We start from the raw sequence: 52,428 nt of genomic DNA, 5'->3' as shown, positions 1-52,428 counted from the left end.
CTCGCTACGTTCGGCTTCGGTCGGGATGACGGGACTTTGCGACCGCTTTCAGGATGTGTTCCGGCTTCATCGGCGTGGCGTTGATCTCGACCTTGAACGGCGCGAGCGCGTCGCAGATTGCGTTGGCCACCGCCGCAGGCGGCGCAATGGCGCCGCCCTCGCCTACGCCCTTCACGCCCAATGGATTCAAGGGTGACGGCGACTCCTGGTGCAGCAGTTCCACGCTCGGCATGTCGCCGGCCCGCGGCATTGCATAATCCATCAGCGAACCCGTCAACAGCTGGCCCTGCCGGTCGTATATGAATTCCTCGAACAGGGCGCCGCCCAGCCCCTGCACCGTGCCGCCGACGACCTGGCCATCGACCAGCATGGGATTGATGACGACGCCGCAATCGTGCGCCACGACGTAGCGGTCGATCGCGATGCTGCCCGATGCCATGTCCACCTCGACCAAGGCGAGATGGGTGGCGTTGGCCCAGGTGACCGTCGGCGGTTCCCAATAAAAGATTTCCTCGAGGCCGGCATCGACGCCCGCCGGACGGCGATGATCCCAGCCGGGGCGGGCCGCCTGCGCCACGGCGGCGAGCGTCACTTCCATGCCGGGAACGCCGACGACGCCCACCTTGCCACGACGCAGCTCGAGGTCGGCCGGCGCGCACTCCATCATGTTGCCGGCGATGGCGAACACTTTTGCACGCAGTCGCTCGCTCGCGTAGTGGATCGCAGCGGACAGATTCACGGTGCTGCGGCTGGCGATCGTGCCGAAGCCGATGGCGATCTGCGATGTGTCGCCCAATGCGATGACGATGTCCTGCGGATCGACCGACCAGAGGTCGGCCACGACCTGGGCGAAGATCGTCTCCATGCCCTGCCCCTGGGAACAGGCGCCCGAGCTGACGGTGATCGAGCCGTTCGATTCGATGCGCACCAGCGCGCTCTCGAACGGCCCGACGCCGGTGCCCTCGACGTAGCTCGCAACGCCGAGGCCGAGACAGCGGCCGTGACGCCGCGCCTCCTGCTGGCGCTGGCGGAACGCGGCCAGGCCGCCGATCGCCTGCAGGGCCTTGTCCATGCCGCCGGGAAAGTCGCCGCTGTCGTAGACGATCGGCTCGCCGTCGCGATAGGGCAGGCCCATGGCGCAGGGCATCTCCTGCGGATGGATCATGTTGCGGCGCCGGACCTCGGTGGGTTCGAGGCCCAGCGTCTGCGCGATCAGGTCCATGGTCCGCTCCATGGCGAAGGCCGCCTCCGGCCGGCCGGCGCCGCGATAGGGCGCATTGGGCACCTTGTTGGTCGCCACGATGCGCGCCGTCGCGGCGAAATTCGCGATCCGGTAGGGGCCGAGCAGATGGACGGCGGTGTTGTAGGCGATGGCGACGCCGATCGGATTCCACGCCCCGCAATCGACCAGGAAGGTGTCGCGAAAGGCCAGGACATGGCCTTCGGAATCGAAGCCGACCTCGACCTCGTGCAGCTGGTCGCGTGAATGGCAGGAGCACAAAAGATGCTCCTGCCTCTCCTCGATCCAGCGCACCGGGCGCCCGACCAGGCGGGCGAGGAAGGGGACCAGCAGGTCCTCGGGGTAGATGTGGCCCTTGGTGCCGAAGCCGCCGCCGACATCGAGCGCCACGCAGCGGACGCGCGCCTCGGGCAGCCGCAGAAAGGAAGCGGCCGCGCGGCGAACGTTGTGCACCACCTGGGTCGCCGACCAGATGGTGACGGAATCGGTGCGCGGATCGTGGGCCGCGATCACGCCACGGCACTCGATGGGAAGGCCGGCGTAGCGATGCGTGTAGAAGCGGCGGCGGAGGCTGTGGGGAGCGGCGGCGAGCGCAGCCGCAACCGTGCCTTTCTCGATGGCGAGCTCGCCGATCAGGTTGGTGGCGAACTCTTCGTGGAGGACCGCCGACTCCGGCGCCAGCGCGGCCTCGGCCTCGACGACGGCCGCCAGCGGCTCGATGTCGACAGCGACCAGCTCGGCGGCATCGAGCGCCTGGTCGCGGCTCTCGGCCACGACCACGGCGACCGCCTCGCCGACATGGCGGACCTTGCCCACGGCCAGCATCGGCTGTTGCGGATTGTGGATGGCGTGCTGCACCTGGGTTCGCCACTTGGACGGCAGCGACAGCTGCCCGCCGGCAACGGGCGGCGCGAGACGCAGCAGCTCCTCGCCCGTGAGCACGCGCACGACACCCGGCATCGCTGCGGCGGCGCCGGCATCGATCGCGCGGATGCGGCCGTGCGCATGTTGGCTCCTGATGAAGACGGCATGCAGCATGCCCGGCAGGACGAGATCGGCGACGAACTGCCCGCGTCCCGTCAGCAGGCGATGATCCTCCCGCCGCGGCATCGAGCGTCCGACGAAGCGCGGCGATTCTTCGCCGACCATCTGCTGCATCTCCCGTGGCAGTCGGTAGCTGCTTGCTGGGAACTATGGCGTCGGCGGTGTGGTGCGGCAACCGTCCCGGCCTGCTGTGCGATCGAGCCATGCACAGCCGCTGCTGGAGCACCGCTGCTATGATCGCGGAATGACCTATGTCAGCCTCCATCCGGCGCTCGTCTTCGTCCTCAGCTTCGTTGTCCTTTGGCTGGCAGCCTGGGCCGGCGCGCGATACCGGCGTGGCCGTGCCATGGCGGCGGAGACGCGCCAGGACTACAACCTCATCCTGGCCGCGTCGCTCACCCTGCTCGGCCTGCTGATCGGCTTCAGCTTCTCGATGGCGGCGAGCCGCTATGACCAGCGCAAGAACCTGGAGGCGGCGGAAGCCAACGCCATCGGCACCGCGTTCCTGCGCGCCGATCTGCTGGAGACCGCCGATCGCACCAGGCTGCGGACCATGCTGGTGCGCTACGTCGAGCTGCGTATCCGCTACTACCGCGCGGGACAGGCCGACGTCGCGCCGATCGATGCCGAGACGGCGCGCCTGCAGAACGAGATGTGGACGGCCGTGACCGGCGCCGCGAAACAGCGCGCCGACGCGATGGCCGCCCTGGTGGTTGCCGGCATGAACGAGGTCATCAATGCGCAAGGCTACACGCAGGCGGCCTGGTGGAACCGCCTGCCGACCGCCGCGGTGCTGATGATGGCCGCCATCGCGCTCGGCTGTAACCTGATGATCGGCTACGGCGCTCCCAGCATCACGCCGCGCAATCCGCTGCTTGCCGTCCTGCCGCTGCTCGTTGCCGTCGCCGTGTGCCTGATCGACGACATCGATACGCCGCGCCACGGCCTCATCGAAGTGATGCCGAGAAATCTCACGGCGCTGCTCGGCAGCTTGAAACCGTCCGGGCCTTAGCGCCCACGGCGGAGGGCGTGCCACGATACAGACGATACCTTGTTGCCCGGTTCGCAACACAGCGGAGATACGGCGGAGCGCTACTCAGCCGTTGCACAAGGTTGAGCTATTCGGAGCGAGATCATGTCGTCGATCACCGTTTCCAGGCAGTCTTCCGACCACCTCCATCGCTTGAAGAGTCGATGGCAGCGCGGCCCGGCGATCGAATATGCGCTGATCGCTCTGCTTGTCGGCTTTTCGACGTTCCAGTTTCTCCGTGTCTTGTGAACAGGTGCTGACATGTTCGTCGTTCGCAGCGAAGGCGGCCGGGTCGCAGCGGCCTATCTGGATGAGCAATTCCCCGGGCAGGAGTGGCTGCCGATCGACAGCGGCTCGTTGCAGGCATTCCTGGCCGCGGCGCCGAGGTCGAGGCGATCCCCGGGGTTGAGGCGTCAGCACCTCGGCCAGATTCGCCGCTAAATTCCCCGTCATCCCGACCGGAGCCGAGCGCAGCGAGGCGAAGCGGAGGGACCTGTTTTTGTAGACGCATCGACAAGAGAGGTCCCTCGACTGCGCCGCCCTCCGGGCGGCTTCGCTCGGGATGACGGTTGAAGTTACGGCAGCATCCGGTCGATCGCCGCACGCCATACGGCTTGCGCGGCCTCTGGCGACAGGCCGTGGCAGAAGCGCATCTGGTCCCAGCTTTCGAAGCTGGTCAGCACAGCCAACCCAATGAGCAGCTGATCGCGCGGCGCCTCGGGCAGGGTGGCAAGCTCCGGCGTATACATGAGCTTCATGCGCTCGATATTGGCGAGGCGCACCAGAACCACGCGCATCTTCAGGTCGTCGATCTGATCCTGGCTGGTGATGATACGCCACAAGGGCAGCCATTTTTCGCAGGCGAACGCGCGGGTCTCCACGTGGGACCGGATCCGGGTCGGACGGTCCCCGTCGACATCGCGCGCCACCGCCTCTGCCTGGCCCTGGGCAATGGCGTAGTCCGCCGTCGCCAGGCTGAGCGCATCGAGATCGGCAAAGCGCTCGAAGATCGAACGCGTCGAGTATCCAGCCTCCTCGGCGATCTGGGCCGCCGTCGGCATCACGCCATGCCGGCGCAGCAGCTCCAGATAGGCCTGGATGATTGTGAGTCTGGTTCGTTCACTTCGCTGGCGGCGACCGTCGATCTTCGCAACGCCAGGGGAGGTTGCAAGCGACATCATTTACAAGTGATGACACAGAACGCGCCAGTTACCCAGGCGACATTTCGCCCACCTCAAGCGGCGGAGGTTCGCCCGGTCAGGTTTGCCGCCAGAACGGCTTGCGCTGGCGCGTCGCCTGGAGAATCGCGGGATCGAACGGCGCCAGCGGAAAGCCTTCCGGCTGCAGCGGTCCGCCCCGCCAGCCGACTCGCCTGTGCACGCGCGGCTCGCTGTAATAAGCGAGATAGACGAGCTCCAGGACGGCATTGAATGCGGCACCATCCGCCGCCTCGAGGTCGCGGAGCAGCGCGTCCTGTTGCGCAGGCAGCAGCCCGGCAGACCACGTCGACGCGAGCTTTTCGATGAAGATCACAACCGCGTGATGGTAGGGCGCGTGCCGCCGCGCGAGCGAGTCGACCTCCGGCGCCAGGCCCATCGCGCCCGCGCCGGGCAGGTCGTCGATCGGCGGGACCAGGCGATCCATCGCCCCGCTCAGGATCGTCATTTGCGTATCGGTCATGGGTGGGTTGGTCATCGATTGTGTGCCTTGCGGATATGATCGGCGGCGCGCAGCGCGATCGCCTGCAGCGTGGGCGTCGGATTGACCGAGGCGCCGGTCACGAACACGCTGCCATCGACGACGTAGAGATTGTCGACGTCGTGCGCCCGGCAGCTGTGGTCGACGACGGAGCGGCGCGGATCGTCGCCCATGCGCGCGGTGCCCATGAGATGCCAGCCCGAGGGACGCAGCTGCACGGTCGCTTTCACCGTATGGGCGCCGGCCGCGTCCAGCACCGTCTCGGCCTGCCGGCAGGCATGCGCCATCATGCGGGCCGAGTTCTCGGACAGGCGATAGGACACTTTCGGCGCGGCGATGCCGTTGGAATCGGTCAGCGATTCAGAAAGCTCGACGCGATTGTGCTCCTCGGGCAGGTCCTCACCCAGCGCGATCACGGTGGTCGAATTGCCGAAGCGCATGGCGAAGTCGGCATGATGGCGCTCGCCCCAGGCGACCGGAGCCATGGTGAATCCCATCGCCGTGCGCGCCGGGCCGGTGCTGCGATTCATCTGGAAGGTGTAGCCGCGCACGAAGCCGCGCGCGCTGTCGGTCTCGTAGAACTCCTGCGACAGCAGGATGTTGCCGAGGGGACCGCGGTAGGTCGGATCGAGGCCGTCAGAAAAGAAACCGGTGATCGCGGCACACGGGTGGAACATCAGGTTGCGGCCCAAAAGCCCGCTCGAATTGGCGAGGCCGTTGGGATGGCGTTCGCTCTTCGACAACAGCAGCAGGCGCGGCGTGCCGATGCCGTTGGTGGCAACGACCACCACGCGCGCCGGCTGGAACTGGACGTTGCCGTCGGCATCGAAGTAGCGCGCGCCGGTGGCCCGTCCGGTCGTCGCATCGGTGGTGACCTCGAACACCCGCGCTTTGGTGCGCAGCTCCACGCCGTTGGCGATCGCCGCCGGCCAATAGGTCACGTCGGTCGAGGCCTTGGCCTGCACGGTGCAGCCGAGGCCATTGGGGCCGCAGTTGTTGCAGGCCGCCCGCCCACGGTAGGGCACCGAATTGATGTAGGAGTCCGACGGCCACCAGTGCCAGCCGAGGCTGTCGAAGCCGCGCGCCAGCCGTTCGCCGTCCGGCCCGAGCGGCAGCGACGGCATGGGCCGTGGCGCGCGCGGCGGATTGGCGGGATCGCCGGCGGTGCCGGAGCAGCCCATCCACTGGTCGTTGAGGTCGTAGTAGGGTTCCAGATCGAAATACGACAGCGGCCAGTCGTCGGCGACGCCGTCCTGGCTGCGGACGCGGAAGTCGGAGGGGTGGAAGCGCGGGGCGTGCGCGGTCCAGTGGACGGTGCTGCCGCCCACCGCGTTGAACATTAGCGGCGTGACGTCCGACCCCGTGTCATCGACCGGATAATCTTCCGGCAGCGCGCGCACGTTGGGATTGAAGCTGAAGCTGGTGGCGCCGCGGAACTCCCAGTCGGGGAAGGACGTCGAATATTCGCCGGGCTTGTGCCAGCGGCCCTGTTCGAGACAGACGATGCGGAGACCGGCGTCGGACAACCGCCAGGCCACTGCAGCCCCGGAGGCGCCGGCGCCGATGATCAGTATGTCGGCCAGATCGTGTGCCATGCCCAGTGCCCCCCAATCGTTCCGATTCAACGATCCGGAGCGGCGGAGAGCAAGGACGTTCATGCGCCCGACTTCAGGCGGTTAGCCGGCCCTTCCATGGCTCAAAAATGCTCTGCTGAGGCCTCTTGCGAAACGCCAGCGTCCCACCAGCTAGATTAGGCTTCAACACAGCGCCTGATGGACGGCGCGTGAAGCGCAGCCGCCGTATCAGGAAGCGCAACGCATCAAATCCCACGCGCCGTGACATCCAGTAGAGGATTCGCCGAAATCAAGGGATCGAAATGAACAAGTTGATGGTTGTCGCTGCGCTTGGATTTCTCGGCCTCTCTGCTTGCGAGCAGAGGCTTTCTGACGATTCATCCAACGACCCAGGCCCTCCAGCGAGCGAAGGCAAGCCGGTCTACGCGCCCACCCCGTGGCAAGAGCCGGAATTCATGCGGCGCGGCGCTGACAGCGGCCGCAATTGAGCGGCGCTGAGTAGCGAGTGCTCAGCGGCGTTGTCCTTTTGTTCGGTGGTGCGGAGCGCATCCGGTACGCCGCGCCATCGTTAACCAGAGAGTTTGTATCAATCGTCTCAAATTAGACCTGTCAGCCTCTCTGAAGTAAAATCCCTGCCACCCTCGCATCCTGGAGTCTTTCGATGCCGCGTTCTTCGTGGAAGGGCTACCTCAAGCTGTCGTTGGTCTCGTGCGCCGTCGCGCTCTACAACGCCTCGTCGTCGTCGGATCGGGTGTCGTTCAACAACCTGAACCGCAAGACCGGCAACCGGCTGAAGCAGAACCTGGTCGACAGCGTGACGGGTGAGCCGGTCGACACGGCCGACCGCGTCAAGGGCTACCAGGTCGCCAAGGGCCAGTACGTCATGGTCGAGGATGACGAGATCGAGGCGCTCAAGATCGAGAGCACCAAGACGATCGAGATCGAGACCTTCGTGCCGGCCTCGGAGATCGACGAGATCTACATCGACAGCCCCTACTACCTCGCGCCTGACGACAAGGTCGCCGAGGAGGCGTTCGCCGTCATCCGCGAGGCCATGACCAAGAAGAAGATGGTCGGCATCGGCCGCATCGTGCTGGCCCGCCGCGAGCGCATGCTGATGCTGCAGCCGCGCGACAAGGGCATGCTGGCGACCACGCTGCGCTATCCCTACGAGGTGCGGGCGGGCAGCGAGATCTTCGACGAGATCGGCGACACCAAGCTGCCGGCCGAGATGCTCGACATCGCCCAGGAGATCATCAACCGCATGTCGGGCCACTTCGAGCCCGACACCTTCACCGACCGCTACGAGGAGGCCGTCGTCGCCATGCTGCGCGCCAAGCAGCAGGGCCAGACCTTTACAGTCCCTGAGCCCTCGCAGCCGGCCAACGTCGTCAACATCATGGACGCGCTGAAGAAGAGCCTCGAGGCCGCGGGCGGCGACGGCGCCGTGCGCCGGCCGCGCGCGCCCAGCAAGACGGCCGGAGAAATGGAAGGGGCAAGGGCGCCGGCCGCCGCCGCCAAGGGAGCAGCGCGCAAACCGGTGGCAAAGAAACCGGCGGCGCGCAAAGCGGCGCGCGGGTAGCGGGCAACCGTGCCCCTCGCCGGTGAGACCATCTTTCTCGTCGGCCGCATCCAGGGACTGACGCGGCGCCGCCTTGACACGCTGGTGCGCCTGCGCGAGGCGAAGCTCGCGACGCGGCCGGGCCGTACCGTCACCACGATCGCCTTCGGCCACTCGGCAGTGGCGCGCGCGCTCGACGACGGCCGCGTCGCCCTGCCAACCGGCATGCCGGCGACGGCGGCGTTGATCAGCGAGAACGTGCTGCGCCGCGAGCTCGGCCTGCTGGCGCCGCCCGCGGAGGTCGACCGCAGCATGGGCCGCGCCGAGATCGAGCGGCTGAGCGGGCTCTCGCCCAACCTCCTCTCCTGCCTGGTGCTGTTCGACGTGCTGGAACCGGTCGACGAACGCTTCGCCTGGAGCGACCTCGTCGCCGCGCGCGAGGCGGCGCGTCTCTTGAAGCAGGGCGTCGCCATCGGCGACGTGCTGGAGGCGTCGGTCGCGCTGCGCCGGCGCGGCGGCACTCTCGCCGAGGCGCGCCTGACCGAAGGCCCCACGGGCGAGCTTCTGCGCCAGGTCGGCGGCCAGCTCGCCGAGCTCTCGGGCCAGCTCACGATGTTCGGCGGACAAGGTCAGCAGAAGCCGCGCAGCATCGACGACCTCTTACTCGAGGCTGAAGAAGCCGAGCTTGCGGGCGACCACGCCACGGCCGAGAGCCTCTACACCACGGCGATGCGTGCCGACACCGCCGACCCGGTGCTGCCGTTCAACCTCGGCAACGTCTTCCAGGCGCAGGGCCGCGGCCCCGAGGCCAAGGTGGCGTGGCAGATCGCGGTGGCGCGCGATCCCGCGTTCGCCGAGGCCTGGTACAATCTCGCGCTGGCGGCCGAGGACGAGGAGCAGACCGACCTCGCCATCGCCGAGTACCGGCGCGCGGTGAAGGCGCAGCCCGACTGGGGCGACGCGCACTTCAACCTGGCGCTGCTGCTCACCAAGATCGAGCGCTGCGACGAGGCACTGGCGGCGTGGCAGCGCTTCCTCGAGGTCGAGCCCGCGGGCAAGCACGCCGCCACCGCCCAGAAGGCGATCGCGCTCTGCCGCATGAAGATCCAGCAGGACAAGGCGCAGACCGGATAGGGCAGCGCCAAGCGGGCTTGGCAAATGTGTACCCTGACTTACAGTAAGGGCTCGCCACTGACGAAGGCGCACTCGCCATGATCAGGATCAGCCGCCCGCCTCTCGAGACCATCCCTGAGTTGGGGGAGTGGAGGTACGCTGCCGCAAAGAACACGGCGATACTGGCCAAACACCACGAGCGTCGTGACGGGCGCCGTCTGAACTTCAAATCCGCAATCTGGCATCAGGCGCGACCTGTCCTTGTGAAGGTCTTTCGTTCCAAGTGCGCGGCCTGCGAGTCGCGCCTTGGCGTCAACACCTTCGTGAGCGTGGCTCATTTCAGGCCCAAGAGCGTGGTGGTCGAAGACAAGTCCTCCCAGGGTTACTGGTGGCTGGCCTATGATTGGGACAACTTGTTCGTCCTCTGCCCCCGCTGCAACCAGATGAAGGGGGCCCGCTTTCCGATTCCGATCAATGCAAAGCGCGCTTTGAGCCCTGGCGACAATCTTTCGAACGAAAGGCCGCTCCTGCTCAATCCCTGTGTCGAAGATCCGAATGCCCATCTGGCCTTCGACGACAGCGGCCTTGTCGTCGGGCAAACCGAGCGCGGGCGCATCACCATCGAGATCTACGGGCTGAACCGCGAGGAGCTGGTATCGGCGCGGCAGCTTGCCATCGCGAACAAGCTGGACCTGTGGAGAGTGAGCCTCAACGAGATAAGAAGAAGCGACCAGACGGCGGTGGACCGTCTCGCTGTCGGCGAGGACGTGGAATACGCGGCCGCCCTCCGGGCGGCGTCGCATCGGTTCGTATTGGAGAACGAACGCGCCCTCATGCACTCGGCGGTGGGCCGCAGGTTCATCGGCCGGGCAAGGAAGGCGAGGCCGATCGGCCACGAGCAGATCGAACGCCTCGCATCGGCGGCCAAGCGGAAGGAAGTAGCGTATTCAGTCGAGAGCGCGGCGGATACCGACAGCGCCGCCTTCCTCGCGGCGCGGCGGCGCATCGAGCGAATCGAGATCAGGGATTTCAAGTCGATCAAGCAACTGTCGATCCGGTTTCCCGTTCCCCAGTCCGAAGACGAGGCCTGGCTGATGCTGCTGGGTGAAAACGCCACCGGCAAGAGCTCGGTCCTTCAGGCGGTGGCGCTGGCGCTCATGGGCTCGGCGCATGCCAACGCGCTCGGGCTCGATGCCAAATCCTTCCTGCGCCACAACGCCGACAGCCGGGAGGGCTCGGTCGAAGTCCACCTGACCAACCTCAACGACCCGGTGCGGATGACGTTCGGCAAGGACGTCGACGGCTTCCAGGTCACGCCGGCCGAGCCGAAAGTCCTGCTGCTGGGATACGGCGCGACCCGGCTGCTGCCGCGGCCGGGCCTCGGCGCAAGCGATGAGAACAAGTACATCCGCATCAAGAACCTGTTCGATCCGACCGCCCCCCTGAACGACGCCGAGGCGTGGCTGTCGGACAAGACCAAGGTGTCCCAGGACAAGTTCGAGGAGGTCGCCGAAGCGCTCAGGGAGGCGCTGCTGCTGCCGCCCACCGTCAAGGCGGATCGCGAGCGTGGCCATGTCGAGTTCGTCCACCCCGACGATCGCCTGCGACTCTCCGACCTGAGCGACGGCTATCAGTCGGTCATCGCGATGGTCGCCGACATCGCGTTCTGCGTTTTCGAAAAGTGGGGAAGCATCGAGGAAGCCGAGGCCATCGTCCTGCTCGACGAGATCGAGGTCCATCTGCATCCGCGCTGGAAGATGACGATCGTCGAACGGCTGCGCCGGTGCTTTCCGCGCCTGTCGTTCATCACCACGACCCACGATCCGCTGTGCCTGCGCGGCCTGCACAGCAACGAGGTCATGGTGCTGCGCCGCGCCGCCGACGGAGCGATCGACACGCTCACCGATATTCCCGATCTCGACAGCTACCGCGCCGACCAGCTGCTCACGAGTCCCCTGTTCGATCTCGTGACGACACGCGGCCCGCGAACCGAGGAGGATCGGGCCCGCTATGGCGTCCTGCTGGAAAAGAAGCGGCGTTCGCCCGCGGAGGAAGCCGAGTACCTCGAACTCGAGGCCAAGCTCGGCGCGCTCAGCATTGACGAGACGGTCAGGCCCGACACGGCCGCCGCACGCATCGACGATGTCAATCTCGACGCCGCGGTGCAGCAGATCACCGCCGGCCTCTCGGAGGAGATCCGCAGGCAGATCGCAAAGGTCATCGTGCCGGCCGGAGAGGCGGAATGATCCGCCTGACACCGACCGAGCCGACGACGCCGGAGTGGAAGAAGTGGCGGGACGAAGCGAAGGCTGGCCACAAACTTCTGCGCACGCAGCTGCAGAAGAAAGGAACGTTCGACGTCAACGAGAGTCTCTACAAGCGCATGAAGAAGACGCTGCTTGAGATGTATCACGGCAAATGCGTCTATTGTGAAACGCCTCTCGTTCTCAGCAGCTGGTGCCAGCTCGATCATTTCCGGCCGAAGAACGAGGTGCTCGACGAGCACAAGCGCCCGGTCTCTGTCGACCGCAAGGGCAAGCCGCACACCGGCTACTATTGGCTGGTTTACGAGTGGACAAACCTGCTGCCCTCTTGCGCGGTCTGCAACGGGCACAAAGGCGCGATCTTTCCGGTTCATCCCGGCTCCGTCCATGCGCGACATCCTGGCAAGGAAGAGGGCGAGAAGCCGATCTTCCTTCATCCGACCAAGGACGACCCCGCCGACCATTTCGAGTACATCGCCTCGACTGGATACCTCAAGAGCAAGAGCTTGCGGGGCAAGAGTTGCATCGACCTGCTCGATCTCAATCGCGGCCCGCTGTGCGATGCGCGCAAGACCGCCTACCAGGCGTATGTCGGGCTGGTCTCCGACCTCCTGCATGCGGTGAAGGAAGCGGAGGCGCTACCGGCCAGAAAACTCGCCGATCTCAAGGCGACCCTGCAGGGCGTCGCCAAGTACTCCCTGGTTGGTCGCAGCGCGCTCAAGCAATGCGAAGGAGCGCTTCAAGAGGTGTTCAGGACAACCAACGTTGGGTCACGCAAGCCGCGCCGCGGCGCTTCCTCGAAGTCGAGTCGTCGGGCACGCACGCCGCCACTGTCCAGAAGGCGATCGCGCTCTGCCGCATGAGGAACCAGCAGGACAAGGCGCAGGCGGGGTAAGCCTCGCTCCCAGCGAAGCGCGGACCGCGGGCGTCTCGCCCGCCTCATGATTCATGAGCGGGCCGGCGGCCCGCGGTCCGCGCTTCGCTGGAAGAGCATGAGCAGCCGTCACCGGAAATCGACCCGGTGGATGGCGGTGAGGATCGGGTCTTCATTGCCGCTCTTGGCGATGTCGAAGCGTCCATCCGTGCAGGCGAGGTTCCTGAGGTCGTCGGGGCCGAGCGTGACGAAATCGAAGGGCAGGTGCGTGCCCCGGTCCTCTTCGACATGGCGGATGAAGTCATCGGTGACGTAGATCTGTCCTGATTCGACGTGAGGCTCCAGGCGGGCCGCGTTCTGCAGCGCCATGCCGTACGGCTCCTTCTGCCGGGGGCCGTCGGCGATCTCGACGAAGCCGGCATCTCCGGCAAAGCGCAGCTGCGCGCCGAACTCCGACCGGCCGAGCTCACGCTGGATGTTGCGCGCCGCCTGGAGCAGCTTGACCGGATTGGCGTCGATCAGCGTCAGCGAATCGCCTTGCGAGCGCTCGGCATGATCGAGCTTCGCGGCGAACTCCGACACGATCGAATCGAAGACCGTGGCGAAGGCCTTGGTCCTGAGGCCATCACGCATCGTTGCCGAATGGCCCTTCACGTCACCCTGCAGGACGTAGCGGATCTCGCGCTCGCGCGACCATCGGCGCCCGCGGCCGATGATGTTGCGGTCGTTGAGGTTCTCGAAATAGGCCGGGTTGCGTTCGGCGATCAGGTCATCCAGCGCGGGATGGACGAGATAGGTCCGCGCCGGCGGCAGGATCCGGACGTTGTCGAGCGGATGCTCGCCGGGCAGGCGGAAGATCTGGACATCCTCGCCGGTCTCGGCGTCGCGGCCGACATAGCCCAGCAGGCCGAGCTTGTAGAGGGCGCAGAACGGATGCTCGGTGTGCAGCGCGGCCGCGCTGAACGCCTCCAGGCAGTCGGCAGCGTAGGTGCCGGCGATGCGCGCGAGATCATCGGGCGAGAGCACGTTGCGGTCGATCAGGCGCAGCAGCCGATCGGCGTCGAAGCCGTCGAGGTGCGGCGCCATCTCGGCGAAATAGGCCGTCGTGATGGTCTTGGCCTCCGAGCGCACGGCCTCGCGGACCCGGCGTTCGCTGCGCCCGGCCGGCGCAATGCTGGCGAGCGCCTTGCCGATCGAGACGACGTCGCGCGGACGGCCCAGGGTGTGCCGCAGCCAGAATCCCAGCACCTCCTCCTCCTCGCCGGTCACCGGATGGGTGACGCGCCGGAGCGGCCCGAAGAACGCGGCAACGGCATCCTTCGCGCGGGGGTCGGCCAAGTCCTGGTCGTCGGAGTGGGCGATGTTCTTGTGGATGATCTCCAGCAGATCGTCGTCGGTGTAGCTGATGATGAGCGATTTGCTGCGCAGCTGCTGGCCGAAGTAGGTGTCGCCGATGATGCCCTGCAGGACCTCCTTGCGGATCGACACGTAGATCTTGGCGTGCGTGTTGATGTGGCTGAGCTCGCGGGCGGCGGCGGCAATGCCGGACTGCGCAAGATGCCAGAAGCTCCGCTTGATCCTGCCGCCGGGCGCACTCGCAGCCGCCGGACGATCGCGCGCGGCAGCCATCTCGCGCAGGACGCCTTCGTAGTACTCGTCGATATTGTCGACGAAGATGGCCGTCGATTCGTGCAGGCGCCGGAAGGCCGGCAGCAGGGCGTCGTTGTAGTCGTTGTTGAGCTGGTGATAGGTGTTCACCGACGCCGACAGGATATGGTCGAAGATCTCCCAGACGGAAACGAGATTGTCGTCCTGGAAGATCGTCCTGAGCGAACGGCTGCACCGGCCGGGCACGTGCTTCATGGCCTTCAGCACGGCGATGGTGAAGGACAGCAGCCAGACCGACCGCCAGTAGGCTTCGCTGTCGCGCAGGTCGCCGTAGTCGCTGGTCGGTATGACGCTGGGCAGGCCGCCCGGCTTCTCGACCAGGGCGCCGCTCGGCAGGATGTGGGCGTACTTGTCCTGGATCGAGAGCCGCTTGGCCTTGAGGAGGAGCGTCTTGCCGAAGCCCTTCGGCGCGATGACGATCGTGGTGCCCTTCTCGTCCGGCCTCAGGAAGGATCTTATCTCCGGATTTGGATGGAGCAGATTCGAACGAAAATTGAGGATGTCTTCGGCATCCATCTCGCTCGCATCGATGATCCATGCCTGCATCGCTGACACCAATTCAGTTCATTGTGACGCGTCGGGCCCGGTCGTCTTGCGGCATCGGCGAGAGGCAGGTGCTTTGCGGCGATGCGCCGGTCGCCATTGCGCCGCGCAACCTGAACAGCGCCGCCCGGGGTTGCGATCAGCATGGGCCGGACCTCTTCGAGCCGTCAATGCCCTTTCCAGGCGCAGCCCGACGGGGGCGATGCGCAACGTTGGAGGCAGTCTCGGCCTACCGGGCGGGCGCCTACTTCATGTCCGCCATGAGCTGCGTCTTCGCCTCGGCCATCAGGCGCTCGGCCTGCTTGCGGATGGCCTGCTCCCCAGTCGGCTTTCCGGCGTTGGCGAGATCATTCACCAGCTTCTGGATGACGTCGTCGTCTCCCGGCTTCTCGAAGTCGGCGAGGACGACCTCCTTGGCGTAGCCCTCGGCGCCGGCGCCGCTCTTGCCCATGAGCTCGGCCGCCCACAAACCGAGCAGCTTGTTCTTGCGCGCATTGACCTTGAATTGCAGGTCCTGGTCCCGCTCGAACTTCTTCTCGAAGGACTTCTGGCGATCGTCGAACGTGGTCATGGCCGCTCCTGGGTTGACTCGTCGTGCTGGTGGAACGGGATATGGGGATGGCGCCGCGGTCTTACCACGTTGCCCTCCGTGCCGTTACGGGTCGGAGCTGACCAGAATCTGGTGTTCGTTTGCCGGAGTCGGGCCCGAGAATATTTCCGGGTGTGACAAGTAGATCTGGCGATCCCACTTGTAGAGCTCGCGGGTCTGCGGCTGAACGAATGCGATTTCATCTTCAAGCCAGAACAACGCCCATTCGCGCCCATCCTGGCAAATGGCGACTTCCCCCATGTCGTGAGGGCTGCCGACTTTCAGGACGAGCGGGCAGGGAACGCCATGGCGTTGGAGGAACCTGTGCGCGACGCCGTTCAATTCCTGCGCGTGGACGCCGCAGGAAAGAAGGAGCGTGCCGAGCGCGACGCACGTCGACCACGCCAAGGCTCCAAGCAAAGACTGCATGAGCTGCCTCGAAGTTCTGCGGCCACCCCACGCGTGGAGAGTAATCCGTCAGCGCATGCAGCACTGTGAGGAACGCCACATGCGGCGCTTGTGCGGAATGCCACAGAACCTGCCGCCCGTTCATGCTCTTCCGGACCGGAAGAGCATGAGCATGACGACTACAGCTTGAGCAGCCAGGCTTCGACCAGGCCTTTTCCTTTCACCTCGATGGCGCCACGCGGCTCGAAGACGAACTGGTCCTTGAGCTTCTCGTAGACCGGGCGCGTCACCTGGATCATGTCGGGCAGGCCGCCCGATTCCATGCGGCTGGCGAGGTTCACCGTGTCACCCCACAGGTCGTAGATGTACTTGCTCTTGCCGATGACTCCGGCGACCACCGGACCGCTGTTGACGCCGACGCGCAGTTTCATCGTGACCTTGTGCTGCATCGCGTGCTCGCGGGTGATGTAGACCATGCGGATGGCCATGCGCACCATGCGCTCCGTGTGGTCGGGCACCGGATCGGGCAAGCCGCAGACCGCCATGTAGGCATCGCCAACCGTCTTGATCTTCTCGATGCCCAGCTCGTGGGCGGCATCGTCGAAGCGGCTGAACAGGCCATTGAGCAAGGCCACCACGTCGGCCGGCGGCATCCCCGCCGACATCTGGGTGAAGCCTTCGATGTCGGCGAACCCCACGGTCACCTCGGCGAAGCCGTCGGCAATGCTCTGTTCGCCGCCGCGCAGACGATTGGCGATGGGCGCCGGCAGCACGTTCAGGAGCAACTCCTCGATCTCGCGATTCTTGTTTTCGATCAGCACGTTCTTTTCGCGCAGCTGATCGACCATCCTGTTGAACGCCGCACACAGAGTGCCGATCTCGTCGCGCGCCCGGACGGTTACCTTTGCACCGTAGTCGCCGGCGGCAAAGAGCCTTACCCCTGCCGTAAGCTCGCGCAACGGGCCGAGCAGGGAGCGCGACAGCCAGGCGCTGGTCAGGAGAACCACCACCAGCGCCAGCCCGCCGACCAAGGTCAGCTCGCGCTGCAGCGTCCTGATCGGCGCCAGCGCCTCGTCGCTGTCGATCTTGGCGATCAACGCCCACTTCGTTCCCGGGATTCCAAGCGGCCCCCACGAAGCCAGGGTCGGCCTGCCGTCGTAACCTGCAATCTCGCTGGTGCCTTCGAGGCCGGCCAAGCCGGCGCGCGTGGCTTCGGTGTCTATGTGCTGGTGGAGCACCGGCGTCCCATAGCGGCGGATCGCATCGACATTCGCGGGCTCCTGCCCACCGCTCTTGAGGCCGGCAAAGTAGAGGTCGCGATTCTCGTAGAAGGCACGCGGCGCCGAGCGCACGCGGCTGTCGGCGCCGACCAGATAGGCTTCGCCGGTGGCGCCGAAGCCGTCCTGTCGCCACTGCCGGTCGCCGGTGACGACGTTGTCGATTTCCTGGATCGAGAGCTGGGCCGCGAGCACCGCGATCACCTGCCCCTGATCGACGATCGGAGCGGCCATGAAGGCGATCGGGGCGCCGCCGGACGGCGCGTAAGGCGCGAAGTCCTCGAAACAAATGGCCGAGCGGTCGGCCGTGGTGGCGCATCGAGCGACCGCCGCCGCAAGGTTGGTCTGGCGGTAGAGTCCCGTGCGCAAGGAGGCGCCGAGGTCCACTTCCTTCAGCACCCCATAGACGATGCGGCCGGTGCGGGCGTCGATCAGGTTCAGGTCGAAGAAGCCGAAGCTTTTGGCCGCAGACCGCAGCAGGGGATGAGAAACCGCGTGCTGCCGGCTCCAGGCGCTGCCGTCATGGGCATCGTCGAGAAGTAGTCGGCGGTCCGGCGGATCGGGGTTGGCGACGATGTAGTGGTACTGCAGGTAATAGGCGGCATTGCCGTCCGGGAAGTACTGCTTGATGTCGGGCTCTTTGCCGAGGATGCGCTTCAGGTCGGGAGCGAACCGGGTGACGTACCAATCGTCCACCGCGCGGCGTGTGTCGGCCGGCACCTCGGACTTTTCGAGCGCCTCGAAGCCCGAGTTGAACCCGCGCGCCGCGTCGACGGCCATCTGCGTCGAGGCGAGGTGGCCGAGCTCATTGCGCAGGGTGCGGAAGTAGGTCTCGACCTGGCGCGCCTTGCTCTTGCGCGCAGTCGTGAGCTGGTTGTAGATCGCCTCCTGCAGCGAATCGCGGGCCCGCAAGTAGCCCATGATGCTGGTGACCAGCACCGCGATAGCGCCCAGCAGCAGCAGGATGGCGAACAATTTTACGGCGAGGCCCCATCGCACGTCGCGATCGGTCAACTCTGGATTCTTCGTGAGCATGTCACCATCAGGCGTGCTGCTGGGGCCACGCGAATTGCCCGCCCTGCACGATGATCATAGCGCAGGACGCACAGAATGGCGCCAGCTCCCCGCCTGTCGTCCAGCGATTGCCCAATAGATCAAGCCTGAGCAGGCGCCGGAAAGCCCGAACACCGCGGCCTCGATCATTCCAGCCCCGTCGAGGCCGCCAATCGTGCGCGGCGACAGCTCGAGGTAGACCGCCGCACTCAGCAACGCGGTCGGAACCACATAGACATAAGGCGAGCGCCAGCCGAGCACCTCCGTCACGGACAGGATCAGCAGCGCCGGGCCGGCGCTGAGAACGATCGCGAGGAGAACGACAAACAATCCGGCAACCGGCGCCGCAACGAAGATCGCAGGCGAAACCGCGGGCAGGACCCAATAGCCGAGCGAGTCGGGGAGCAGCGACGCAACGCCGAACAGCAGCGCGAGGGCCGCGCAGAATCCGAGCACGCCGACGACATAGGCTCCGACCATCACGAGGATTCGCTTCAGAATGCGCACCCGGCTATCTGCGCCGCTCGCCCATCACCGCCGACCCGGACGGGCGCCGCCCTTCTCAAGCCGTTCAAGGCGCGCCTCGATGCTAGTCTGCATTTCCTCCAGCCGCTGCTGAAGCCGTTGATCCTGGCTCCTGAGTTGCGCAAGGCGGGCGGAGAGTTCGGAAAGCTGCTGCTGAAGCCCGGCCAGTCTGGCCTCGATCTGGCCCGCTTCGCCGCCTCGCTGCGCGACCGCGGCGGCAGGCGCCAGGAGGACAGCCGCCACAACGGCGCAAAGGCTGACCGCAGGTCGCCGTCTCATTCGATCACCTCATCGGTGCGAGCAAGGATCGACGGCAGTCATAGCACATCGCAGCCGGGTTGGAGACGACTGGCAAACGCACAACGAAAAAGGGCAGCACACGCTGCCCTTTCCACGTCTACGGAATCGAACCGGCGATCAGAGATCGGCGGCCTTCTTCACGGCGTCCTTGGCCTTGCCGACGGCCTTCTGCAGGTCGCCCTTGGCCTCCTGCAGCTTGCCCTCGCCCTTCAGCGCGGGATCGTCGGTCGCCTCGCCAACACCCTGCTTGACCTTGCCGATGGCCTGATTGGCCGTGCCCTTCACCTTGTCGGTCGTGCTGCTCATCTCGTGACTCCTTTGTTTCGTGCGGATTCGTGGAGTCAACGTGCGGTACGGGTCGACGTTCCTGGCTCCGCGCGGAAGCACGGCCCCTGCAGAAAAGGCAATCCGTGGCGCGCTCCCGGCAAAGGCTACTTCAGCGCGGCGCCGGCCGGAGGGTCACCCTCGATGTACTTCGTCGCCAGGTGCGCGCCCTGGCGCGGCAGGAAGGCGATGAAGCGCGCGCCCTCGGGACTGACCACGGTGAAGGCGTGCGGCGTGCGGGCGGGGATGGAGATCGTCTGGTCCTTGCCGACCGTGAAATGCTCGTCGCCGATCCGAAGGTCGAGCGTTCCGTCGAGGACGACGATGACCTCGTCGACTTCCTCATGGAAGTGCAGTGGCGCGCCCGCGCCCTGTTCCAGGACGCCGAGACTGGAGCTCACGGAAACGCCCTGCGCCTCACCGGCCAGGACGTAATTCCGATAGCCGGGACGCCACGGGATCTCCCGGGCCTCCGCATTCTTCACCACCGGCATGTCGACCTCCTGTGATGCGCAAATCATGGTCAGTATAGTCGGCAAACAAGGAGACGCCCATGACATCGCGTATTGATCCCGACCTGGAGAAGATCCTGCCCTTGCTGCCGCTCAGGGATGCGGCGACGCTGACGCCCGAGCGGGCGCGCGCCGAGCTGGTGGCGCTGGCCGAATCGCGCAAGGACGTGCCGCTGCCCGAGCTGGCGACGGCCAAGGACATCACCGTCGACGGCGCCGCCGGCCCGATCGCCGCACGGCTCTTCGCAACCGGCAGGACGCCGGCGCCGACCATCGTCTACTTCCATGGCGGAGGCTGGGTCGCCGGCGATCTTCTGACGCACGAGCGCCAGGCCAGGACCTTGGCGCTGGAGGCCGAGGCCGTGGTCGTCAGCGTCGACTACCGCCGGCCGCCCGAAACACCGTTTCCCGGCCCCTTCGAGGATTGCCTGGCGGCGACCCGCTGGGCGGCGGCCAATATCGGCACGCTGGGCGGCGATCCGGCGCGGCTCGCCGTGGCCGGCGACAGCGCCGGCGGCAACCTCGCCGCCGCCGTGGCGCTCGCGTGCCGGCAAGATGGGCCGAGCCTGAAGGCGCAGCTTCTGATCTACCCAGCCACCGACCTCATGGGCCGGTACGGCGTGGCCGCGGAAAACGCGAAATATCCGTCGCGCCAGCAGAACGCCGAGGGCTATTTCCTGACCGGCGATGCCATGCGCTTCTTCGCCAGCCACTACCTTCCCCGTCCACAGGACAGCGAGGATCCCCGCGCCTCGCCCTTGCGCAGCGACACGCTCGCCGGCGCGCCGCGCGCGGTCGTCACCACCGCCGAGTTCGATCCGCTGCGCGACGAAGGCGAGGCCTATGCCGAGGCCCTGAAGCGAGCCAAGGTCGAGGTCGCCTATTTCCGCGAGGCCGGCATGGTGCACGGCTATTTCGGCATGGGCGCGGCATCGAAGGCGGCCGAAGCCGCGCGCCAGCGCGCGACGGCGGCGTTCAAGGCCATGCTCCGGTAGGCAACCATCGCGGTCCCGCGCTCATTGGAAGGGCATGCCCTGGACTCAGTACAGGAGGCCACGATGTATCTGGCCCGCTTTTCCTATGACGTGCTGCCGGTGAACCGCGACCGCGCAATCAACTTCATCCTGCGCGAGGTCAAGGCTGCCCGCGGCCGCGGTCTCAATGCCCGCATGCTGGTGCCGTTGACGCGCGGCGCCGGCTGCGCGGCCCTGCAGTTCGAGATCGAGCTGGCGAAGCTCGACCAGCTCGACCAGTTCCGCGAGCGTGGTGTCGGCACGAGCGAGGAGACCGGCAACTGGATGCATGCGTTCAGCGAGATCCTCACCGCGCCCCCCATGGTCGAGATCCTGCGCGTGGACGACGCGCAGTAAGCACCACTAGGGACGAGCGAGGCGCCCCCGCCCTCGCGGCCGCGACGGCTCAATCGGGAAGCAGTTCCTTGAGCTGGTCGATCTTCTGCTGGGCGTCGCCGAGCGACAGATAGCCGATGGCGCCCGAGAGGCCGGCGTTCGGCGTGCCGTGGTTGATCCCGCGCATCGCCACGATCGCCTTGCAGGATCTGGCCATCAGCACCGGCGCGACCAGGGTTCCGACGCCGGTCATGGTGGCGCCGAAGCCGAAAACCAGCCCCTCGCCCATGCTCAGAAACATGACGGTCACATAGCCACCGCCGAGGGCGACGAACTCCCCCTGATAGATCAGGCACCAGCCGGTTATGTCGTTCAGCGTCACCGTCTCCTTGCCGTGGATCAGGTTCGGATAGATGCCGCCGACGCAATCCATGTCCATGGTCGAGAAATCGATTCCCCACGGCACGCGGCTGACGCCCAGGCCCAAGGCGGCGTAGCTCAGTCCCATCATCGTCCGCTTCGACATCTCCTCGAGGTAGATCGTGCCGGCCGACACGCCGAACTTGGTCGCGGCGAGGTTCACGCCTTCCGACGTCTCGAACCGGTAGCTCACGCCGGTCAGCTCGGGCACGGGATCGTCGGGTACCGGCACGTCCCAGATCGGCATGACGGGATCGAATTTCGGCTCGCGCAGCGGCTTGGTGCGTCCGGGCGGGATCGTCGCCGTGCGCAGCATCAGCAGCCGCTCGGTGTTGGCGCCGACCCAGCCGTCGGCCTTCACCTTCTCATGCTTGGCCTGGAACGCCTTCACCGCCTGTTCGGTATGCGGCCCCCAACTGCCGTCGGCAGCGATGTCCTTGCCGCCGACCTTGATGCCTTCGCCGGATATCAGGAGCGCCGTCTGTATCCAGCGGACGTAGCCCGCATGCTTCCTGTTGGCCCTGATGAGGGCGTCCTGCGTCGGCCGGTCGACCTTGGCGTTCACCGCGAGCTTGTTCTTCATCTGGAACGTGATCAGCCAGCTCCGGTACTCGAGCAGGGCCGTGCCGTCGTCCGCCAGGGAGGCGCCGGGCAGCAGCCGGTTCAGCGAACCCTTCACCCATCGGATGTATTCGGACTTCGAGGGCTTTGACATCGTCGTGCTCCCTGCGATGCGTCAATGGCGGCGACGGCGCCCGATGCCGTACTTGACCGCGAGCTGGAACTTTCCTTCGGCGCCGAACCCGTTCATGCGGAACCGGCCTTCGGCCTCCTTCTCGCCGACGATCACCGTGCCGAACGCCAAGCCGGCAGACAGCGAGACCTCGTGCGCCCGCCCGCGCCGGCCATGCCATTCCTTCTTCCAGTTCGCTTCGACGCGCAGGCCGCCGAATATGTCGAGGCTCGGGTACTTCTTCCCGAACTCCCACAGCGTGCTGGTGATGAGATACGGCGCGAGCCGGACGGTGCCGACCGTGGTGGGGTCGCCGACCATGTTCCGCCACTCGCGTTCGGCGATCTCGGTGTCCAAGTACTGGATGGAGGCCTGGATGCCCGATCCGCCGCCCGGCGCCAGGACGAACGACGCGCTGGGCATGATGTAGGGATGCAGCTTCACGAACGCCGCCGTGAACGACTGGACGATTTCCAGCTCGTGACCGCTCTCCTTGCCGATATCGGTGGCGTATTCGAACTCGAGCCATTGGTTGCCCGACATCCATCCGTGCGCACTCGGATGCTTGCGGTCGAGCGCGTGCTTCTGGACTGCTTCCCGGGGCGACGGCACAGGCGTGACGGTTGCGGCGCCCTTCTCATCCGACGAGCGCGGCGGCGGCATGACCGGACACATCCGCTTCGGCGGCGGATCGCGCAGCCAGGCATCGAATTGCTCTTCGAATGTCGGCGCTTGCGGATAGCGCGGCAGTTTCGGCGGATCATAGGGCGAGCCGGCCATCGGCTCGCTGTAGGGTCGATGGCGCGGCAGCTTGGGCGGCGGTGGCTCGATGGCGGGCGGCGGGGCGATCGTCAGGACGAACTTGTTGACGACGGTGCGGCGGACGAACAGGCAGCCGAGCGTCTGCGGTCCGGCAATACCGTCGGACGTCAGGCTCTGGCACTTCTGGAAGTCGCGGACCGCGCCTTCGGTGATGGGTCCAAAAATGCCGTCGAGCACCAGAGGCTTGACCGGCTTCAGCCGCAGATTGAGGGCGTTCTGCAGGGCAACGACTTCATTGCTTCGCTGATCCTTGGCGAGCCAGAGCGACATGACGAGCTCCCGCATGCGGCCGTCGGGACAGTCGAAGGGCGATTATGCGGGCTCAACCCAGGGCTTTGGTATCATCCAGAAGTACTGTCTCCCGGTTGGCCGACGTTGTTTCGCCACACATCGGTCTCATGCTTTCGTCCCGGGACCGAAGTACGCTTCGATCCGAGCGAACCTGCAGCGACCTGCGACCGGTCTTTCCAATGAAGATCCTTGTCGTCGACGATCATGTGCTGATCCGCGAGGCGCTGCGTGGCCTCTTCCGCGAGCTCAGGCCCGAGGCCACGGTGCTCGAGGCGCCGGATGCGGCGCGGACGATGCAGGCGCTCGCCGAACAGCCCGACGTCGCCTTGATCCTGCTCGACCTCAGCCTGCCCGACCGCGACGGGCTCGGGTTGCTGGCGGAGCTGCGCGCCCGTTACCCCGCCATCTCCGTGGTCGTCCTGTCGGGCTTCGCCGAGCGCGCCAACGTGGTGCGGGCGCTGGACCACGGCGCGCTGGGCTTCATTCCGAAATCGGCCGGACGCGAGGTGATGACCAGCGCGCTGAACCTGGTGTTCTCCGGCGGCGTCTACATCCCGACCGAGATCCTCGGTTCGGGCCCGCCGATCCCGGCCAGGCCGCAGCCCCAGTCCCCGGCCCAATCGCAGCCCCAACCCGGCGACCTCGGCCTGACCGGGCGGCAGACCGACGTGCTGGCGTTGATGATGCAAGGCAAGAGCAACAAGGCGATCTGCCGCCGCCTCGATCTCGCCGAGCCGACGGTGAAGAACCACGTCACCGCCATCCTGAAGGTGCTGGGAGTCTCGAACCGCACCGAGGCCGTGCTGGCCGCATCGGCGCGCGGCTGGCAGCTCAGCGCAAGAGCTGATTGACCATCGACCTGAGCGCCATGGGCGTGACCGGCTTGTGCAGCAGTGGCAGGCCGCTCGCCTCGGCCTCGCGCATGCGCTCGCTCGTGGTGTCGCCGCTGATGAGGAAGGCGGGAATCGCCGCGGCGAAGCGAGCCCGCAACCGCCCGATGACGTCAATGCCGGTCGTTCCGTTCGCCAGGAAATAGTCCGAGATCACGAGGTTCGGCTGGCCGGCGAGGCCGCCAAGGGCTGCCTTCTCGGAGTCCGCGGTAACGACGCGGCACCCCCAGCCCTGCAACAGGCCGCGCATGCCGTCGAGGACCAGCGCATCGTCATCGATCACGACGATGAGCTTGTCCCGCGCCGGGTCGGAGATCGCCTCGAGTGTCGGCACAGGCGCGACTTGGCGGACCGCCGCGCGCGGCACCGAGACGGCGAAGCGCGACCCTTTGCCGGGCCGCGACACGAGGTCGATCGGATGGCCGAGCAGGCGGCCGAGACCGTCGACGATCGACAGGCCGAGCCCGAGCCCGACTCGCCGCCCGCCCCCCTGATCTGGCACAGGCGCGCCCACCTGGTAGAACTCGCCGAAGATGCTCTGCTGCTGGTCCGGGGCGACGCCAATGCCGCTGTCCCACACCTCGATGCGCACGCTGTCGCCGCGCCGGCGGCAGCCGACGACGACGCCACCGCTCGACGTATAGCGGATGGCGTTCGACACGAGGTTGAGCAGGATCCGCTCGAGCAGGATGGCGTCGCTGCGCACCCAGGCGCGGCTCGGCACGACACTGAGCCGCAGGCCCTTCTCGCTGGCCGCGGCGGCGAACGTCGTCTCGATGCGATCGAGCAGATGGCCGACGGGGAAGTCGGCGATGTCCGGAGCGAGCACGCCGGCATCGAGCTTGGACATGTCGAGCAGGGCGTTGAACAGCTCGTTCATGGACGCGATGGCGGCATCGATGCGGTCAACGAGCCGTGCGCGCTCCGCCGGATCGGCCTGGTCGTTGAGCTGGGCCGCGAACAGGTTGAGCGCGTGCAGCGGCTGGCGCAGGTCGTGGCTGGCCACGGCGAGGAAGCGCGACTTGGCGAGGTTGGCGTGCTCGACCTCGCGGTTGCGTTCAGCCAGCTCGCGGTTGCGTTCGGCGAGCGTCATGCGGAGCCGGAGTTGCTCGACGAAGCTGTTCTGGATGAAGCGCGCGAAGTTGATGAACAGAAAGAAGGTCACGACAGCCGCGAGCGCAATGCCCCAGTGCAGCGGGTCGGCGCCCAACCCGTAACGGATGGCGGTCGCTGCGATGAACGGCGTGACGAAGGCAAGATAGGCAGGGAGGTAGACGGCGAGCGTCACCAGCCCGGAGACCACGGCGCCGAGCAGCATGGTGACCAGGAAGAGCTGGTATTCGATGCGCTCGGGCACATAGAACAGGAAGCACGCAACCGCCCACAGGCTGCCGCCCACGGCCAGCGCCCACAGCACGCGCCGCAACCAGGCGCGATGGTCGGTGTCGGTCGCCGCGCGCCGGCGAAAGGCCCGCGCCAGGGCTGCCCGAGCGAGCGAATAGACGCCGAAGGCGGCCAGCCAGCCCAGCAGGATGCCGTGTGGAACGTGATCCCACAGCACCCAGACCAGGATCAGGGCGGCCGCCACGCCGGTCAGGATCAGCCGCTGGCCCTCGATGTAGAGGACGCGCAGCTGCTCGGCGAGGATGGTCCTGTCGGCGTCCAGCGCCGCCACGGCATCGTCGGGCGTGGGCGCCGCCTTGCGCCACACCGGCGGGTCTCGCGCTACGAGCGGGCGAAGCGCAACGCCGAGCGGGCGCGCGCCTTCTCGGCCTCGACCTCGCGATCGCGCGGCGGCGCCGTCGTGACCAGCGCCTCGATCAGGTGCCGCGCGGCGTGCGCCACCTCGGCGACCGCGCGGTTGAAGGCCTCCTCGTTGGCCTTGGACGGCCGGTTGAAGCCGGAGAGCTTGCGCACGAATTGCAGCGACGAGGCATGGATCTCCTCGTCAGTGGCGGGCGGCTTGAAGTTGTAGAGGTTCTTGATGTTGCGGCACATGCGGATCCCTCTTCTTCAGGTTCTCCCCGTCATACGGGGGAGGATACAGGAGGGGGAAAGCTTAAACGGTGCCGCGTGAAATTTCAGATCTGAATGCGCACGAATCCTTTTGAGGCCTGCCACCTCCCTACCCTCCCCCGTATGACCCCGTATGACGGGGGAGGAATGAGAGGAATGAGAACGGATCAGAAGCCCGCCTTTTGCAGCCCTTCCTTCAGGTGCTGCAGGTCCTCTGCCCGCGCATAGTGCATGGTGGCCAGAAACTTCTCGAGGTCGAGCTCGAGGTCGAGCTCGCGCATGCGCGCGACGTGGGCGGCGGACGCGGTCGTGTCGCCCAGCCAGGCATAGGAGGCGGCGAGGAAGCCGTGCTGCTGGGCATCGAAGGTCGCCATGTGCATGAAGGCCTCGATCGCCTTGGCGTATTGCCGGCCGACGAAGTGCGCGCGGCCAAGATGGCCCCAGAAGCGCGAAGGATGATGCGGATTGAGCTTCATCGCGCGGTGGATCCAGTCGACGCCCTCCGCGGACTGGCCGAGCCAGGTGAACAGCTCGCCCATCTGCACGACCACCAGGTCGTAGTTGGGATTGAGCGCCAGCGCGCGGTCCTGGTGATAGCGTGCCCGCGTCATGTCGTTGCGCACGATGGCGATGGCGGCGAGGATTCGGTGGACGTCGGCGTCGTTGTCGTCGAGCGCGATCGCGCGGTCGAGTTCGAACATCACCTCGTTGAAGACGGCATCCTTGTCCTTCACCCAGCCGTAGCCCCAGGCCTGCCCCAGGATGCAGCCGCGCCAGGCGTGGGCATGCGCATAGTCGGGATCGAGCGCGAGCGCGCGGTCGATCATCTTCTGGGCCTCGACATTGTCCTCCCGCGCGCTCTTGTGATGCAGCACCTTGGCCGCCAGCACGCACTCGTAGGCCGCCATGTTGGCGGGCTTGGTTCGCGCGAGCTGGTCCTGCTGTGCCGCTTCCAGGCGGCCCGGCAGGGTGGCGACGATGGCGCTCGCGATCTCGTCCTGGACGGCGAAGATGTCGTCGAGCTTGCGGTCGTAGCGTTCGGCCCAGATGTGCACGTCGGTGGCGGTGTCGATCAGCTGGACGGTGATGCGCAAGCGGTCGGCGGCCTTGCGCACGCTGCCTTCCACGAGATAACGGGCGCCGAGCTTCTGGGCGACCTCGCGCATGTTGGCGGCCTGGCCCTTGTAGACGAAGGACGAGGTGCGCGAGATGACGAACAGCTCGCGGCGACGGCTGAGCTCGGTGAGGATGTCCTCCGTTAGACCGTCGGCAAAGTACTCCTGCTCCGGATCGCCGCTCATGTTGGCGAACGGCAGCACGGCGATGCTGGGCTTGACGACCGCCGACCGCTGGCCGGCGCCGGGGCTGCCCTGTGGCGGCGCATTGGCGTGCCCGTCGACGCCCGGCAGGACGCGGTACACGCGCACCGGCCGGGTGATGTTCTTGAGCGGCTTTTCGCCCAGGTCCTCGAACGTCGCCTCTAGGCGCCCGTCGACCTGATTGTGAACGGCCGCGGTCAGGCAGATGCCGCCGACCTCGGCCAGCTGCTCGACGCGCGAGGCGATGTTCACGCCGTCGCCGTAGATGTCGCCGTCCTCGAAGATGATGTCGCCGAGGTTGATGCCCACGCGGAACTCGATGCGCCGGTCGGCGGGCACGTCCGAATTGCGGCGCCGCATGCGGTCCTGGATCTCAATCGAGGCGCGCACGGCATCGGCGACGCTGTGGAACTCGACCAGGAGGCCGTCGCCGGTAGTCTTGATGATCCGGCCGTGGTTCCTGTCGATGACCGGGTCGATCAATTCGATGCGATGGGTCCTGAGGCGGGCGAGCGTGCCGCGTTCGTCCGCCTCCATGAGTCGGCTGTAGCCGACCATGTCCGCCGCCACGATTGCAGCCAGCCGGTGTTCCATGCGTTCCACACCCCGGTAACGCAAGCACAAGCAAACGCCCCGCTGCCATCGGGGTCAAGAGACAACAGCCTATGATAAGCTGACACCGTGGCCAAGTCACTGGATGCCTACAATGCCAAGCGCGACTTCTCCAAGACGCCGGAGCCGCCGGGGCGGCGCGCGGCCAAGCCGGGCAACAGCTATGTCATCCAGAAGCATGCGGCGCGGCGGCTGCATTACGACTTCCGGCTCGAGCTCGACGGTGTGCTGAAGAGCTGGGCGGTGCCGGAAGGGCCGAGCCTGGTCGCCGGCAAGAAGCGGCTGGCCGTCGCGACTGAGGATCATCCGCTCGACTATGGCGGCTTCGAAGGCGTGATCCCGGAAGGCCAGTACGGCAGCGGCACGGTGATGATCTGGGACCAGGGCACGTGGGCGCCCGACTTCGATCCCGAGTTCGGCTACAAGAAAGGCCATCTGAAATTCCACCTGAACGGCAAGAAGCTCAAAGGCCAGTGGCATCTCGTGCGCATGAAGCCAAAGCCGCGCGAGAAGAACGAGAACTGGCTGCTGTTCAAGTCGGACGACGAAGCGGCGCGGCCTGCTGGTGACCCGGACATCACCAAGGAAAAACCCAACTCGGCCGCGACCGGCCGCAGCATCGAGGCGATCGCCCGCGAGAAGGATCGGCTGTGGGCGTCGGGTCAGGGGGAAATCACCGAAACGAAGAAGAAGCGTCGGCGCAAATCTGCCGTCGATGCCGCGGCGATCGCCAAGGCCAAGGCGACGCCGATGCCGGGCTACATCGAGCCCAGCCTCGCAACGGCGACCGAGACCGCGCCGTCGGGCAAGGACTGGCTGCACGAGATCAAGCACGACGGCTATCGCCTGCAAGCCCATCTCGAGAACGGGCGGGTGAAACTGTTCAGCCGGCAGGGCCTCGACTGGACGGAGCGCTTTCCCGTCGTCGCTCACGCGCTTGCCGACGTACCGGTGAAACTCGCCATCATCGACGGCGAAGTGGTGGTGCAGACGGCCACCGGCGTGGCGAGCTTTCCCATGCTGGTCGACGCGCTGAAGAACGGCAGCGGCGACACGCTGTTTTACGGCTTCGACCTGCTCTACCTCGACGGCCATGACCTGCGCGACGCACCGCTGGTGGCGCGCAAGCAGGCGCTGGCGGCGCTGCTGGCAGAGACCGGCTCGGATCGCCTCCGCTACAGCGACCACATCGTGGGCGACGGCGATGCGGTGTTCAGGCATGCGAGCCGCCTTGGGCTGGAAGGCATCATCTCCAAGCAGGCGACGGCGCCCTATCGCTCGGGGCGGGTGAAGACGTGGCTGAAAGTGAAGTCGAGTCAGAGCGATCCCTTTGTGATCGCGGGCTACGTGCCCTCGACGGTCGATCCGAAGTCGGTGGGTGCGCTGGTGCTGGGCGAATATGCCGGCAACCGGCTCGTGCCGGTCGGACATTGCGGCTCAGGCTTCACGGCGGCGAGCGCGCGCGAGCTGTGGCAGCGGCTCGATCCGCTACGCACGACCAAGCCACCGCTGAAGGACGAGACCGCGCCGCCCAAGGGCGTGCGCTGGGTCGAGCCGGTGCTGTCGGCGGAGATCGAATATCGCGGCCGCACCGGTGGCGGGCTGATAAGGCATGCGGTGTTCCGCGAGCTCGTTGAAGGCACCGTCGAAAACCGTCGTCCCGACCGGAGCGCGAAGCGCGGAGTGGAGGGACCTTCTCACAACGATAAGCGGCCAGTCGTGGAGAGAAGGTCCCTCCACTCCGCTTCGCTCCGGTCGGGACGACGAGAGGCGGAGCTGCCGGTGCGGCTCACCAATCCAGGCCGCCTGCTGTGGCCCGACCAGGGCATCACCAAGCAGGGCCTGGCCGAGTTCTATGGCGAGATTGCCGACTGGATCCTGCCGCACCTGGTCGGACGGCCGCTCAGCCTTCTGCGCCATCCTGAAGGCATCAACGAAAAAGGCTTCTTCCAGAAGCACGCCTGGGCCGGCCTCGGCGACAGCGTCCGCCAATTGCCGGTGCCCAACGACGATCAGCTGATGCTGGTGATCGACGATCTTGCAGGCCTGCTCGAGCTCGTGCAGGCGAGCGTGCTTGAGATCCATCCCTGGGGCGCCAAGGCCGAGCGGCCGGAGCTGCCCGACCGCGTCACCATCGATCTCGATCCCGGCGACAACGTGCCGTGGCAGCGCGTGATCGACGCCGCGCACGACGTGCGACGGCGGCTGGCGGCGCTGAAGCTGGAAAGCTTCGTGAAGACCACCGGCGGCAAAGGCCTGCACGTGGTCTTCCCCCTGACGCCACAGGCGGACTGGGATACCGTGAAGGCGTTCGCCCAGTCGATCGCCTCGGCGATGGCGGCCGACCGGCCCGACCTCTACACCGACAACATGGCCAAGAGCGGCCGGCGCGGACGCATCTTCGTCGACTATCTGCGTAACGGCATGGGCGCCACTGCCATCGGCGCCTACTCGACACGCGCCCGCGAGGGGGCGCCGGTGTCGGTGCCGCTGGCCTGGGACGAACTCGGCGAGAACATCCGGTCGAACCATTTCACGCTGCTTACTCTGCCCAAGCGGCTGGCATTCCTCGATCACGATCCGTGGGAGGGTTTGGCGTCGCTAAAGCAGTCCTTGCCGGGCGCGACAGTCAACGTGCCGACGAAGGCCGAGCTCGCCGCCTACTGGAAGAAGGTGGCGAAGCAGGCCCTGGTCCATCTCGCGCGGCGGCCGCTCAAGCTGGTGGGCAGCACGCCGGGCAAGCCGCCGAAGGCGGTGCGCAAGGCGGGCGACGACCGCTTCTGGATCGACAGCGTCGACGGCCTTCTGGGCCTGGTCGAGATGGGCGCCGTCGAATTGCACGCCGCCAACGTCACGATCGACGATCCCGAACGGCCGGACATGCTGGTGTTCAGCGTCAACGCCGCCGACGTCGCTTTGCGCCTGCACACGCTCTTGAAGGCCGAGGGGCTGGAGAGCTGGCCCAAGCTCACGGGTGGGCGCGAGCTGCATGTCATGGTGCCAATCGAGCCTGATCTCAATGCGCAGGAAGCGTTGCGCTACAGCGAGCAGCTCGCCAGCCGGCTCGCCAAGGCCAACATCGACTGCCGTTACAACAGGCCCGGCGCCACCGCTGTCGCCGCTTTCTCGCCGCGCGCGCTGGCCGGCTTCCCGATCGCCGCGCCGGTCGACTGGGCCGAGCTGCAGCGCGGGATCGCGCCGGACGCCTTCACGATGAAGCAACCCCGTGGCAAGGCTGAGACCTCTGCCTGATTCGGATTGCGCGGCATCCTTCAATCTGATCTGCTTTCGCGCTCAACGCCATTTCGTACCGTAGCGATCGCCCAGCGTCGCGTCTTGTAGAGCACGTAGCGCTCAACAGAGCAGGGGGTAGACATGGCTTACCATCTCGAAGGCCGACTTCTCGAAGTTTGCAACTGCCGGGTGCTGTGCCCGTGCTGGATCGGTGAGGATCCCGACAACGGCACCTGCGACACCATCGTTGGATGGCACTTCGACAAAGGCGCCGTCGACGGTGTCGACGTCGCCGGCTGCACAATCGTCGCCCTGGCCCATGTGCCCGGCAACATCCTCAAAGGCAATTGGCGCGCCGCCGTCTACATCGACGACAAGGCGAGCCCGAAGCAGAAGGACGCCCTGTTGCAGGTCTATACCGGCAAGCAAGGCGGTCCGGTCGGCGACCTCGTCAAGCTGATCGGCGAGGTCGTGTCGGTCGAGCAGGTGCCCATCACCTTCGACGTGCAGGGCGGCAGGGGCACCATCAAGATCGGCGACGTGGGCTACGCCGAGCTCGAGCCCTACCAGGGCACCACCGGCAAGGTCACGACGCTCACCGACACGATCTTCTCGACTGTGCCGGGCGCGCCGGTGTTCGTCGGCAAGTCACCGCACTACCGCGCCAAGAACAAGGCGCTGGGCATCGACGTCGACCTGAAAGGCTACAACGCGCTGCAAAGCACGTTCGTCTTCGACGCCTGAGCCAACGCCCGTGATCGCGAGCCCGATCGAGCCGCGACGAGCGTTCCTGGCGGTGCTGGTTGGCCTGATCGCCCTGGCCTGGCTCACGCTCTTCCTGTGGGAGCTGAGCCCGCACGGCCGCTACCTCGATCACGGCAAATGGACAGAGCTGGGCCTCGGCGCCTGGCTCTGCCGCGCGGTGCCCGCGGGACCGGTGATCGTGCCGGCGCTGCTCTATGCGCTGGGATGGATGCTGATGATCGCGGCCATGATGCTGCCCACGACCTTGCCGCTGCTCGGCCTGTTCGCGCGGGTGACCGAAGGCCGCGCCGACCGCAGGGCGCTGCTCGGGCTGCTGATTGCGGGATATCTGCTGGTCTGGCTGGCCTTCGGGCTTGCCGCACACGCTGTCGACTATGGATTGCACAGCCTGGCGGGCTGGGCTCCCTGGCTCAGCCTCAACGGCTGGCTGGTGGGTGCCGCGGTGCTGGCGATGGCCGGCGCCTTCCAGTTCAGCCGGTTGAAATATGCCTGCCTGGACAAGTGCCGCACGCCGTTCAGCTTCATCAACGAGCACTGGCGCGGCCAGGCGCCAGGCCGTGAAAGCTTCCGGCTCGGCCTTGGCCACGGCCTGTTCTGCGTCGGCTGCTGCTGGGCGATCATGCTTTTGATGTTCGTGGTCGGCACGGGCAGCGTCGGCTGGATGCTGGCGTTGGGCGCGGTGATGGCCGTCGAGAAGAACGTCTCCTGGGGCCGCAAGCTCAGCGCGCCGCTCGGCATCGCCTTGCTGGCGTGGGCGACCTTCATCGTCATCGAGCAGGGAACACGCGCGCTCTGAGCGCCCGTCACAACGGCGAATGATGATGCTCGAACAGCGAGTGCGCCGCGCGCCAGCCGTCGGCGTAGGCGCCGACGATCTGGTCGTTGCTCCAGGCCTGCCGCAGCATCGTGCCGTCGGGCAGGTTGACGTACGACCACGGCGCGTTGTGCGGCCCGAGCAGGCCCTGCACCGACGCTTGATCGTGGGCGGATACCTGCCAGTCGAGCGAGATGCCGTGCTCGCTGACGGTGATGACCTCACCCGAGTTCCACGCCACCCGCCAGGTATCGGCCGATAGCGGCGTCAGCGTGCCGCCCTCCAGCGCATGGGCGACATCGCCCTTCAGCACGATGTCCGGCGCGCCATCGACATGCAGCGTGATCGGCTTGCCGACGGCAAAGATCACGGCGGTGTCGCCGAACTCGGCGGCAAGGCCGGTCGTCCAGCTTGCGGTGCCGTGCTGACCGTCGGTCTGGATCTGAACCTGCCAGGGCGTGCCGTCGCTGCTGCCCCGCGCGGCGACGTACTCGCCGACCGCCTGGAAGTCGCAGGCGAAGCCGTCGAGGCTCACGATATGGACGTCGCCATAGCCGCCCGAGACGTAGGTGCCGCCGAGCCCGTCGGGCCGCACCGAGAAGCTGGTGGTGGAATAGGGCCCGATGAGCCTGATCTGCAGCGAGCCCGCGACCGTGTCCAAGGTCAGTACACCCTCGACGTAGCGCGGGTTGCTCGCCTGCAGGCCGGAGATGTCGATCAGGTCGTCGGGGCCGAAGCCGGTGATCGTGCCATGGAAGGCGAGCGCGTCGTTGAGCACGAGCTTCGAGTTGTTGCCGAAGGTGAGCGCCTGAGTCGACTCGACGGCGGCCTGCAAGGTCAAGATCGCGTTGTTGCCGATGCCGAGCGTGCCGCTGCCCTCGACGGCGCCGTAGAGGAGGAGGTTGCCATCCTGGGCGGTGATCGCGCCGTCATTGTCGATTTGCGTCAGCGCCACGGTGTGGTTGCCGCCGCCCAGGCCTGAAACGGTGCCGGTGCCGGAAATCGAGCCGCCGGCCGCGACCTCGATGTCGGCGGCGCGCAGGATGGCGTGGTTGCCGCCCAGCGTGACCTGGCCGTGGGCGCCGACATCGAGCGTGCCGTTGGTCGCGAACAGCGCGCCGTCATCGCTGCCCCCTGACACGATCATCTGGCCCGCGCCAGTGCCGCCGCCGACCGTGGCATCGCCATAGACCAGCAGCGCGCTGTAGGCGCCGATGCGGACCAGTCCGCTGCCGGCGGCGCCGACGATCAGGTTGCCGGTGTTGGTGCCGGCCTGGGCTTGCGCCGCGCCGACGGCGACCTCGCTGCCGTTCTGCACGACCAGGCTGCCCGTGCCGGCATTGCCCACGACCAGGGTGCTCGAGGTGGAAAAGACGTTGGCGACCAGAAGCTCGCCGCCGTCGAGGGTGACCGTGCCCTGCCCGCTCGCCTGGTTGCCGATCGCCATGTTGTAGGCCGTCACCTGGCCGATGATGCCGCGGTTCATGCCGTTGATCAGGAGCGAGCCCGTGCCGGCGTCACCCACCGTGAGCAGCCCGCCGTTGGTCCATTCGCCGCCGTTGACGATGACGCTGCCGCGCGCGCCGACCGACTGGCCGATGTCGGCTCCGGTGTCGAACATCGACGAAGCGACGCCTAAAAGTTCGAGCGTGCCGGTGCCTGCACCGCCGACCACCACCGTGCTGCTGGCCGAGATCTGCTCGAGGTTCAGCACCGTGCCGGTGCTGCCGCTCTGCTGGCCGATGACCAGGTTATCCTCACTTGCCGAACCGCCGACCGCGAGCATGCCGCCCGACACCAGCAGGAGGCCGCTGCCGGTGCGGCCGACGACTGTCTGCTGCTGGGCATTCAGCAACGCGCCGCCGGTCAACGTCAGCGCGCCGCCGCCGTCGACGGCGACCGCGAGGCCGCCGACGCCCTGGGCCACGATGTTGCCCGTGAGCGTCGTCTCGCCGAGGTCGAAGATCTGGCCGACGGCGCCATTGCCGGTCGCCGTATGGTTGCCGGCGGCGAACAGCGCGACGTTGGCGCCGCCCGGCGCGGTCACGCCGACGGTCCAGTTGTGGAAGTCGGTGAAATCCGTGCTGCCGACGACCGGATGCCATTCGAAGACGCCGGCGGCGCCGTTAGTGGCGGTGATGAAGGTCGAGCCGGTGCGCGATGCGGAGTCGGTGACCGTGATGGTGATCGTCTCGGTCGTCGTGCCGCGCGCCTCGTAGGTCAGCGTCTGCAGGTACCGCTCGATCTGGGCCAGCGTGGTGGCGAGGCTGGTGGCCGTGGTGGTGGCGACATTGGGGATGGTGACGCTGCTGCCGGCGCCGGCATGGTCCGTGGTGAAGCCCTCGACCGCCACCTCGCCGCCGGTCGCCTGCACAACGACCGAGTAGGTCGCGGCACCCGGGCTGACGCCCTGGGCGAGCGGCGTCTGCAGGACGACGTCGGGCACCAGCACCTTGGTGTCCACCGCGCCACGCAGCGTACCCGGCCCGGAAACGCCGGGCGCGATGCCGCCCGATGGGGCCACGAAGCTGATGATGGCCGACGACGAGCCGGGCGGAACGGTGGCGATGGGCTCGAGGCCGGCGAGGTTGCCGAACATCGAGAAGGTGAGTGGTGTTGGCGGCGGGCTGCCCGCCAAGTTCACGGTGAGGATGCCACCGCCGTAGCTCACGCTGGTGACGTCGACATTTTCCAGCACCAGCCGGTCGGCGAAGGTGAAGCCGAAGATGGTACTGCCCCTCACCTGGTCGGGATGCTCCAGCACCAGCGTGCTGGGCGAATAGGGATAGGACGCGAGCTGGCTGCTGCTGTTGGCAGCGAAGGTGATGAATTGTGTCTGGACCGCGCCGCTCAGGGTCAGCGTCGCGCCGGGATCGATGAGCAGCGTGCCGACGCCGGTGATATCGTCGGAGACGACCAGGCGCTGGGAGCCCAGCGTCGTATCGGACACGGCCTCGATCGTGCCGATGTTGATGATGCTGCCGCCGCCCGCGGCATCGAGTATGCCGTTGCCCCTGATCGTGCCGCCGTTGTTGGCGATCGTGTCGGCGCTGAGCGTACCGGAGAAATAGGTCTCGGCACCGGCCTGGACCGAGAAGGCGCCGCCGATCGCGAGGTTCGCCGTGCTGTAGGCATTGGGCGACAGCGCCGCCAGCAACGACGTGCTGCCGCTTACGTCGAGATTGCCGCCGAGCGAGAGCTGGCTCTGCACACCGCCCACGACCAGGATGCCGCTGTTGCCGAGCTGGCCCGCGACGTCGAGATTGCTGCTCTCGCCCTGGCCGACCACGCGCACCACGCCGGCGGTGAAGTCGAACAGCTGGTTGGCCGGCAGCAGCCCGGGCGTCACGGTGGGCGGCGTGACAGGCAGTGCGGTCTGCACGCCGATATCGCGCACGACGGTGTTGCCGTTGCTGTCGATGGCCACGACGTGCACCACGTCGGCGCCCGAGGTCACCGTGTCGGTGACGTTCGCCAGGAGCGTGTTCACCAGCGACAGCGAGCCGCTGAAGCTCAGCGACGTGCCGCTGGTCGCGCCGAAGAAGCCGGTGAGGCCGCCGATGCCGAGCGTGCCGCCGCCAAGCGAGGCGAGCGTGACGGCGTAGGACGTGGCCGATGAGTTGCTGGCGAGCAGCACGGCGTCGGTGCCGGTAAAGGCGATCGGGCCGGGCGCGCCGCTCACGACGCCCGGCGCGATGAAGCCCAGCGCCGAACCGTCGTCCGGCGCACCCGCAGTCGGCGGCGGGCTGCCGGCCGACAGGATCGCGGCCAGCCCCTGGAGCTGTGCCGGGGTGAAGCTCAGGAAGCCGTTGGGCACGCTGGGAGCAGTCGGGAAGTCCCATAGCTCGATGTTGCCGGCATTCAGCGTAACGCCCTGGCTGACGGCGCCCTGCCAGCCCGGGTAGCCGGCAAGGAGGATCGGCGCGTTCGTCTGGAAGCTGTTGCCGACCACCCCCGGCTTCAGGAGGGCGTCGTTCTGGAGCTGGGCATAGACGACGGCGTCAGGAGTGTAGAGCGGATCGCTCAAGGCATGATTGCCGGGCTGGACGATGCGGGCCGAGTTCCGCGCCTGCTGCAGCACGGCCAACGTGAAGTTGCCGCCGTATGCCTCGCCGCCGCCGTCGAAGAAATGGAAGCTGTTCATCGTGTAGTCGAGCGGCGTCGTCGACCACTGGGAATAGTTGGCGATCGCCGCGCGCAGCGTCAGCATCTCGGCGGCATCGTGGTACCCGCCCATCTGGAGCTGGGCGATCTGGTTCACCGTGCCGTCGGCGGGGTTGGACGATACGAACGCATTCGTGCGCAACGGAACGAAGGGCTCGTCGGTGGCCGAGGTCCCGATCGTCTGCGACATGCCGCGGATGATCGCCATGCCGTCGTACTTGGCGGCGAGCTGGCTCTGCAGGTTCTGCCAGGCGTTGACGTAGTCAGCGGTCCAGAAGCGGCCGATCGTCTGGGGAGAATAGACGTTGGGATCGACGCCGCTCTCGCCGGTGATCGTGATCGGCGCGCCACCGATCTTCTTGGCCCAGTTGGGCGCGGTGTAGCCGCCCCAGACCCGGAGCTTGATGCCGATGTCGCTGTTGTAGGTGCTGTTGAACTGGGTGACCTGCTGGATCGCGGTGTCGATGAACGACGTGTCGAGCGAGTTCTCACTCGCCTGCAATTGCGCCCAGGTGACGTTCAGCACGATCTCGCTGAAGCTGTTCTTGTATTGCGCCAGCTCCCAGACGTTGAAGATCGGGATGGCGCCGACGTTGTCGTAGAAGCTGATGACGCCCATATCCACGAGGCCGGTCTGGGCGGCCTTGAAGCCGTCGAACGGCAGGCTCATGGACGGTTCTCTCTGGCGGTGAGGACCACCATATCTAGCAGGTGATAGCGCCCCCCTCCATCGATCCCGGCAACTGCCGAGCGGCAATGGCGTTGATGCGGAAGAGGATACCTATGATCCGTTATTTCCGAGCCTTCCTGATCCTGGCCATCGCTGCCGCCCTCGCCGGCTGTGGCGTCGTTGCGGCACCGGTCCGCGGCACCAGCGCCGTCGTCAAGGTCGTGCCAGTGGCGGGCGATGTCGTCGCCGCACCACTCGACGTCACCGCCGATGTGATCGATTGAGGATCGCGACGCAGCTCAGTGCGGCAGGAACCTGATGAGGGCTACGGTGAGCGCGACCTGACCAAAAGCCATGCCGACCATCCAGCGCAACATGTCGTGCTTCGTCGCTGCGATATCGCCTTTAAGTTCGGTCTTGACCGCTGCGATATCGGCCGCGAGCTCCGTCTTGACCGCGGCGATGTCCGCCGCGAGTTCGGTCTTGACCGCTCGAAGATCGGTCCTGGTGGCAACTTCTTCGCGCAAGGCTTGATCCAAACCGTCGGCCAGGGCCCGCGCCTCGCGCTCACCCATGCCGGCGGCCTGGAGCCGGTCGACATAGGCCAGCTTGTCGAAGGTTAGCGTGGCCACGTCTCAAGCCTAGTGGATGCACCCCGCGGCATCAACACACCGTCGGATGCACGTCTTGCCTTGCCGCATGCTCCACTCGATAGCGCTTCACGTGATAAACACAACCAACTGTCGGTTGAGGCTCACGCCAAGCGCCATTTCACCACTTCGCCATGAACTGGCGGATCGGTTCGGCGCCGGGATTGGTGAAGCGGCGGTCGAGCACGATCGACTTGGTATTGGCGCCGTTGCCGTAGTAGAGCGCGTTCCAGTCGTTGTCGGGATCGAGGTAGGAGCCTTCCAGCGACGCGCCGGCGAACAGGCCCTGCGAACTCGCGAAGGCGATGATGTCGGCGCCGCCTGCCATCGTCGAGCCGCCTTCGACGCCGATGCCGACAATTGCCAACGCAACGCCGGCCTCAGCGCCGAACTTGAACCTGTGGTCGAGGATCGCCTGCAGGCCCTTCTCGGTCTTGATGATGAACACAACCTCGGAGACCTTGGCGCCGATCTGCAGGCCAACGCTGCCCGAGCCCATGGCGTAGAAGGCGGGCGGGCTCCAGTCGCTGGGCGCCCCCCTCGCCATCAGGGTGCCGCGGCCGCCGGCCAAGCCGAAGATCAGGCCGCCCTGCACCAGCTCGGGCACGATCAGCACGCCGCGCGCGCCCTGGATGTACTTGGCGGCGTCGGGGTAGTCCTTGCCGGTCAGGATCTTGCGCGCGGATTCGAGGCTGGAATCAACCAGTGCCTGGCGCTTGGCGTCGGCGCGCGCCGGGACGGCGGAAATCAGGGGGGCGGCAAACGCGGCCGCAGTGCCCGCAAGCACGGTTCGGCGGTCGAGCTTCATTTCTTCTGCTCCTTGGTCCTGTGGCCGACGCCCCGACGAAGAGGGGGTTGAAGCGCCTAATGGCCACCACGGTATCAACCGTATCACATTTCGTGACTATTTTCAGGCATCTAGAGCTTTTGCCTCAGAAAGGACTCAAGTTCGGGCCGGGCGGTCCTTCATGAGCAGCGGCAGGCCGGCCGCCATTAGGATCACCCGGTCCGCCCGCTCGGCCATGCGCATGTTGAGCCGGCCCTGGGCATCGCGGAAGGCGCGGCCCAGCGGGGTCTCGGGGACCAGGCCCAACCCGACCTCGTTGCTGACGAACACGACCGGCGCACCGTAGCCGTCGAGCGTCATGACCAGGTCGTCGGTCGCCTCGTCGAGGTCGGCCTCCGCGTGCATCAGGTTGGAGAGCCAGAGCGTCAGGCAGTCCACCAGCACCGGCTGGCCGTGCGCCGCGGCAGCCTGCAAGGCCTCGGCAAGCTTCAACGGCTCCTCGATGGTGGTCCAGGCGCCGCCGCGGCGCGCGCGATGGGCCATGATACGCGTCGCCATCTCGACATCGCCCGCTTCGGCCGTGGCGATGTAGACCGCGGGCCGCGGCACGGCGCCGAACAGGCTGCCGGTCGCCAGTCTCTCGGCGTGCGTGCTCTTGCCCGAGCGCGCGCCGCCCAGGACGAGCGTCACCGGCGGCAGCGGGAAGGTTGAGGTGTGTTCCATCAGGTCATCTTCTGGAGCGCGGGCCCCTGCCTTCGCCGAAGCGAAGCCGCTTCGGCTTCGCGCAGGCAGGTCTGGCCCGCATCATGATCATGAGCGGGCCGGAGGCCCGCGCTCCCATCAGTTCGCATTCGCCTCGACCAGCCAGCACGCGCCGGGCAGTCGCACGCCGTCGGGACCTTCGTGCGGCGCCAGCGCCTCGGCGATCGCCTGCTTGGCTTTCTCGATGGCGGCGGGCTCGGCGCCGGCGAAGGCACGCGCCAGCGGACCGAAGCGGCCGGCGCCGGCCAGCACCTCGGCGATGCTGGGGCCCAACCAGATCAGCCGGTCGATCGGCTCGAGGCGCAGCTTGTGGAAGCCCGCTTCGCTCAGGATGCGCTCGACGCGCGCGCGGTCGCCGAACGCGAACTGGCCGGGGTCCTCCGGGCCGGGTCGCGGCTGCGGCGGCAGGAAGGGCAGCGCCGCGCGCGTCGGCGTCGTGCCCCAGGGATTCTCCTGCGGCGTGCGCCAGGCGATGAAGACGAGACGGCCCGAGAGCTTCAGCGCGCGCCGGATGTTGCGGAAGGCCGCGACCGGATCGGCGAAGAACATGACGCCAAAGCGCGAGAAGACGAGATCGTAGTGGCCGGCCTGGAACGGATGCGTGGCGGCGTCGCCGACGACGAAGGTGGCGTTCTCCAATCGATGCGCACGCGCGCTCTCGATCAGCGTCTCGGAAATGTCGACGCCCAGCACGTGGCCGGCGATGCCGACTGCATGGGCCAGCGCCGCCGTCGTGCCGCCGGTGCCACAGCCGATGTCGATGACGTGCTCGCCATGCTGCGGCGCGGCCGCCGCCAGGCCGATATCGCCAATGTCGCTGAGCGAGCGCTGGATGCGCTCGTAGGCGGCAAGCCAGCCGTCGCCGCCCGGGCCGTTCCAGTAGGCCGCCTGCTCGGCGGCGAGCTCGCTCTTGGTCTTCACGCCAGCGCCGCCGCCTTGGCGACGACAAGCGCGCGCGGCATGTAGTTCACGAAGGCGACGCGCCAGGCATGCGCGGGATCGGCCTGCGCGAAATGCTCGATCAGGGTGACCGAGACATTGTCGATCTCGAAGCGCACGGCGGCTTCGGGGTGCAGGTCGAAGGCGTGCGCCAGCGCGGCGCGGATGGTGCCGCCATGCGCCGTCGCCACGATGTCGCGGCCGCGATGCTCCTCGGTCAGGCGATCGATGCTGCGCACCGCGCGGTCGCGCAGGTCGACGAAGCTCTCGCCGCCCGGCGGGCGATACTCGGGCGGTCCCAGCCAGAACAGATGGTTGTTGGCGTGCTTCTCGGCGATCTCGACATAGGTGAGACCCTGCCAGTCGCCGAAGTGCTGCTCGGCGAGATTCGGATCGATCAGGAGCTCGCCCATGTCGGCGCCGTGGCTGGCCAGCGTTTCCGCCGTCTTGCGCGCGCGCAGCAGGTTGGAGGCGTACCACACCGCGCCCTTGGGCAGCAGCTTCGCCTGGTGCACGAACAGGTCGTGGTTGCTGACGTCGCAGTCCTTGTCGGTCTGGCCGTAGCAGCGCGCCTCCGGATTGGGCACCGGCGCATGCCGCACCCACCACCAACGCGTCACCAGACCTGTAATCTTGGCGCCTGTCGCCATGAGATATGCCCCTCTCGAACAACGCACACTGTCATCCCGAGCGTAGCGAGGGACCTTTCCTGTTGCCTTAAAGGTCCCTCGCTACGCTCGGGATGACACCGTGCGTGTCTTACCGGCTGATGAACAGCGCCGCCACCACCAGGAAGGCGATCTCGGCCGCCTGCTGGACCGCGCCCAGCGTGTCGCCGGTGTAGCCGCCGATCCGCTCGGCGATCCAGCGCGAGGCGAACCAGGCCGCGGCCATGGCGGCGATCGGCGCCAGCAGGGCCACGAAGAAGCCCTTGCCCAGAAGCAGCAGGAACGCCAGCACCGCGCCGATGCCGATGGCGAGCCAGACGTCGTTGTCGGTCGGCTTGCCGACCTGCGAGCCCAGCCCATCGGCATGCACCGGCGAATAGGCGAGCAGCGGATAGGCGATGGTCGCACGCGAGAGCGCGTGGGCCGCCATCAGCACCACCAGGCCGGTGGCGCCGCTGAACGAGGCCAGGCAGGCGACCTTGACCAGCACGGAGAGTGCAAGCGCCAGCACGCCGAAGGTGCCGTTGCGGCTGTCGCGCATGATCTCGAGCCGGCGATCGGTATCAAGGCCGTGCGGGCCCAGCCCATCGGCGGTGTCGGCCAAACCATCTTCATGCAGCGCGCGGGTGAACAGGATTGCCGCGCCGATCGCTATGACGGCAGCCAACCAGCCCGGGCCCAGGCCGCGCATGATGGCGAACACCAACCCGGCTGCGAGCCCGACGCCCGCGCCAATGAAGGGCAGCACCGGCAGCACGTCGGCGAGCTGCCAGCGCGGCGCGCCGACATCTAGCTTGAGGCCGGTGAAGAACGTGGCCTGCTCCTTGAAGGCTTGCAGCCATTCGTCGAAGGAGGAAGGCCGGGCAACCGGCGGCTCGCTGGGACTGGTCATGATGGGGCAAATATAGGATGGTCCGCGCCCGCTATGAACGCCCATTCCCCCAATTCGGCCGCCCCTTCTTTCGACGAAATGCGCAAGATCCTGCGCGACCTGCCCGGTCCCGACCAGGAGGCGCAGACCAAAGTCGTGCAGCGCCAGACCGAGCTCACCAAGCCGCCGGGCTCGCTCGGCCGGCTGGAGGAGATCGCCGAATGGCTGGCCGCCTGGCAGGGCCGCGCCAGCCCGCGCGTCGAGCGGCCGCGCATCGCGGTGTTCGCCGGCATGCACGGCGTGGCCGCACGCGGCGTGTCGGCCTATCCGCCCGAAGTCACCGGCCAGATGGTGAAAAACTTTTTAAGCGGCGGGGCGGCGATCAACCAGCTCGCCGGCAGCATCGACGCCGACCTGCGCATCTACGAGCTCGACCTCGAGCATCCGACCGAGGACTTCACCAAAGGCCCGGCGATGAACGAGACGCGCACGGCCAACGCCATGGCCTACGGCATGATGGCGGCCGAGCCCGGCATCGACGTGCTGTGTCTCGGCGAGATGGGCATCGCCAACACGACGACGGCGGCTACCCTTTGCGCAGCGCTGTTCGGCGGCACCGGCGCCGATTGGGCGGGACCGGGCACCGGCGTGCAGGGCAAGGCGCTCGCCCACAAGATCACCGTCATCGACGAGGCACTGGCGCATCATCGCGCGCTGATCGCCGAGCGCGATCCGCTCGCCTTGCTGGCGGCCGTCGGCGGCGAGGAGTTCGCAGCCATCGCCGGCGCGGTTCTGGCCGCCCGCATGGGCCGAATCCCCGTGCTTCTGGATGGCTATGCCTGCACCGCGGCGGCCGCCGTCCTGCACGCGATCGATCGACACGCCCTCGACCATTGCCTGGTGGCGCATCGCTCGGCGGAGCCCGGCCACACGCGCCTCCTCGAGGCGATCGGCCAGCGCCCCCTGCTCGACTTCGGCATGCGCCTGGGCGAGGCCTCGGCGGCAGCACTTGCGGTGCCGCTATTGAAAGCGGCCGCCGCCTGCCACAACGGCATGGCGACATTCGCACAGGCGGGCGTAAGCTCGAAGAATGCGTAGACGCCTATTCCTCGCGGCTTCGCCGCTGCTCGCCGCTGGGCCTGCCCTCGCCCATCCGCCGCGCCAGCCCGACAACGCCGAGGCGCAGAGCATCATCGAGGAGATCAAGACCTTCCGTGAAAAGATAGCCAAGGCAGTGACCGACAAGGACTTCCCGACCCTGCGCGCGATCTATGCCGACGCCTTCACGCACACGCATGGTTCAGGGAAGGTCGACAATAAGGACGCGCGGCTCGTTTTGGCGATGGCCGGCGAGCCCATGATCGAGAATGCGCCAGCGAGCGAGCTCAGCTTCCGCGTGTTCGCCGGCCCGACCGTGATCGTGACCGGCAAGAGCCCGATCCTGAACGTCAAGGAACAGAAGACCTACGACTTCCGCTGGGTCGCCGTCTACGTCACCGGCCGCGACGGCTGGCTGCTCGCCGCCAGTCAGGCAACGCGGCTGCCGGCTTAGGCCGTCACCTCGATCACGCCAGGCTTGTCGGCGGCGGTGACACTGCCGATGACTGCCTGGGCCAACGTGCCGCGCTTCTTGAGATCAGCGAGAAGACCCGCAAGTTTGTCCTGAGGCACGGCGATCAGCAGGCCACCCGACGTTTGTGCGTCGGCGAGCAGGAGACGCTGCGGCTCGGCAAGTTCGTCCGCGAAGCGCGCGTTGGGGGCGGCGTATTCGAGGTTGCGCTTGGTGCCGCCAGGGCAGAGGCCCTCTTTCAGGAAACCGGTCACGCGATCGAATACGGGAACGGCGCTGTAGGAGAGCTTCGCGCCGATCGGCGTGCCGGCCGCCGTCGACGAAGCGCGCAGCATGTTGCCGAGATGGCCTAAAAGGCCGAAGCCCGTGATGTCCGTCGCAGCCGTTGCGCCGGCGGCGTTCATCGCTTCGGCGGCGTCGCGGTTGAGCGTCGTCATCGACTTGATGGCCGCCGCGAGCACGCTCTCGGGCGCGGCATTGCGCTTCACCGCCGTGGTCAGCACGCCCGTGCCGATCGGCTTGGTCAGCACCAGCGCATCACCCGGCCGCGCGCCCGCGTTGGAGACGATCTTGCGCGGATCAATGGTGCCCGTGACGAACAGGCCGAACTTCGGCTCCTCGTCGACGATCGAGTGGCCGCCGGAGATGGCGATGCCAGCCTCCTTGCAGATCGCTGCCGCACCGTCGAGCACCTGGCGCAACGGCACGGTGCCGAGCGTATCGACCGGCCAGGCGACGAAGCTCAGCGCGTTGAGCGGCGTGCCGCCCATGGCGTAGATGTCTGAGAGCGCGTTGGTGGCGGCGATGCGGCCGTAGTCGTAGGCGTCGTCGACGATCGGCGGGAAGATGTCGACGGTCTCGACCAAGGCCAGGTCTTCACGCAGCTTGATGATCGCTGCATCGTCCGACGTGTCGTGCCCGACCAGCACGCGCGGATCTGAAGCGACCGGCAGACCAGCCAGCGCCTTGTGCAGGTCGGCCTGGCTGATCTTGGCGGCGCAGCCGGCGAAGCGCGCCAGCTCGGTGAGGCGCGGCACGGCGCTCTCGGCGGATGCCGGTTTCGGCGGGGTCGCGACGTTCATGGGAACCTCCGGTACTGGGCCGGATGATCGGACTCGCCGCCCGCCGGGGCAAGGTCATTTGCCGTCGCGCGGAATGATGCTGATGCGGCCGTCGGCCTCCATGTAGGCCGCCTTGACGTCGCGGCAGTCCTCCAGCCCCTTCTCGCGCAGCTGGGCCATCAGCTCCTCGACCGTGATGAACTCCTCGCGCATGTTCCGGCGCAGCATACGGCCGTTGTCGATCAGTTTCAGCTTGCGGTCGCGTACCAGGCGCTCGAAGGCGGGATAGCGCGACTGCAGCCATTCGATCAGAGTGCTCCACAGCAGCACGGTGCCGACAAGGACGGTGCTCTCGACCACGGACTGGAAATTGTCGGAGATGCCGTTGCCGGCCACCTCGGCGATCAGCACGATCACCAGGATGTCGGTCATGCCGATACCGCCGGTCTGCCGGCGCACGACCACGCGCAGCAGCACGAAGATCACCAGATACACGAGCGTGCCGCGCAGGAAGAGCTCCAGCAGCGAATGCTGCGGCGTGAAGATCGCCTCCCAGTCGACTTTCAGGAGATCCATTTCAGGAGATCCACGTCCCTCAGCGGCCTGTGCCGCAGATGAACGGTCCGCGCGGGAGGTCGTTGCTGGCGTCGTCGGATAATGATAATCACTTGCAATTAGTGGCAGGCCATCCGATATTGGTGGGATGGACCATGCCATTGCTCCCCCTGCGGCCCAGCGTGACGAACGCCTGCGCGCCGTCGAGCTGCTGCTGTCGCGGCAGTCCGCGAACCTCCTGCAGGAGCCGGCGCCCGAGGGCGCCGAGCTCGACCTGATCCTCGATGCCGGTTTGCGTGCGCCCGACCACGGCCGCCTGAGGCCATGGCGCTTCGTGCTGATCCGCGGCGAGCAACGTCAGGCCTGGGCCGACCGGCTCGCCGCGGCGGCAATGGCGCGCGACCCGGAGAACGGCCCGGCGATGGCCGAGAAGTCGCGCGCCTGGGTGGGACGCACGCCGCTCATCATCGCCGTCGGCGTCGAGATGAAGGAAGGCAAGATCCCCGAGATCGAGCAGGTCCTGTCGGCAGGGGCCGCCGCCATGAACATGCTGAACGCCATCCACCTGCTGGGCTACGGCGGCATGTGGGTGACGGGCGCCAACAGCTACGACCCGCAGGTCAACAAGGCCCTGGGCTTCGAGGCGCCGAGTCGCCTGGTCGGCTTTTTGGGCGTCGGCACGCCGAGGCCGATGCCGGCCGACGCGCCCAAGATCGCGCGTCCCTCGCGTGCGCAGCACACGAGGGACTGGACGGGCTGAACGCCGAGCGTCAGGCGGTCTTGATCCAGACCGCCTTGACGTTGAGGTACTCCTCGACGTGCTGCAGGCCGCTCTCGCGGCCGTAGCCGCTCATCTTGTAGCCGCCGAACGGCACGGCCGGATCCATCGCCTGATAGCAGTTGATCCAGACCGAGCCGGCGCGGATCGCGCGTGCGAGCTTGTGCGCCTTGCTGACATCGCGCGTCCACACGCCGCTACCCAGGCCGAAGGTCGTGGCGTTGCCGCGCTGGACCACCTCCTCGATGTCGGTGAAGGGAATGGCCGAGATCACCGGCCCGAAGATCTCCTCCTGGGCGATGCGCATCTCGTCCTTCACGTCGGCGAACACGGTCGGCGGCACGAAGTAGCCCTTCTTGTAGTCGCCGTCGGTCAGCTGCTCGCCGCCGCTGAGGCGGCGCGCGCCCTCCTGGCGGCCGATGCTGAGATAGGTTGTGACGCGATCGAGCTGCTCGGGCGACACCAGCGGGCCGACCTGGGTCTCCGGATTGGCGCCGTTGCCGACACGCAACGCCTTGGCGAACGCCGCCACCTTGTGCGTGAACTCCTCGTAGACCTTCTGCTCGACGAAGAGCCGCGTGCCGGCGCTGCAGATCTGCCCGGAGTTGGCGAACACCGCCATGCTGGCGCCCGGCACCGCGGCGTCGAGATCGGCGTCGGCGAAGACGATGTCGGGCGACTTGCCGCCGAGCTCGAGCGACACGCGCTTGAGGTTGCCGGCCGAGGCCTGGACGATCTTCTGGCCCGTCAGGTGCGAGCCGGTGAAGGCCACCTTGTCGACGTCCGGATGCGAGGCGAGCGCCGCACCCGCGGTCTCGCCATAGCCCGGCACGACATTGACCACGCCCGGCGGCACGCCCGCCTCCAGGCAAAGCTCGCCCAGCCGCAATGGCGTCAGCGGCGCCTCCTCGGCAGGCTTCAGCACGACCGTGCAGCCCGTCGCCAGCGCCGGACCGATCTTCCAGATCGATGCCGTGAGTGGGCCGTTCCACGGGATGATGGCGCCAACCACGCCGACCGGCTCCTTGAGCGTGAAGGAGAAGATCTCGCCGGGCAGCGAGTTGTCGATGGTCTCGCCGTGGATCGACGTCGCCATGCCGGCGTAGTAGCGCAGCATGCCGACGGCGCGCTGGCGGTTGTTGCGCGTGCGGCTGATCGGGGCGCCCATGTCGTAGGTGTCGAGCGCCGCCAGCTCCTCGATGTGCTGCTCGACCAGGTCGGCGAGCTTCAGCAACACGGCCTGGCGCTCGGCCGGCTTCCACTTGCTCCACGGGCCGGTGAAGGCCTTGCGCGCGGCGGCGACGGCGCGATTGATGTCCTCGCGGTCGCCCTCGGCAACGTGCGCCAAAAGTTCGCCGGTCGCGGGATTGCGGCTCTCGAAGGTCTTGCCGGATGCCGCCGCCACCCAGCGGCCGTCGATCAGCATCAGCTTGGTCTTGCCGTCGGCATAGGCCGGACGCTGCGCCGGACCCTTCTCAAGGACTGTCATCGGGCTTCTCCTGAACGGATGAGGAGACGGCGGCCGCACGTTTGCGATGCTCGATGCGGCCGCCGCCGTGACCGGCGCGCGGGGTAGCGGGCCGGAAAACTCAGTCGATATATTCAATCATATATAACGATCCGCAGGCGCGTCAAACCAGCCGGTCGCCGCTATTTCGCTCACACCGTCAGGATCCTGCCCTGCCCCACGAGATCCCGGCAGACCTCCTTCAGCGCCGCGACGGCTTCGCGCGTGGCACGGCTCGTCGGGCGGCCACGCGGCAGCGCGAGCACGCGATCGGCGCTCATCCACGGCAGCCGGGCCGCCGAGAGCGTGCCGTCGGCGACCTCCTGGTGGATGCCCGAGAAGGGCAGAAGGCCATAGCCGAGCCCCGAAGCCACCATCTGCTTGAGCGGCGTCATGCTTTCGACCCTGAGCGAGGAGCGCACGCCCGAGGGAAAGGCGCTGCGGCTGAGCGGCAGCACCGCCGCCGGCAGCTGGCGGAAGTCCTTGCGCGTCAGCGAGCCGCGACTGAGCAGCGGATCCCGCGGCGGACCGATCAGGAAGACCTGCTCGACCACGAGCGTTTCGTAGTCGAGATGATCGTTGGGCTGCGGGGCGGTGACGACGGCGAGATCGAGCTCGCCCTTCAACAGGCGGTCGGTCATCTCCTCGGTCAGCCCGTCGCTCAGCTCGAGGCGCACCCGCGGAAAGCGGCGGGCGAACAGGCGCGCCAGCGGAGCGTAGAAATTGTCGGCCAGACTCGACGGCGCGCCCAGCCGCACGGTGCCGCCGGGCTCGCGGTTCTCGGTCAGCACCTCGGCCTTGATGTCGTCGATGGTGCCCAAAAGCCAGCGGCCGCGCGCCAGCAGGACCTTGCCGGCCTCGGTCACCGCCACGCCGCGCGCGCCACGTTCGAGCAACGCGCCGCCCAGCTCGTGCTCCAAGAGCTTGATGTGCCGGCTGAGCGCGGACTGGGCGACGTTCAGTGCGCTCGCCGCCGCACCGAAGCCGCCGCCGCTCGGCGACCGCCACGAAGTAGCGCAGCTGGCGCAGGTCCATCGATGCCTCCCATCTCGAATAGAGATCGAGATCATATCAAACATATTCTTGTGAGATAGGCAGCGGCGCGCAAACTCCCGCGAACAACGAGGAGGAAACCAGATGGGCGATGTTTCGCCGGCACCGCGTCGCACGTCGGTCTTCATTGTCGGCGGCGGACCGGTCGGCCTGGCGATGGGCCTGCTGCTCGACCGCTTCGGCATCGATGCCGTGATCGTCGAGAAGAGCCCGACGACGACCGACCATCCCAAGTCGCGCGGCTGCTGGGTGCGCACCATGGAGATCTTCCGCCAGTGGGGCATCGAGCAGGCGATCCGCGATCGCGGCCTGCAGGACAACTCCGACATGTTCGTGCAGGTCGAGAGCATCGCCGGCCGCGAGATCGGCCGCTCGCGGCCCGAGCCCAATCTCGGCCAGACGCCGGCCTGGAAATGCCTGGTGGCACAGGACGCGGTCGAGGAGGAGATCTACCGCGTCATCGAGCACTCCAACCTCGTGCAGGTGCGCTTCGCTACCGAGTTCGTGGGCTTCGAGGAGGTGGAGGACGGTGTCGTCTGCGAGATCCGCGATGTCGCGACGGGCCAGAGCGAGCGCTGGCAGGCGCGCTACCTGCTCGCCTGCGACGGCGCCGGCAGCCAGACACGCCGCGCTGCCGGCATCGACATGGCGGGGCCCGCGACGCTCGCGGTGCTGCTGAACGAATACTGGCGCGCCGACCTCTCGCGCTTCCCGCTGGCGCGCGAAGCGGCGGGCTACCAGGTCTATTCCAGGACGCCCGGTGTGCCGCGCGCCAGCATCCTCAACACCAACGGCCGCGACCGCTGGCTCAGCATCATCCAGATCGGCGAGCAGAAGGACGAGCGGCCGCGGCCGTGGAGCGATGCGGAGATGATCGAGATCATCCGCGCCCATGTCGGCGTGCCCGATCTCGACGTCACGCTGCTCAACCGCTCGGTCTGGCGCATGAGCAAGCAGGTTGCGGCGGGCTTCCGCCGCGGCCGCGTCCTGCTGGTCGGCGACGCCGCCCATCGCTTCCCGCCGACCGGCGGCTTCGGCCTGAACTCGGGCGTGCAGGACGCGCACAACCTCGCCTGGAAGCTTGCCTATGTGCTGCGCGGCTGGGCGTCCGAAAAGCTGCTCGACAGCTACGACGTCGAGCGCCGGCCGGTGGCGCAATCCAACGCCGATTTCAGCTTCGGCAACCGCACCCGCTTCCTGCGCATGGACCAGGCGATCCGCTCCGGCAACGAGGACCACATCCGTTTCTGGATCAACGACCTCGACAACCATCTGCACAGCATCGGCCAGGCGCTGGGCTTCACCTACGAAGAGGGCGCCGTGATCCCCGACGGCACGCCCAAGGGCGGCCACCTGACACGCGTCTATGCGCCATCCGACCGGCCGGGTGGGCGCTTCCCGCACCTGTGGCTCGATCCGGCACGCAAGCAGTCGACGCTCGACTGGTTCGACCAGGATTTCACGCTGGTCGCGGGACCGATGGGCGAGGCCTGGATGGAAGCCGGCCGCGACGTCGCGGCCAAGCTCGGCCTGCCGCTCGGCCTCAAGCAGCTGCCCAATGCCCATCCGGCCGACGGCATCCAGATGGGCTTGCGCGGCGCGGCGCTGGTGCGGCCCGACGGCCATGTCGCTTGGCGCATGCCCTATGTCCCGGGCGATCCGGCGCGAGAGCTTTCCGGCGCACTCGGCACGTTGCTGCACTGACCATGCCCACGGTGCAGGCCAACGGCACGACGATCGCCTTCGCGCGGCGCGGCAGCGGCGCGCCGCTTCTGCTGATCCATGGCGCCGAGGCCGATCATTCGATGTTCGACACCCTCGGCGCGCTGCTCGCCGAGCACTTCACGGTGATCGCCTACGATCAGCGCGACTCCGGCGCTACGCGCAATCCCGACGCGCCCTACGGCCTCACGGAGCTCGCCGACGACGCGGCAACCTTGGTCGAGGCGCTGGGCTTCGAGCGGGCCCATGTCTTCGGCACGTCTCTGGGCGGAGTCATCGCGCAGGTGCTGGCCCAACGCCATCCGCAGAGGATCGACCGGCTGGTGCTGTCGAGCACCTTCCGCGCCGGCGTGGCGCCGGCTTCGCTCAATCCCGAAGTCTTTGCCAGGCTTGCCGCCCTTCGCGCGAGCCTGCCCGGCAGCGCATCGGAGATCGCCCGCTACTTCTTCACGGAGCGATACCTCGCGTCACATCCGGAGGCCGCCGCCCTCTTCGCCGGCAACCGTCGTGACGCTGCACAGAAGCAACGGCGCGCCGCCATCCTGGCCCGGCCTGTCGCTGTCGATCTCGGCGTGATTTCGTGCCCGACGCTGGTGCTGGCCGCCGCCGAAGATCGACTGATCCCGCCCAGCCATACGCTGTCGCTCGCCAGCGAGCTGCCTGACGCGCGCACGGCGACGATCGCCGACGCCGGCCATGTCGCCGCCATCCAGGATCCGGAGGCCGTCGCCCACGAGGTGCTGGCCTTCCTGCAAGCAAGAACAACGATCGGAGGAAATCGCGATGACCATAGGGGTGCGCAGCCTTAGGCGCCGACCGCTGCTGAGCGGGCTCGCCGGTTCGGCCGGCCTCGTGCTGGCGGGCGCCGCACCGGTGCGCGCCACCGACTGGCCGACCAAGCCGGTGCGCGTCGTGTCGCCGTCTACGGGCGGCATCACCGACACCCATTCCCGCATCGTCTTCGACGCCCTGTCGGAACGACTCGGCCAGCGCTTCTACATCGACGGCAAGCCGGGGGCGGGCGGCGGCATCTCGGCCCAGGTCGCCGCGCGCGCGCCGGCCGACGGCTACACGCTCCTGTTCTGCATCGCCAGCCTCATCGTCACGAACCCGTTCGTCTACGAGAACCAGCTCTATGACGTCGATCGCGACTTCGATCCGGTCGCCATGCTGGCCAAGGCGCCGTTCGCCATCCTGGTGCGCGAGAGCCTGGCGGTGCGCTCCATGGCCGAGCTCGCTGCCTATATTCGCGCGCGGCCCGGCAAGGTCACCTTCGCCAATGTCTCGCCGGGCAGCCTCGCCCATCTGGTGGGCGAGCTCTACCTGCAGCGCATCGACGGCAGGGCCGAGATGATCCCCTACCGCAGCGTGCCGCAAACCATCCTGGCGCTGTCGAGCGGCGAAATGGACGTGTTCGTGTCGCCGATCGGCGAGGCGAAGGCGGGCATCGCCGGCGGCAAGATCCGCGGCCTGGCCGTGACGACGCCGGCGCGTCTTGCGACTCTGCCCGATGTGCCGACCATGGCCGAGCAGGGCTTCGACGGCTTCGACATCGCCGGCTGGTACGGCGTGCTGGCGCCCAAGGCCACGCCGCGCGCGATCGTCGACAAGGCGAATCGCGAGCTCAACTCCGTCACCCAGAGCGAGACCTACCGTGCGCGCATCGCCGAGCTCGGCGCCTATATGGGCCCGCCGCTCAGCCCAGAGGCCTTCCGCGACGAGTGGCGGGCCGAGGCCGCGCAATGGGGTGCATTGATCCGCAAGATCGGCTTGAAGCTCGACTAGTAGCCCCTGCACCGTGGTTTTGAC

Annotated in this window: 49 protein-coding genes; 21 read left to right on the top strand and 28 right to left on the bottom strand. The window is 67.2% G+C overall.

From position 1 onward, the window contains the following. Positions 1-4: 4 nt before the first annotated feature. On the bottom strand, positions 5-2,389 hold the full coding sequence (locus RSO01_RS28810; RefSeq protein ID WP_170303429.1) for a xanthine dehydrogenase family protein molybdopterin-binding subunit: 2,385 nt from the start codon (positions 2,387-2,389) through the stop codon (positions 5-7). A 139-nt stretch (positions 2,390-2,528) separates the two neighbouring features. On the opposite strand from RSO01_RS28810, the gene RSO01_RS28805 reads away from it, so the two are divergent. The 3 genes from RSO01_RS28805 to RSO01_RS28800 all read left to right on the top strand — a co-directional run bounded on the left by RSO01_RS28805 (position 2,529) and on the right by RSO01_RS28800 (position 3,755). Further along, positions 2,529-3,296 (top strand): bestrophin-like domain, encoded by a 768-nt coding sequence (locus RSO01_RS28805; RefSeq protein ID WP_147154012.1) that lies wholly within the window; start codon positions 2,529-2,531, stop codon positions 3,294-3,296. A gap of 123 nt (positions 3,297-3,419) precedes the next feature. Then, complete coding sequence (locus RSO01_RS47570; RefSeq protein WP_170303428.1) at positions 3,420-3,563, top strand: hypothetical protein; 144 nt, start codon at positions 3,420-3,422, stop codon at positions 3,561-3,563. 12 nt (positions 3,564-3,575) lie between these two features. Then, a complete protein-coding gene (locus RSO01_RS28800) occupies positions 3,576-3,755 on the top strand; it encodes a hypothetical protein (protein ID WP_147154011.1) in 180 nt (59 codons plus the stop codon). 134 nt (positions 3,756-3,889) lie between these two features. Here RSO01_RS28800 and RSO01_RS28795 read toward each other — a convergent pair whose 3' ends face one another. The 3 genes from RSO01_RS28795 to RSO01_RS28785 all read right to left on the bottom strand — a co-directional run bounded on the left by RSO01_RS28795 (position 3,890) and on the right by RSO01_RS28785 (position 6,607). Beyond that, complete coding sequence (locus tag RSO01_RS28795) at positions 3,890-4,495, bottom strand: TetR/AcrR family transcriptional regulator (RefSeq protein ID WP_147154010.1); 606 nt, start codon at positions 4,493-4,495, stop codon at positions 3,890-3,892. A 76-nt stretch (positions 4,496-4,571) separates the two neighbouring features. Next, the gene (locus tag RSO01_RS28790) at positions 4,572-4,994 is read right to left on the bottom strand and encodes a gluconate 2-dehydrogenase subunit 3 family protein (protein ID WP_147154009.1); all 423 of its coding nucleotides are present in this window, start codon (positions 4,992-4,994) and stop codon (positions 4,572-4,574) included. 11 nt (positions 4,995-5,005) lie between these two features. Then, complete coding sequence (locus RSO01_RS28785; protein WP_147154008.1) at positions 5,006-6,607, bottom strand: GMC family oxidoreductase; 1,602 nt, start codon at positions 6,605-6,607, stop codon at positions 5,006-5,008. 281 nt (positions 6,608-6,888) lie between these two features. On the opposite strand from RSO01_RS28785, the gene RSO01_RS28780 reads away from it, so the two are divergent. The 5 genes from RSO01_RS28780 (at position 6,889) to RSO01_RS28760 (ending at position 12,387) form a co-directional block, all read left to right on the top strand. Further along, a complete protein-coding gene (locus tag RSO01_RS28780) occupies positions 6,889-7,074 on the top strand; it encodes a hypothetical protein (RefSeq protein WP_147154007.1) in 186 nt (61 codons plus the stop codon). Between the two features lie 173 nt (positions 7,075-7,247). Then, complete coding sequence (gene ku, locus RSO01_RS28775) at positions 7,248-8,168, top strand: non-homologous end joining protein Ku (RefSeq protein ID WP_147154006.1); 921 nt, start codon at positions 7,248-7,250, stop codon at positions 8,166-8,168. Positions 8,169-8,177: 9 nt separating this feature from the next. Then, the gene (locus tag RSO01_RS28770; RefSeq protein ID WP_147154005.1) at positions 8,178-9,281 is read left to right on the top strand and encodes a tetratricopeptide repeat protein; all 1,104 of its coding nucleotides are present in this window, start codon (positions 8,178-8,180) and stop codon (positions 9,279-9,281) included. Positions 9,282-9,589: 308 nt separating this feature from the next. Next, positions 9,590-11,506: an AAA family ATPase gene (locus RSO01_RS28765; RefSeq protein WP_170303427.1), complete on the top strand. Its 1,917-nt coding sequence runs from the start codon at positions 9,590-9,592 to the stop codon at positions 11,504-11,506. Beyond that, complete coding sequence (locus RSO01_RS28760) at positions 11,503-12,387, top strand: HNH endonuclease family protein (RefSeq protein WP_147154003.1); 885 nt, start codon at positions 11,503-11,505, stop codon at positions 12,385-12,387. Before RSO01_RS28765 ends, RSO01_RS28760 begins: the two co-directional genes overlap by 4 nt. 140 nt (positions 12,388-12,527) lie before the next feature. On the opposite strand, the gene RSO01_RS28755 is transcribed toward RSO01_RS28760, so the two are convergent. The 8 genes from RSO01_RS28755 to RSO01_RS28720 form a co-directional block, all read right to left on the bottom strand. Continuing rightward, positions 12,528-14,612, bottom strand: a complete 2,085-nt coding sequence (locus tag RSO01_RS28755) for a P-loop ATPase, Sll1717 family (protein WP_147154002.1) — start codon at positions 14,610-14,612, stop codon at positions 12,528-12,530. A 241-nt stretch (positions 14,613-14,853) separates the two neighbouring features. Then, entirely contained in the window at positions 14,854-15,180 is a 327-nt protein-coding gene (locus tag RSO01_RS28750; protein WP_147154001.1) for a DUF1476 domain-containing protein, read from the bottom strand. 84 nt (positions 15,181-15,264) lie between these two features. Beyond that, positions 15,265-15,627 (bottom strand): hypothetical protein, encoded by a 363-nt coding sequence (locus RSO01_RS28745; RefSeq protein WP_147154000.1) that lies wholly within the window; start codon positions 15,625-15,627, stop codon positions 15,265-15,267. A gap of 158 nt (positions 15,628-15,785) precedes the next feature. Continuing rightward, positions 15,786-17,918 (bottom strand): adenylate/guanylate cyclase domain-containing protein, encoded by a 2,133-nt coding sequence (locus RSO01_RS28740; protein WP_147153999.1) that lies wholly within the window; start codon positions 17,916-17,918, stop codon positions 15,786-15,788. A 54-nt stretch (positions 17,919-17,972) separates the two neighbouring features. Beyond that, positions 17,973-18,443, bottom strand: coding sequence for a hypothetical protein (locus RSO01_RS28735; RefSeq protein ID WP_147153997.1), 471 nt, complete (start codon positions 18,441-18,443; stop codon positions 17,973-17,975). 24 nt (positions 18,444-18,467) lie between these two features. Continuing rightward, complete coding sequence (locus RSO01_RS28730) at positions 18,468-18,740, bottom strand: hypothetical protein (protein WP_147153995.1); 273 nt, start codon at positions 18,738-18,740, stop codon at positions 18,468-18,470. Positions 18,741-18,878: 138 nt separating this feature from the next. Continuing rightward, positions 18,879-19,067, bottom strand: coding sequence for a CsbD family protein (locus RSO01_RS28725; RefSeq protein WP_147153993.1), 189 nt, complete (start codon positions 19,065-19,067; stop codon positions 18,879-18,881). Between the two features lie 125 nt (positions 19,068-19,192). Next, complete coding sequence (locus RSO01_RS28720; RefSeq protein ID WP_170303426.1) at positions 19,193-19,579, bottom strand: cupin domain-containing protein; 387 nt, start codon at positions 19,577-19,579, stop codon at positions 19,193-19,195. Between the two features lie 59 nt (positions 19,580-19,638). Here RSO01_RS28720 and RSO01_RS28715 point away from each other — a divergent pair, with 59 nt between their 5' ends. Further along, entirely contained in the window at positions 19,639-20,592 is a 954-nt protein-coding gene (locus tag RSO01_RS28715; protein WP_147153988.1) for an alpha/beta hydrolase, read from the top strand. 63 nt (positions 20,593-20,655) lie between these two features. Beyond that, positions 20,656-20,967, top strand: coding sequence for a hypothetical protein (locus tag RSO01_RS28710; RefSeq protein ID WP_147153986.1), 312 nt, complete (start codon positions 20,656-20,658; stop codon positions 20,965-20,967). A gap of 49 nt (positions 20,968-21,016) precedes the next feature. On the opposite strand, the gene RSO01_RS48480 is transcribed toward RSO01_RS28710, so the two are convergent. Then, entirely contained in the window at positions 21,017-22,081 is a 1,065-nt protein-coding gene (locus RSO01_RS48480; RefSeq protein WP_147153984.1) for a peptidoglycan-binding domain-containing protein, read from the bottom strand. A 21-nt stretch (positions 22,082-22,102) separates the two neighbouring features. Then, positions 22,103-23,191: a peptidoglycan-binding domain-containing protein gene (locus tag RSO01_RS28700; protein ID WP_170303425.1), complete on the bottom strand. Its 1,089-nt coding sequence runs from the start codon at positions 23,189-23,191 to the stop codon at positions 22,103-22,105. 200 nt (positions 23,192-23,391) lie between these two features. Here RSO01_RS28700 and RSO01_RS28695 point away from each other — a divergent pair, with 200 nt between their 5' ends. Beyond that, positions 23,392-24,063 (top strand): response regulator, encoded by a 672-nt coding sequence (locus RSO01_RS28695; RefSeq protein ID WP_147153980.1) that lies wholly within the window; start codon positions 23,392-23,394, stop codon positions 24,061-24,063. Here the strand turns inward: RSO01_RS28695 and RSO01_RS28690 are convergent. The 3 genes from RSO01_RS28690 to RSO01_RS28680 form a co-directional block, all read right to left on the bottom strand. Then, positions 24,044-25,813, bottom strand: coding sequence for an ATP-binding response regulator (locus RSO01_RS28690; RefSeq protein ID WP_147153978.1), 1,770 nt, complete (start codon positions 25,811-25,813; stop codon positions 24,044-24,046). The genes RSO01_RS28695 and RSO01_RS28690 overlap by 20 nt on opposite strands. Positions 25,814-25,827: 14 nt before the next feature. Then, a complete protein-coding gene (locus tag RSO01_RS28685; protein WP_147153975.1) occupies positions 25,828-26,100 on the bottom strand; it encodes a DUF2277 domain-containing protein in 273 nt (90 codons plus the stop codon). A gap of 185 nt (positions 26,101-26,285) precedes the next feature. Then, a complete protein-coding gene (locus RSO01_RS28680; RefSeq protein WP_147153973.1) occupies positions 26,286-28,031 on the bottom strand; it encodes an adenylate/guanylate cyclase domain-containing protein in 1,746 nt (581 codons plus the stop codon). Positions 28,032-28,118: 87 nt separating this feature from the next. On the opposite strand from RSO01_RS28680, the gene ligD reads away from it, so the two are divergent. From ligD to RSO01_RS28665, 3 genes are all read left to right on the top strand, one after another. Further along, a complete protein-coding gene (gene ligD, locus RSO01_RS28675; RefSeq protein WP_147153970.1) occupies positions 28,119-31,301 on the top strand; it encodes a DNA ligase D in 3,183 nt (1,060 codons plus the stop codon). A 123-nt stretch (positions 31,302-31,424) separates the two neighbouring features. Then, positions 31,425-32,027 carry a DUF1326 domain-containing protein gene (locus RSO01_RS28670; RefSeq protein ID WP_147153968.1) on the top strand — a complete coding sequence of 201 codons (603 nt, stop codon included), beginning with the start codon at positions 31,425-31,427 and terminating at the stop codon, positions 32,025-32,027. A 10-nt stretch (positions 32,028-32,037) separates the two neighbouring features. Beyond that, entirely contained in the window at positions 32,038-32,844 is an 807-nt protein-coding gene (locus RSO01_RS28665; protein ID WP_218037487.1) for a DUF2182 domain-containing protein, read from the top strand. 7 nt (positions 32,845-32,851) lie between these two features. Here the strand turns inward: RSO01_RS28665 and RSO01_RS28660 are convergent, their stop codons facing one another. Then, positions 32,852-37,696, bottom strand: coding sequence for a beta strand repeat-containing protein (locus RSO01_RS28660; protein ID WP_147153966.1), 4,845 nt, complete (start codon positions 37,694-37,696; stop codon positions 32,852-32,854). A 113-nt stretch (positions 37,697-37,809) separates the two neighbouring features. On the opposite strand from RSO01_RS28660, the gene RSO01_RS47565 reads away from it, so the two are divergent. Then, a complete protein-coding gene (locus RSO01_RS47565) occupies positions 37,810-37,980 on the top strand; it encodes a DUF6726 family protein (RefSeq protein WP_170303424.1) in 171 nt (56 codons plus the stop codon). 15 nt (positions 37,981-37,995) lie between these two features. Here the strand turns inward: RSO01_RS47565 and RSO01_RS28655 are convergent, their stop codons facing one another. The 6 genes from RSO01_RS28655 to cobS all read right to left on the bottom strand — a co-directional run bounded on the left by RSO01_RS28655 (position 37,996) and on the right by cobS (position 42,394). Beyond that, on the bottom strand, positions 37,996-38,328 hold the full coding sequence (locus RSO01_RS28655; RefSeq protein ID WP_147153964.1) for a hypothetical protein: 333 nt from the start codon (positions 38,326-38,328) through the stop codon (positions 37,996-37,998). Between the two features lie 139 nt (positions 38,329-38,467). Then, positions 38,468-39,154, bottom strand: coding sequence for a lipid-binding SYLF domain-containing protein (locus RSO01_RS28650; RefSeq protein WP_147153962.1), 687 nt, complete (start codon positions 39,152-39,154; stop codon positions 38,468-38,470). Positions 39,155-39,289: 135 nt separating this feature from the next. Next, positions 39,290-39,856 (bottom strand): bifunctional adenosylcobinamide kinase/adenosylcobinamide-phosphate guanylyltransferase, encoded by a 567-nt coding sequence (gene cobU, locus RSO01_RS28645; protein ID WP_147153960.1) that lies wholly within the window; start codon positions 39,854-39,856, stop codon positions 39,290-39,292. Between the two features lie 117 nt (positions 39,857-39,973). Further along, positions 39,974-40,816, bottom strand: coding sequence for a class I SAM-dependent methyltransferase (locus RSO01_RS47560; RefSeq protein WP_170303423.1), 843 nt, complete (start codon positions 40,814-40,816; stop codon positions 39,974-39,976). Next, complete coding sequence (locus RSO01_RS28635; protein ID WP_147153957.1) at positions 40,813-41,484, bottom strand: histidine phosphatase family protein; 672 nt, start codon at positions 41,482-41,484, stop codon at positions 40,813-40,815. The genes RSO01_RS47560 and RSO01_RS28635 overlap by 4 nt, the downstream gene beginning before the upstream one ends. 109 nt (positions 41,485-41,593) lie before the next feature. Then, positions 41,594-42,394: an adenosylcobinamide-GDP ribazoletransferase gene (gene cobS, locus RSO01_RS28630; RefSeq protein WP_170303422.1), complete on the bottom strand. Its 801-nt coding sequence runs from the start codon at positions 42,392-42,394 to the stop codon at positions 41,594-41,596. A gap of 78 nt (positions 42,395-42,472) precedes the next feature. On the opposite strand from cobS, the gene cobT reads away from it, so the two are divergent. Together cobT and RSO01_RS28620 are read left to right on the top strand one after the other, a co-directional pair. Beyond that, on the top strand, positions 42,473-43,471 hold the full coding sequence (cobT, locus tag RSO01_RS28625; RefSeq protein WP_246158887.1) for a nicotinate-nucleotide--dimethylbenzimidazole phosphoribosyltransferase: 999 nt from the start codon (positions 42,473-42,475) through the stop codon (positions 43,469-43,471). Next, a complete protein-coding gene (locus tag RSO01_RS28620; protein WP_147153950.1) occupies positions 43,464-43,925 on the top strand; it encodes a nuclear transport factor 2 family protein in 462 nt (153 codons plus the stop codon). Before cobT ends, RSO01_RS28620 begins: the two co-directional genes overlap by 8 nt. On the opposite strand, the gene selD is transcribed toward RSO01_RS28620, so the two are convergent. Beyond that, positions 43,922-45,025: a selenide, water dikinase SelD gene (gene selD / locus RSO01_RS28615; protein WP_147153948.1), complete on the bottom strand. Its 1,104-nt coding sequence runs from the start codon at positions 45,023-45,025 to the stop codon at positions 43,922-43,924. The two genes, RSO01_RS28620 and selD, sit on opposite strands and share 4 nt — an antisense overlap. Before the next feature lie 54 nt (positions 45,026-45,079). Then, complete coding sequence (locus RSO01_RS28610; protein ID WP_147153946.1) at positions 45,080-45,580, bottom strand: DUF421 domain-containing protein; 501 nt, start codon at positions 45,578-45,580, stop codon at positions 45,080-45,082. Between the two features lie 127 nt (positions 45,581-45,707). Between RSO01_RS28610 and RSO01_RS28605 the strand changes: the two genes are divergently transcribed. Next, complete coding sequence (locus RSO01_RS28605) at positions 45,708-46,319, top strand: nitroreductase family protein (RefSeq protein ID WP_147153943.1); 612 nt, start codon at positions 45,708-45,710, stop codon at positions 46,317-46,319. A gap of 10 nt (positions 46,320-46,329) precedes the next feature. Here the strand turns inward: RSO01_RS28605 and RSO01_RS28600 are convergent, their stop codons facing one another. Both RSO01_RS28600 and RSO01_RS28595 read right to left on the bottom strand, forming a co-directional pair. After that, positions 46,330-47,826, bottom strand: coding sequence for an aldehyde dehydrogenase family protein (locus tag RSO01_RS28600; RefSeq protein WP_147153941.1), 1,497 nt, complete (start codon positions 47,824-47,826; stop codon positions 46,330-46,332). A gap of 170 nt (positions 47,827-47,996) precedes the next feature. Continuing rightward, on the bottom strand, positions 47,997-48,914 hold the full coding sequence (locus tag RSO01_RS28595) for a LysR family transcriptional regulator (protein WP_170303421.1): 918 nt from the start codon (positions 48,912-48,914) through the stop codon (positions 47,997-47,999). A 67-nt stretch (positions 48,915-48,981) separates the two neighbouring features. On the opposite strand from RSO01_RS28595, the gene RSO01_RS28590 reads away from it, so the two are divergent. The 3 genes from RSO01_RS28590 to RSO01_RS28580 are packed head-to-tail and all read left to right on the top strand — an operon-like array spanning position 48,982 to position 52,404. After that, on the top strand, positions 48,982-50,601 hold the full coding sequence (locus tag RSO01_RS28590) for an FAD-dependent monooxygenase (protein ID WP_147153937.1): 1,620 nt from the start codon (positions 48,982-48,984) through the stop codon (positions 50,599-50,601). 2 nt (positions 50,602-50,603) lie between these two features. After that, positions 50,604-51,428 (top strand): alpha/beta fold hydrolase, encoded by an 825-nt coding sequence (locus tag RSO01_RS28585; protein WP_147153935.1) that lies wholly within the window; start codon positions 50,604-50,606, stop codon positions 51,426-51,428. After that, positions 51,415-52,404 (top strand): Bug family tripartite tricarboxylate transporter substrate binding protein, encoded by a 990-nt coding sequence (locus tag RSO01_RS28580; protein ID WP_246158888.1) that lies wholly within the window; start codon positions 51,415-51,417, stop codon positions 52,402-52,404. Before RSO01_RS28585 ends, RSO01_RS28580 begins: the two co-directional genes overlap by 14 nt. Positions 52,405-52,428 lie beyond the last annotated feature (24 nt).

The sequence above is a fragment of the Reyranella soli genome, assembly GCF_007992495.1.
Classification (GTDB): Bacteria; Pseudomonadota; Alphaproteobacteria; order Reyranellales; family Reyranellaceae; genus Reyranella; species Reyranella soli.
Note: the sequence above shows the minus strand (reverse complement) of the source record. Positions and strands in the feature narration are given on the sequence as shown.

What these genes read in the sequence shown, in the direction of transcription:
- RSO01_RS28650 (WP_147153962.1), bottom strand. Translation starts at nt 39,154, where the DNA reads ATGAAGCTCGACCGCCGAACCGTGCTTGCGGGCACTGCGGCCGCGTTT.
- RSO01_RS28715 (WP_147153988.1), top strand. Translation starts at nt 19,639, where the DNA reads ATGACATCGCGTATTGATCCCGACCTGGAGAAGATCCTGCCCTTGCTG.
- RSO01_RS28740 (WP_147153999.1), bottom strand. Translation starts at nt 17,918, where the DNA reads ATGCTCACGAAGAATCCAGAGTTGACCGATCGCGACGTGCGATGGGGC.
- RSO01_RS47565 (WP_170303424.1), top strand. Translation starts at nt 37,810, where the DNA reads ATGATCCGTTATTTCCGAGCCTTCCTGATCCTGGCCATCGCTGCCGCC.
- RSO01_RS28695 (WP_147153980.1), top strand. Translation starts at nt 23,392, where the DNA reads ATGAAGATCCTTGTCGTCGACGATCATGTGCTGATCCGCGAGGCGCTG.
- cobS (WP_170303422.1), bottom strand. Translation starts at nt 42,394, where the DNA reads ATGACCAGTCCCAGCGAGCCGCCGGTTGCCCGGCCTTCCTCCTTCGAC.
- RSO01_RS28800 (WP_147154011.1), top strand. Translation starts at nt 3,576, where the DNA reads ATGTTCGTCGTTCGCAGCGAAGGCGGCCGGGTCGCAGCGGCCTATCTG.
- RSO01_RS28585 (WP_147153935.1), top strand. Translation starts at nt 50,604, where the DNA reads ATGCCCACGGTGCAGGCCAACGGCACGACGATCGCCTTCGCGCGGCGC.
- RSO01_RS28760 (WP_147154003.1), top strand. Translation starts at nt 11,503, where the DNA reads ATGATCCGCCTGACACCGACCGAGCCGACGACGCCGGAGTGGAAGAAG.
- RSO01_RS28730 (WP_147153995.1), bottom strand. Translation starts at nt 18,740, where the DNA reads ATGAGACGGCGACCTGCGGTCAGCCTTTGCGCCGTTGTGGCGGCTGTC.
- RSO01_RS28795 (WP_147154010.1), bottom strand. Translation starts at nt 4,495, where the DNA reads ATGATGTCGCTTGCAACCTCCCCTGGCGTTGCGAAGATCGACGGTCGC.
- RSO01_RS28755 (WP_147154002.1), bottom strand. Translation starts at nt 14,612, where the DNA reads ATGCAGGCATGGATCATCGATGCGAGCGAGATGGATGCCGAAGACATC.
- RSO01_RS28680 (WP_147153973.1), bottom strand. Translation starts at nt 28,031, where the DNA reads ATGGAACACCGGCTGGCTGCAATCGTGGCGGCGGACATGGTCGGCTAC.
- RSO01_RS28750 (WP_147154001.1), bottom strand. Translation starts at nt 15,180, where the DNA reads ATGACCACGTTCGACGATCGCCAGAAGTCCTTCGAGAAGAAGTTCGAG.
- RSO01_RS28785 (WP_147154008.1), bottom strand. Translation starts at nt 6,607, where the DNA reads ATGGCACACGATCTGGCCGACATACTGATCATCGGCGCCGGCGCCTCC.
- selD (WP_147153948.1), bottom strand. Translation starts at nt 45,025, where the DNA reads ATGAACGTCGCGACCCCGCCGAAACCGGCATCCGCCGAGAGCGCCGTG.
- RSO01_RS28725 (WP_147153993.1), bottom strand. Translation starts at nt 19,067, where the DNA reads ATGAGCAGCACGACCGACAAGGTGAAGGGCACGGCCAATCAGGCCATC.
- RSO01_RS28590 (WP_147153937.1), top strand. Translation starts at nt 48,982, where the DNA reads ATGGGCGATGTTTCGCCGGCACCGCGTCGCACGTCGGTCTTCATTGTC.
- RSO01_RS28700 (WP_170303425.1), bottom strand. Translation starts at nt 23,191, where the DNA reads ATGTCGCTCTGGCTCGCCAAGGATCAGCGAAGCAATGAAGTCGTTGCC.
- RSO01_RS48480 (WP_147153984.1), bottom strand. Translation starts at nt 22,081, where the DNA reads ATGTCAAAGCCCTCGAAGTCCGAATACATCCGATGGGTGAAGGGTTCG.
- RSO01_RS28600 (WP_147153941.1), bottom strand. Translation starts at nt 47,826, where the DNA reads ATGACAGTCCTTGAGAAGGGTCCGGCGCAGCGTCCGGCCTATGCCGAC.
- RSO01_RS28805 (WP_147154012.1), top strand. Translation starts at nt 2,529, where the DNA reads ATGACCTATGTCAGCCTCCATCCGGCGCTCGTCTTCGTCCTCAGCTTC.
- RSO01_RS28595 (WP_170303421.1), bottom strand. Translation starts at nt 48,914, where the DNA reads ATGATCTCGATCTCTATTCGAGATGGGAGGCATCGATGGACCTGCGCC.
- cobU (WP_147153960.1), bottom strand. Translation starts at nt 39,856, where the DNA reads ATGGAACACACCTCAACCTTCCCGCTGCCGCCGGTGACGCTCGTCCTG.
- RSO01_RS28610 (WP_147153946.1), bottom strand. Translation starts at nt 45,580, where the DNA reads ATGGATCTCCTGAAAGTCGACTGGGAGGCGATCTTCACGCCGCAGCAT.
- RSO01_RS28685 (WP_147153975.1), bottom strand. Translation starts at nt 26,100, where the DNA reads ATGTGCCGCAACATCAAGAACCTCTACAACTTCAAGCCGCCCGCCACT.
- ku (WP_147154006.1), top strand. Translation starts at nt 7,248, where the DNA reads ATGCCGCGTTCTTCGTGGAAGGGCTACCTCAAGCTGTCGTTGGTCTCG.
- RSO01_RS28710 (WP_147153986.1), top strand. Translation starts at nt 20,656, where the DNA reads ATGTATCTGGCCCGCTTTTCCTATGACGTGCTGCCGGTGAACCGCGAC.
- RSO01_RS28660 (WP_147153966.1), bottom strand. Translation starts at nt 37,696, where the DNA reads ATGAGCCTGCCGTTCGACGGCTTCAAGGCCGCCCAGACCGGCCTCGTG.
- RSO01_RS28620 (WP_147153950.1), top strand. Translation starts at nt 43,464, where the DNA reads ATGCGTAGACGCCTATTCCTCGCGGCTTCGCCGCTGCTCGCCGCTGGG.
- RSO01_RS47570 (WP_170303428.1), top strand. Translation starts at nt 3,420, where the DNA reads ATGTCGTCGATCACCGTTTCCAGGCAGTCTTCCGACCACCTCCATCGC.
- RSO01_RS28670 (WP_147153968.1), top strand. Translation starts at nt 31,425, where the DNA reads ATGGCTTACCATCTCGAAGGCCGACTTCTCGAAGTTTGCAACTGCCGG.
- RSO01_RS28720 (WP_170303426.1), bottom strand. Translation starts at nt 19,579, where the DNA reads ATGCCGGTGGTGAAGAATGCGGAGGCCCGGGAGATCCCGTGGCGTCCC.
- RSO01_RS28605 (WP_147153943.1), top strand. Translation starts at nt 45,708, where the DNA reads ATGGACCATGCCATTGCTCCCCCTGCGGCCCAGCGTGACGAACGCCTG.
- RSO01_RS28810 (WP_170303429.1), bottom strand. Translation starts at nt 2,389, where the DNA reads ATGGTCGGCGAAGAATCGCCGCGCTTCGTCGGACGCTCGATGCCGCGG.
- RSO01_RS28790 (WP_147154009.1), bottom strand. Translation starts at nt 4,994, where the DNA reads ATGACCGATACGCAAATGACGATCCTGAGCGGGGCGATGGATCGCCTG.
- RSO01_RS28780 (WP_147154007.1), top strand. Translation starts at nt 6,889, where the DNA reads ATGAACAAGTTGATGGTTGTCGCTGCGCTTGGATTTCTCGGCCTCTCT.
- cobT (WP_246158887.1), top strand. Translation starts at nt 42,473, where the DNA reads ATGCGCAAGATCCTGCGCGACCTGCCCGGTCCCGACCAGGAGGCGCAG.
- RSO01_RS28745 (WP_147154000.1), bottom strand. Translation starts at nt 15,627, where the DNA reads ATGCAGTCTTTGCTTGGAGCCTTGGCGTGGTCGACGTGCGTCGCGCTC.
- RSO01_RS28635 (WP_147153957.1), bottom strand. Translation starts at nt 41,484, where the DNA reads ATGGCGACAGGCGCCAAGATTACAGGTCTGGTGACGCGTTGGTGGTGG.